Origin of the sequence: Amycolatopsis sp. WAC 01376, from assembly GCF_003947415.1 — a bacterium.
Taxonomy (GTDB): domain Bacteria; phylum Actinomycetota; class Actinomycetes; order Mycobacteriales; family Pseudonocardiaceae; genus Amycolatopsis.
Map to the genome: position 1 here is coordinate 392,477 of NZ_QHKL01000009.1, position 57,671 is coordinate 450,147.

The following is a 57,671-nucleotide window of genomic DNA, read 5'->3' on the forward strand; positions in this document are numbered from 1 at the left end:
TGGGCCAGCACCGGTTCGCGACCCCGATCTGGATCCTCGCCGTGCTGGCGGGAACGCTGGCCGCCGGCGAACTGCTGCGCCGGTCGCGTGCCGTGCTGCGGACCGTCGTGGTGCTCGTGCTGGTCGCCGCCGCGATCCCGTCCGGGATGGGCTTCGCGTCGGCGTCGAAGAAGTTCCAAGAGGTCCCGACGGTGCCCGCGTGCCTCATCGCCGACCGCTTCGGCCGCGGCTTCAACACCATGGCCGACATCCTCGGCCTCCAGCAGGCGTCGCTGCTGCTGCCCGACCTCGGCGGCTCGTCGATGACCAGCCGCCTGCACCTGGTCGACATGGCCGGGCTGGTCGAGGCGGACGTCGCGGACTTCCTCAAGAACGGCGACCTGCCCGGGCTGCGCGACTACGTGTTCGAGAAGGTCAAGCCGACCTTCATCCACTCGTGGGGCCCGTGGGCCGCGGGCAACGGCATCACCGTCGACCCGCGGATCGACCGCGACTACGAGCCGATCTTCGTGTATCCGGGCAGCGGGCCGCGCAACGGTGACTTCGTGCGCAAGGACGCCGTCTCCAGCCCCGAGAAGCTGAAGGCCGTCCAGGAGTACGCCGCGAAGACCCTGCCGGACGTCGAGGCGGCGCGCTTCGGCGGCCCGCTCAAGGACTGCGGCCCGACCATGCACCCCGGCCAGACCGTCTACCTGCCGTAAACCCCCTGCGTTTAGTCCTCTGAATGCGGTAGTTGCCCCGCGCAACGACCGCATCCAGAGGACTGAACGCGTCAGGGGGCGGAAGTGACCAAGGGTTCGGGGGTGGCGGCGCCTCGTTCCAGGTCCGCTTCCTTCGCCCGGATCACCGGCAGCACGTGCTTCCCGAAGTGCTCGACGTCCTCCAGGTAGTGCAGGAAGCCGAGCAGCAGCAGGTTCGCCCCGCGCTTCTTGTACTCGATGGCCCGGTCCGCGATCTGCTCCGGCGTGCCGATCAGCCCGGTGCGGAAGCCGTCGTTGTACTGCACCAGATCCTTGAACTCCGAGTCGGCCCACATCCCCTTCTTGTCCGAAGTGGAGCCTCCCGCCTGCTTGACGGCGTTGCGGAAGCCCTCGACGGCGTCCGAGTTCGCCTTCTCGACGATCTCGCGCAGCACGGCCTTCGCCTCGCTCTCGGTCTCTCGCGCGATCAGGAAGCCGTTGAGCCCGAAGCGGACGGCGTGGTCGTTCTGGGCCGCGTAACCGCGGACCTCCTCGACCTGCTCGCTGAAACCGTCGAAGTCCTTGCCGTTGCTGAAGTACCAGTCGGACACCCGGCCCGCGAGCTTCCGCGCCGCGGTGGAGTTGCCGCCCTGGAAGATCTCCGGATGCGGACGGCCGACCGGTTTGGGTTTGATGTCGAAATCGTGGATCCGGTAGAAATCGCCGGCGAATTCGGCGTGGTCGCTCGTCCAGAGTTCCTTCAGTACGCGAATGAACTCTTCGGAACGACGGTATCGTTCGTCGTGTTCCAGCCATGGTTCACCGAGGTTCGTGAATTCGTCCTTGAACCAGCCGCTGACCACGTTGACCGCCGCGCGACCGCCGGAGATCACGTCCGCGCTGGCGATGAACTTCGCGAGCACCCCGGGATGCCACAGTCCGGGGTGGATCGCCGCGATCACCTTCAGCCGCTGCGTCGCGAGCAGCAGCGCGAGGCTGAATCCGGTCGATTCGTGCTGGTAGGCGGCACCGTAGCTGGCCGTGTAGCGGACCTGGCTCAGCGCGTATTCGAACCCGCTGTTCTCCGCGAGGACGGCGAGATCCCGGTTGTACTCGTATCCCCAGTCGGTGCGCTGCTCGATGTCGCTCGTGACCAGACCGCCGCTCACATTGGGGACCCAATAGGCGAATTTGAGTGGTTCGGATTCGATTCCCGGCATGTCGCGGAGTGAACCCGCCGCCCCCGGAAACCGTCAATCACCGTCCACGCGCTGGGAACGGCCGAGCGCGGAACACAATTCCGGTCGTCCGGTGATCTCCAGTTTGCGGTACGCCCCGGACAAATGGAGTTCGACGGTGCGGCGGGTCAGGTGCAGCGCCTCGGCGATCTCCCGGTTGGTGAGACCCTGTGCGGCCATCAGCGCGACGCGGTATTCCTGTTTGGTGAGACCGTGTTCGTTGTCCTTCGCCGTCGCGAGGCTCGTTCGCGCGCTCCGCAGCGCCTCGGAGGCCCGCGTCTCAAGCGGCCGGGCTCCGCAATGCTTGCTCGACCGCACAGCCAGCCGCAGTGTGCCGACCGCCTTCTCGGCCTGCCCGTGCCGGGCCTGCAGCACGCCGAGTTCGGTCAGGGCCTCGGCCAGCGCCAGCTTCGCCGTCGACCCGCCGAGGACGTCGACGGCCTTGGTGAGCAGGCGTTCCGCCTCCTCGCCGAGACCGTCGTCGCGGACGAGGCCTGCCGTGGTCAGCGCGCCGCCGAGGATCCGCGGCGCTCCCCAGCGTTCCGCGGCGTCGAGGTCCTCCTCGGCGAGCCTGGCCGCCGCGTCGGTGCGCCCGAGCGCCAGCGCGGTGCGGGCGGCGTGCGCCCGCCAGGGAGCGAATCCGGGGAAGCGCATGCCGTGGTGTTCGAGACGGCGGCCGCAGCCGCGCAGGTCTTCGTAGCCGAGTTCGGGCTCGCCGGTGGCGGCCCGGAGCCTGCCGCGGGCGTAGAGCAGGTAGTTGTGCGTGAAAAGTGCTTGGGTGGCCCCGAAATCCAGCTTGTCCAGCACCGCGTTCGCGACGTCGTGGCGGCCGAGGTCGACCGAGACCTCGATCAGTCTCGCCGCGCACAGCACCGCGATCGGGCAATGACCGGTGACGCCGCGTTCGTCGAACTGCCGCACCAGGGATTCGTAGTGGACACTCGCCCGCTCCAGATCGCCGCCCGCTTGCAGGGCGATCCCGCGCGCGAGCGTGGCGAGCGCCCCCTTCGGCACGTGGAAGTCCCAAGGCAGGCGTTGGGTGTCGAGCACCTGGCAGAGCCGGTCGGTGAGCGCGGGCTCGTCGGCCAGCGCGGCCGTCGCGAGCGTGAAGAAGTAGGGCTGTTCGAACAGTTCGGGTTGTTCGCCGGACAGCGCCTCCCCGAAATGCCGCACGGCGTTCGCCGAGGACTTCCCGCTCCGCACCGTGTCGAGCGCGAGCAACCCCGATCGGCTCTGTCGCGCGGCGGGATCGTTCAGCGGTGCCCACTGCCGCTCGAAGTCGCGGAAGTCCGGCGGCGGCCCGAGCCTGCTGCCCGCTTCGGCGAGATAGGTCATGCACAGCAACGGCCAGACGGCGTCGGGCCCGCCCGCGTCGAGCCGCGCGGCGAACTGCCCGGCGGAGTTGATCGCCAGTCGCGCGTCCGGGCCGCAGCACAGCGAAAGGATCATGGCCGTCGCGACGAACGCGGCGGTCTCGCGGTCGTCGATGTGATCGACGGCTTCGCGGACGCGGGCGGGCGCGAGGTCCGGGTCGCAGTGGAACTCCGCGTGCGCGAGCTGGAGCAGGACCGCCATCCGCTTGCGTTCGCTGAGCCGTTCTTCCAAGGCCCGCGACAGGAACCGGACCGCCAGTCCCGGGTCGCCCTCGACCACCGAATGCCGCGCGGCCAGCCGCAGCACGTCCACCGCCCAAGGGATCCTGATCGCGGTCGCCTCCAGAAGGTGCGCGCCGACCCGCTCCGGCGCGGCACCCGAGTCGTGCAGGAGCCTGGCCGCTCGCGACTGGCTGACCGCCCTGGTGGCGAGCGGCATGTCGGCGAGCACCGAATTGCGGACGAACCGGTAGGACAGCGCGGGCCGGTGACTGTTGGTCAGCAGATGCACGCGCACCATCGTGTCGATGGCCTCCAGCGCGGTGCTCTCGTCGACCCCGGCGAGCCGCGCCAGCAGGTCGAAGCTCGCGTCCTCGCCGAGGATCGCGACGGCTTCGAGCATCTTCGGCGCGGCGGTGTACTCGTGCATGCGCACCCGCAGCACCTCGCCGATCATCGCCGAGCCCGCGGTGTCCAGTTCCATCCCGGGGACCAGGCGGCGCCGCAGCGCGCTGAGCAGGAACGGGTTGCCGCCGGTGAGCTCGCGGCATTCCTCGGCGAACCGTCCGGGGGAGACGCGGAGGAACTCGGCGACGTGTCCCGCGCCCAGCCCGCGCAGCCGGATCGTCGCCGGCGTGCACCCGGACATCTCGAGCAGGGCGACCTCGCCGGTTTGCAGATGCCCGATCAGCGAGGTCAGCACGACCATCACCGGCAACTGCTCGACGCGATGCCGGATGTAGGCGAGACAGCGCATCGACCACGGATCGGCGAGGTGGATGTTGTCGATGCCGAGGAAGACCGGTCCCTGTTCGGCGGCGTGGCGGACGGTGCGGAAGAAGGCGTCGAGCGCCTCCGTCTGTTCCTGTTCGTTCCGGGGACGGCGGTCCGGCAGGATCTCGGCCGCGTGCGGCGTGCGCGGCCGCGGCGATCCGGGTTCGGCGGGCGCGTGGGTGAGCGCTTCGAGGAGCTGGCGGCCGACACCGCCGCTCAGATGCGTCTCCAGCCGGGACGCGGTCGCGATCGCGACGGTGAAGCCCGCCGCTTTCGCGAGTTCACCGGCGGCTGTCAGCACCGACGATTTGCCCATGCCGAACTCTCCGACCACCACCGCGCTGACCGCGCGGCCGTGCAGGGCGGCCCGGAACAGCCCGGTGATCGTGTCGAGTTCGCTGTCTCGACCCAGTAACCCGGCGGCTCGGCGCTTCGGTACCGAAGGCCCGCCGAAGGGGCTCTCGGGATTTACTTCGGTATGCACCGTAGAGACCTTCGTGTCGGCTTGCGGCAGACTACTTCAACGTAAGCGGTATCGGGAGTAATCGCTGGTCGTCGAGGGGAGCAGGGGTCAAGATGTCCGCATCCGACGAGACCCGCCGGGCCGACCGTTGCGACGACATCAGGGCCGCGACGACGCACGCCAGGAAGACCACGACGAGGTTGGCCGCGATCATCGACAGCCGTCCGCGGCACCGCGTGGCGACGGGGGACAGGTAGCTCAGATCGGCCCTCGCCAGCGCGACTTCCACCGACGTGAATTCCGCGACCTGCCTGCCGCAGCGCCCGCAGCCCTTCAAATGCTTTTCGAAGGCGTACGCCTCGGCCTGATCGAGCACACCGAGTACGTACGCCGCCACATCGGTGTGTTTCACCTTTCGCTTCCTCATCGCGAACCCAGTTCTCCTAACGACCGTCGCAATGTCCTCATGGCCGCGTACAGGCGTGATTTTACCGTTCCCTCCGGGATTCCCAATATCACCGCCGCCTCCCGGACGGTATGCCCGGTCAGATACGTCTCGTAGATGACGGCCTGGTATTTGCTGTCCAGATATCGTAGCGCTTCGGAAATGACGAGTGCGGACAGTGACTGCTCGGTCCGGTCCGCTATTTCGGCGTTTTCGGAACTGTCCAGCTCCACCTCCTGTGGTCGCGCCCGCCGGTTTCGCCAGCCGTCGATCACGATCCGCTTGGCGACCGTGAGCAGCCAGCCGCGCAGCATTCCCGGCTCACGGTTCAACGTGTCGGAATGCTGCCATGCACGGATCAGTGTTTCCTGGACGACGTCCTCCGTCCATTGTTGATCATGGCCCGTCAGGTACAGCACCTGGTTGAACAGAGTCTCCCGGAAATCCTTGTACAGCAACGAAATCAGCTCATCGGAAAGCTCGTTCGGCCGGCGGTCGCCGCCGACCCGGCAATCTCTGCCCACTGCTTCCATAAAGTTCGCTACCTCCCCAACGGTGGAGGATTTCACAGGTTCGTACACCGTAGCGCAGACTATCGCCGTGAGCCATGTGCAGTAGTGGTCTGTTCACTATTAGTCGGCCGGTACGTATGTCAGTGGGAAACGGTTCTAAATGTGTCGTGTGATGCACATCACACTGGACCCGAGTGCCGAGATCGAACCGGCCGCTCCGGTTCGCCGTACTTCCAGTGAGGCACTTCCATGACGGGGACGGGTGAAATGATCTATCGACTGCTCGGAGTGGTGATCGCCTGCTTGGCGATATGGGTGGGAACGCCCGCCCGTGCCTTCGCGGAAATCGACGCCCATGACCGGGAACTGCTCGTACGAGTACGCCAAGCCGGTTTGTGGGAAGGCCCGGTCAGCCGTCAGGCGGAACAGCGCGGGAACGGGCAGCGGGTGCGGGAGGTCGGCCGCAAACTCGCCGAGGACCACGACCGTCTCGACGCGCAGGTCCGCACACTCGCTTCGAAGGTCCGCGTCGAACTCCCCGCCGAGCCCACCGAAGAACAGCGCTCCTGGATCGGCGAGATCACCGCGGCGGGCGGCGCCGACTTCGACCGCCTCTACGTCAATCGCGCCCGCGCCGCGCACGGGAGCATTTTCGGGCTCGCCTCCCAGGTCCGTGCCGCCACCCGCGACGACGCGATGCGTTCGTTCGCGCAGACCGCCGTCGACACCGTCATGCGGCATATGACCCTGCTCGAAAGCACCGGTATCGCCGAGACCACGTCGCTGATGGTCGTGCCCACCGGCGGCAACGAACTCGACGGCGGCGACATCGCGCTCGGCGTGCTCATGGCGGGAATCGCCGGCGGCGCGACCTTCGGGCTCGTCCGGGTGCTCGGCTCATCGGGCAGGCGCGCATGACGGCCTCGCTCCTGGCGGTCATCCCGGCCCCGTCGCCGCACGACAGCGGGGTGCGGGACATCGCCGCGCTTTCGGGCCGGTTCGCCTACGTGACGATGTGCCTGACGCTGGCGTGGGGCGTGCTGAGCGCCACCGGCTGGATCAGGCGCGTCACCGGCCACGAGGCACTGCGCGGCGGTCACGTCGTCCTCGCGACGTTCAGCCTCGCCACCGGTGTCGTCCACGGTCTGTCCTATCTCTTCCTCGACGACGACTCGTTCGACCTCTTCGCGCTGCTGATCCCGTTCGCCGGCGGCGGCGTCGCGCGGCACGCGGCGGGCGTCGTCGGGCTGGAACTGTTCATCGCCGTCTCGGTCACCGCCGCGCTGGGGCGCCGGGCGAACGGTCGCGGCGGGCAGCGGTTCCACCAGGCCGGCTACTTCGCGGTCGGGCTGCTGGCGATCCATTCCTGGCTCGGCGCGTCCGCGAACGGGAATCTCGCGGCCGTGTGGCTCGGCGGGATCACCGTGCTCACCCCCGCCGTCGTGCTCACCGTGCTTCGCGTGCTCCCGCCGCGGACGCTGGTCCGGCTGGGACTGCTCGAAGGCGAGACCGGCCGGGCCGAACGGGTCCGGATCTCCGTCGACGACAAGAAATGCCACCGCTACGCCATCTGTCAGGCCGAAGCTCCGCAGGTCTTCCAGTTACAGGGCGACGGTCAGCTGCGCTACCTCCGGAAACCCGGTGCCAAACAGGTGCCGCTGGTCCAGGCCGCGGCCCGAGCCTGTCCGATGCGCGCGATCCGACTGCAAGGGGCGGGACAATGAGCGAACGGATAGTCGTGATCGGCGGCGGGCTCGCCGGGCTGCGGTGCGCGGAACGGTTGCGGGAACTGCGGTTCGACGGCGAACTGGTCATCGTCGGCAACGAGCCCGAGCTGCCGTATCACCGGCCGGCGTTGTCCAAGCAGCTGCTGACCGGCGCCACCGGACCGGCGGAGATGATGCTCGCGCGGCCCGACGAGATCGACGCCGAATGGCGGTTCAACACCCCGGCGACGCATTTGCAGCCCGGCCGCCAGATCGTCCACCTGCCCGGGGCGGAGGAACTTCCGTACGACGGGCTCGTCATCGCCAGTGGCGTCGAACCGCGGCGGCTTTCCGGTGTCCCGCACGGACATCCGCGGGTGGTCGTCGTCCGGACACTCGCCGACGCCGCGGAACTGCGCGACAACCTCGCCGCCGACAACGGGCCCGTCGCGGTGCTGGGCAGCGGGTTCATCGGCTGCGAGGTCGCCGCGAGCCTGCGCGAGATCGGCCGCGAGGTCACCATCATCGGCCGGTCGGCGACCCTGCTCGGCGAGGTCGTCGGCAGGCACATCGGGCAGAAGCTTTCGGCGCTGCACCGGTCGCGGGGCGTGCGGCTGGCGCTGGGCGCGTCCATCGACGACTGGCAGACCACGGCGAACGGCCTGCGGCTGCACTCGTCCGACGGCTGGGTCCTGGACGTCTCGTGTGTCGTCGTGGCCGTCGGGACCGTGCCCTCGATCTCGTGGCTGCGCGGCTCGAAGCTGCCGCTCGACGACGGCGTCGTCTGCTCGCCCACGTGTCATGTGCTGGGGATGAGCAACATCGTCGCCGCCGGCGATGTCGCGCAATGGCCGAACCTGCGGTTCGACGAGACGCCGAGACGGGTCGAACACTGGCTCAACGCCGTCGAGATGGGCCGGGCGGCCGCCGAGAACCTCCTCGCCGGACCGCAGGCTTCGCGGCCCTTCGCGCCGGTGCCGCGGTTCTGGTCCGAACAGCACGGCATGCGCATCCAAGCGGGCGGCATCCCGAAGCTGGGCACCGACACCGTCGCGCTCGCCTCGCCCGTCAGTGGCGAAAGGCCCGTGACCGGCTTCGTCCGCAAGGGACGCCTCGTCGGCGTCGTCGGCCTCGACAGCCCATCCGGCGTCCTCCACTGGACCAACGAGATCGCGGAGCAGAACCCCGTCGACCCGCAGGAAGAAACGGAGACGCCCGATGCGCCGATCACGGTTGACCATGCTCGTCGTCATCGCGGCGCTCGTCGTGGGCGCCGCGATGTGGTGGCAGGCGGCTGATCCCGTGTCGCGGACAGCGAGCGCCCCGGTGACCGAAGCCCTCCCCAGCCCGCGTGTCCCGTCGCCCGGCACCGCGCGGCCCAGTTCCCCCGCGGACACTCCGTCCGGCACACGGCTCACCGCCGTCTACATGACACGGATGGGTCAGGCCATCCTCGACGAGACCGGCGCCGTCCTCTTCCGCTACGAACGCGACAACCCGCACAAGGCCCGCTCGGCCTGCCTCGGGGACTGCGCCGTCGTATGGACCCCCATCACTACCACCGGCAAGCCGCTGGTGACCGGCATCGACCCGGCCCTCGTCGACACCATCAAACGTCCCGAAGGCGCCGAACAGGTGACCTTGGCGGGCAGGCCCCTCTACAAGTTCGCCAACGCGCGCCCCGGCGAATGGACCGGACAGGGCACCGACCACCTCTGGTTCGTCGTCAAACCCGACGGGCAACGCAACCTGAACTGCCTCCCCGCGCCCGTGCAGTAAGATTCGCCGACGGACGAGTCGGCGGGGCGGCCGCGAGCCGGGAGACCGGTTCGAGGAAAGTCCGGACTCCACAGGGCAGGGTGGTTGTTAACGGCAACCCGGGGCGACCCGCGGGACAGTGCCACAGAAAACAGACCGCCTCCGTTCGCTTCGCGGGCGGAGGTAAGGGTGAAACGGTGGTGTAAGAGACCACCAGCGTCCTGGGTGACCAGGACGGCTAGGTAAACCCCACCCGGAGCAAGGTCAAGAGGGAGCCGCGAGGCTCCTGCGCAGGCGATCGAGGGCTGCCCGCCCGAGCCTGCGGGTAGGCCGCTCGAGCCCGTCGGCGACGGCGGGCCTAGATGGATGGCCGCCACTCGCTCAGCCGCAAGGCGAGGCGAGGACAGGATCCGGCTTACACGCCGGCTCGTCCGTTCTACCTGTCGTTGGTGGTGATGCCCCCAAAGTGGCATTGGGGGCACCCCTCTCGCCCCTGCCTCGACCCGGCGCCTCTCAGGTCACCACTCACGAGGGTGGTTTCGCAGGTACTGCTCCTCGGTGCGGCTGTGCAGCGGGAACTTGAAAATCGACCCGTCCGGCCAGGTGATGGTGCGGCCGCGGAAGCCGATCTCGGGCGCCTGCGGTTTCCGGGCCTGCCAGATGATCTCCGGTGGCGGCGCGTCGGCAGGGTCTCGGTCCGTCGATCCGGTGTCCACCACCGCGATTCCCGAAGGCGAGCACACCAGCCATGGCCCGCTCGCCTTCCGGAGCCGGTCGGTCAGCTCGAGCACCATCGCGTTCGCCGGGCCTTTCACCTGGCTCTCCGGTCGCACGGAACGGCCTGAACCGGCCGCCGAATTGTGCGCCAGATAAAGGACGTAGCCCACCGCCGTGCCGATCCCGCGCAGGATGTTCCAGAAGAACCGCCGGATCAGCCGTTCGCCTTTGACCGTGCCGTCGAGACGTCTGCCAGGAACGTCGTGCCGCAGCTTGTCGCCACCGAGGCGCAGCACCATGACCGGCTCGTGCCACTGGGCGGTCATCAGCTCCTCGACCCGTTCGCGGAATCCGGGACGAACGGAGACCTCTTCCCTCTTGGCCTCCAGCCGTTCTTCGTGCGCGAAGATCTTTTCGGCTGCTCGCCGCCGGGTCTCGGTGGGCGCCGTCGCGGCGAGTTCGCCCGGGGTGGCGGCTAGATGTCGAGATTCTTGCGGGTCTCCTCCGGGCTCTTGTCCCCGCCGATCTCGCTCTTGTCGAACCACGGCTCGTCCCCTTCCGGCGTCACGGCTTCCTTGCCCTCGGTGAAGGCGCCCTTCCCCGCTCCGATGCCTGCCTTGACGCCCGCACCGGCCACCAGCGGGCGTACCCCGACCGAGGTACCGAACATCGTCGTGAGCACCCGGTTGCTCGGCTGGAAGCCCTGCGCCACCGCGCCGAACCCGAACTTGGTTTCCCCTGGCATCACGCCGACCCGCAGCTTCCGGGTGAACACTTCCACCTTGCCCGCGAATTTCTTCAGGAACTCCATGAAGGTATCGAGCAGTTTGCCGAACTTGCCGAGGTAACGGGTCACCTTCTGCATCACGCTGACCGCCTTGGCGATGGACGCGGTCATCGCGGCGGCGACCGAGCCGCCGAAGCTGATCACCGACGCGGCCAGCGCGGGCAGCCAGAGGGTGATCAGCCAGGAGATCAGCTCGGTGATGATCCCCTTGATCAGCTCCTCAATGACCACCATGACCATCGACCACATCTGCAGCACTTCGGCCACCGATCCGGCGGCCGAGCCGACGCCGCGGATACCGGAGGAGAAGTCGCCCAGCGCTTCCTTCGCCGCCGCGCCGGCGTCGTCCACCCACTCGGCGAGAGCCGTGTCACCGGTCTTCTCGAAGTCCTCGGCGAGCGCGACGAAGCCCTGCGCGATCGTGACGAAGTTTTCGGACGCGTGCCCGATGGCCGGGCCGTCCCCGGTGACCTGGTGCAACGCGTCCTGCAGCGGCTGGACCAGCTCGAGCAGCATGTTCAGCCCGTGGCTGACCAGCCAGCCGATCGGGTCCATGGCGAAGGTGACCATGTCCGCGGCGGCCGCGCCGACGAACGCCGCCCCGTCTCCGACCAGCGCGCCACCCGCGGACGCCAGTTCGCCAGGGCTGTCCGCCTGGGCCGCCTGCTGGGCGTGCCCGGCGATCGACTTGCCCGACTTGTAGATCGTGCCCGCCACGGGCACGTGTCCCATCGCGCGATCGAGGTTCGCGCTCATGCTCTCGTCGTACGCCTGGACGTTGAGCCCGTCGGCGATGCTCGACTTCTCCTCGGTCATGACCCCTACTTTCCGAGCGTTTCGTCGATGGTCGCCTCGTGCTTGCCGAACTCGACCTTTCCGGCTTCCTCGATGCCCCGGTACATCTCGGAGGCCTTGTTCAGCTTGCCGACGAACCCGTCCACGCCGTCCTTCAAGTCGTCCAGCAGCGAACGGAGTTCGCCGAGGCGGTCGGTGTAGCCCTGTTTGGCCCAGATCCCGACGACTCCCCACGCCTCGTCGGTCACGTCGGCGGCGTCGATCTTGGCGCCGAATTTCTCCGCTTCCTGCTCGTAATAGGGGAGCTGCTGGGCGTAGGCGGCGATCGCCGCGATATTCGTCTCGATTCCCTTTGACATCGTGGGAGTCCCTCGGTCGGTTCGGTCAGCTGCGGCGGAGGAAGGAGCCGCCGTCGTCGAAATAGTCGTCGTCGTCCCGCGGGGCGGGGCGGCGCGCCGGCCGGGATGGCTGTTGCTGTTGTGCCTGCGACGCCGGTTCTTCCTCGGCGGTTCCGAACGCCTCTTCCTGAGCCTGGCGAACCTGCTCCGAGGTGTTGACGCCGAACGTGTCACCGAAAGCGTCGTCCACGATTCCGGCCTGCTGCTGGACGGCCCCGGCGACGGCCTTGCGCAGGGTGCTCATGAGCAACGAGGACAGCTGGCCCGCTTCGAGGTGCATGGCGCCCGCGGTGAGCCGGATGTCGGTGACGGTTCCGGCGGCCCCGGCGACCACCGTGACCTCGCCCGACGGAGAGGTCGCGGTGGTCTCGACCTGCGCGATCCGCTCCTGCATGTCGCCGACCTCGGCGAAGCGCGTCTCGGCCTGGCGCACCTTGGCCTGGAAGTTCTCGAACTGGGCGATCAGTTGTTCCATCTGGGCGGACATCGTCGCTCCCCGTACGCTGTGGTGATCCGTGGTTCATGGTGATTCGTGGTCTGGAGTATGACGCAGGCGAGCGGGTTCGGTTCCGCCTCGCCCCCGGCCGGTGGTAGCAAAGGTCCCTTGCTCACCTTCGTGATGACTGTGTGGATTTCGGGTCACCCAACGCAACAAAATCCACACGGTCACCACGCGGAGTAGCGGGTGTGTGGAAATAGGGACACTCAACGTCCCTATTTCCACACACCCCGGCTTCAAGTGGTAGCAAAGGTCCCTTGCTCCCGCCGCAGCCAAGGCGGGGCCCTTCGGACGCTGCACCCCCTGACTACTTGTCGGTAGGGTGCTCCCATGGGTGAAGCGAGTCGGGTCACGGGACGGTTCCGCGGGACGTTCGATGTACTGCATTCCCTTACCTACTTCGCCCCCGAGACGGAAGCCGCGCTCACCGGCGCGGGCCTCCGGCCGGGGCGCATGACCTATTTCGCGGGCCGCGCGGCGCCCATGGGCGCGGTGAGTTCCGCCGTGGTCGCGGCCACCTTCTACAACTTCAACCCCGAGCTGGTCGCCCGCTACATCCCGCGCGCGTGGACGCTGGCCGGCCCGGACAGGATCATCGAGGCCCGCTTCGAGGCCGTCGACGCGGCGTTGACCAGGCTGCTCGGCAAGGAGACTCTCGGTTCCGAAGAGGTCGCCGAGGCGGCCGAGCTGGCTCGCGAGGCGACCGGGGGCTGCCAGGTCGACGGCAGGCCGCTGTACGCCGGGCACGCGGGCCTCGACTGGCCGAGCGAGCCGCATCTCGTACTCTGGCACGCCATCACCCTGTTGCGTGAGCATCGCGGTGACGCCCACATCGCCGCGCTGGTCGTCAACGGTCTCGACGGGCTCGCCGCCCTCGTCACGCACACCGCCACCGGCAAGGGTTTCCTGCCCGCCGCCGCCAAGGCGTCCCGCGGCTGGAGCGACGAGCAGTGGGACGGCGCGGCCGCCAAGCTCCGCGAACAGGGAATCCTGGACGCCGACGGCGGTCTGACCGAAGCCGGGAACGATCTTCGCGAGCGGCTCGAAGTCGCGACGAATGAAGCGTCGGCGGGGCCTTGGGAGCATCTCGGCGAGGAGAAGACCGAGCGTCTTCACGAGCTGTGCGGGCCTTTGAGCCGCAAGGCCGTCGAAGCCGGCGCTTTTCCCGCGAATGTGTTCTCTACCGGCCGATAATCACGCTATGTAGCGAAAATGCCCTCCTGGTTTTCGCTTTGGGTAACGGAAGTGTGACTTTCGCTTGATCGGCACTCATGATTTTTGTCGAATGCGTGTTCACCCTGCGGACTCGGGAGAAGCCACCGAACGAGTCATGTCACACTGGTCGAGGCCCGATTCTCCGCGACCGACCCGTACTCACAGTGAGCAAGATGCCTCGCAACCGAGTGAGGCCGTCAGCACACTGCGAAATACGGGTGGCCGGGGTTAAACCAGACGACCCTTGCAACGATGATGGAGACCGAGGATGGTCGTGGTGCTGTGCCTCGCTCTGTGTTCAGTGGACAAATCGATATCTACAGAGCGCGCTTTGACCACTACGCCTCGTGACGCCATGATGTTCGAAGCACCACCGAGCCAGAACCGCGCGAACCCCCTCTCCGCGCACCGGGAGTAATGCGATGATGACCATGACCACCCTCGACACGCTGGCCGCCGGCGAGCTCGGCACCGGCAACGTCCGCACCTGGCTGATCGACAACATCATCCCCCTGGTGCTGCTGGCCGTCGCGCTCCTCCTGCTGTGGCTGGGCGGTGGCAAGGGAGACAACGCCGGTGTCATGCGCCGACTCGCCGGTGTCGTGATCGCGCTGGCGATCATCGGCCTCGCGGTGAGTGGCGCCGGAGTCAACGTGGGCCAGTGGATCGCCGGCCTCTTCACGGGCTGAGGCAGGGCTCGCGTTGCGTATCCGCACCGATGACGAGGTTTACCGGGTCGATGCCGTGTGGCTCGGCCCGCCGAAAGCGACTTTTCCCTGGAGAGCCCGCTACGTCGCGTGGCTCGTCGGTATCCCGGTCTTCCTGCTCGTGCTCACCGTCGAACGGTGGGCGGGCTGGAGCTTCGGGTTCTTCTCGACCGCCTGGGCCTTCGTCGCCACAATCGTGATCACCAGATTGATCACGTCCAAGATCAGTCACGAGCGCCCACTCGGCGCCGTGGCCGGGATGGCGGCGAAAGAGCTCAACACCCCTAGAGAACGGACCACGGGCACGGGGGGCGCCGCCAGCGCGTCCCGCGTCCGGGTACGGGCGACGCGCCCGCTACCGAAGCAGCGCAGGAGACGGCAGTACCAGCAGCACGGCTACGGCGGCGGCGCCGGAGCTCAGGGAACACCACGAGCGCGTCGGAGCCGCCCTGCGGCTCGGGCCGGGAGGTAGTCGTTGTTCGGTCGCGGCGGAAGCCGAGGAAAACGTGATCGAGATCTGCAGCAAGGGGCCTGGAACCCGCCCCAGCAGGTCCGCTCCGCGCAGCCCAAGAAGGCCGGCAAGGGAAGGCGGCTGCCCGGCGAGGCGGCCATACCCACCTATACCCCGTCCATCGCCGCGCGAAGCATCGACGGGCACCTGTTACGCACCGGTTATGAGGTCTACGCCTGGTATCGGCTGGCGCCGCAGCGCTGGTCGTTCCGGTCGGATTCGCAGCGCCGCGACCTGATCGCGGCCATCGCCGGGCAGTACGCGGAGCTTCAGGGCCGCTGGCTGCACCTGCGTGTGACCAACCGGCCGTACCCGATCCGCATGTGGGCCGAGGCCCACGTGCACAACGCGGTCGGCCGTCCCCAGGACGTGCAGGGCTCGTTGTCCTTCGACGATTACCTCATCGGCGAGCAGCAGCAGCTGATGGGCCGCTCGATGGCGGAAAAAGAGGTTTATCTCGGCGTCCAGGTGCAGACCAGGCGGATGATCGACCGCGCGGTCGAGAGCGCCGCCCCGGTGCTGCGCAAGATCCTGCCCGAGGCCGTCGACGCCGAGCTGGCCGCGCTCGACTCCGAGGTCGAGCACCTCGACCAGGTGATCGGCTCGGCCGGACTCGAAGGCCGTCCGGTGCACGCCGAGGAGATGTCCTGGCTGATGCACCGCTCGTGCTCGCTGGGCCTGCCCGCGCCGCGCAACATGCCCGCGGTCCCCGGCGCCGCCTGGGAGCCCGAGGATCTCGCCAGTTTCACCGACGCGGCGGATTTCCACGCCGAGCCGTACGCGCCGACGGTCACCGTCCGCGGCCGCACCGGGTCGAACGCCGGGGTCTCGCGGCATCTCGCCGTCCTCACCGTCGGCCAGATGCACGGTCTCCAGATCCCCGAGGTCGACGACCCGTGGATCCAGCACGCGGACCGGCTGCCCGCCGCGGTCGAGGTGTCCGCGCGGATCTACGTCCGGCGGCCCGAAGAGGTCGCCGGTGAGCTGCAGCGCCAGATGAACAAGGTGCGTTCGCAGGTCAAGCACTACACCGACGAGCACGAGCTGGAGCCGCCGCAGTCGCTGGCGCGTCAGGCGGGCCGGGTGCTGGAGATCGACGACGAGATGACGTCGGGCTTCACCGCGCTGGCCACCCGGGTGCGTTCGTGGTGGCGGCTCGCGGTGTCCGGGCCGACGGAGCGGGACGCGCTGCGCCTGGCCCAGCAGCTCCTCGACCTCTACAAGCCGAAGATCGCCGTCGAACATCCCGAAGCCCAGTACGCGCTGGCCAGGGAGTTCATCCCCGGCGAGCCGCTGGCTTCGGCGGCGTACATGCGGCGCGGTTCGGTCGTGTGGGCGGCGTCGTCGGTGCCGACGGCGACGGCCGAGGTGGGCGACCGCCGCGGCATCCTGCTCGGCGAGACAGTGACCGCGACGCGGCGTCCGGTGGCCTGGGACCCGTGGATGGCGCAGGAGATCCGCGACGGCTCCGGCCTGACCGCGATGGTCGCCGGTCTCGGTGGCGGTAAGTCGTTCCTCGGCGGCGGCATCGTCTACAAGACGCTCCGCGCGGGCGCGCACTGGACGATCCTCGACCCGTCGGGCCCGCTGTCGCGCCTGTGCGACCTGCCAGAGCTGCGGCCGTACGCGCGGAACATCAACCTGCTCAACGCGCAGCCCGGCATCCTCAACCCGTACCGGGTGGTCGCCGAGCCGCAGATCGAGCACTTCATGGACGAGGAAGACCCCGAGCGTTCGTGGCGGCGGGAGAAGGCCCTCGCGGGTGCGACGCGCCGCCGTCTCGTGCTCGACGTCCTCAGCGGTGTCCTGCCGTACGAGGTCTCGCGGATGGCGCAGACCCGGATCGTGCTGCTGCGCGCCGTCCGCGCGGTCGGCGGCCGGTTCGAAGCCGACCCCGGCCAGGTCATCGACGCGTTGCGCCGGGACTCCAGCGAGCACCACGAGCACGCCGCCGTCGTCGCGGACTTCCTCGACGAGATGCGCGAGCGGATGGCACTGCTCATCCCGGAGACCGACGCGGACCCGTACGCCGAGACCCGCGACGACCGGATGACCGTGCTGACCATGGCGGGGCTGACCCTGCCCAAGGACGGCGTCCCGCGCGAGTACTGGACGGACGCGGAATCGCTCGGCGTCGAGATGCTGAACCTCGCCGCGTGGCTGACGCAGCGGTCGGTGTACGAGAAGCCGAAGGAACTGCGCAAGGGCGTCTGGATCGACGAGGCGTTCTTCCTCTCCGAGGTCCCGACCGGTCGCGTGCTGATGAACCGCTTCGCCCGTGACTCGCGTAAGTGGAACGTCCGCGTGCTGCTGTCTTCGCAGATCCCCGCGGACTTCCTGAAGATCCAGGGTTTCGTGGCGCTGCTGGACTCGGTGTTCGTCGGGCGTCTCGACGACGACGACGCCCAGGCCGACGCGCTGCGCCTGCTGAAGGTCCCGGTCGGCGTCGGCTACGAGCAGGTCGTCGCGGCGCTGGGCCGCCGTCCCGGCTCGTCCCGCGATCTCCAGCGGGACGTCGAGCCCCGGCAGTTCATCTTCGGTGACGGCGCCGGCGGCGTGGAGCGGATCCGCGTCGACTTCTCCGGCCCGCACCTGGAGCACCTGCGCCGGGTCATGGACACCACCCCGGGTTCGCCCGACGCCAAGCCGTCGAGGCCGGGCAACGAACTCGCCGTCCCGGAGGAGAAGCAGTTCGTGGCCGCTCCGCCGGAGGAAGACGATTTCGAACTCGAAGAGGATCTCGAACTCGCGGCCGAACTCGAGGTCGGGCTGACCGAGGAGCAACTGCTCGGCGCTCCGGACCCGCTGGCGGCCGAGACCGGGGAAGTGCAGGGCGCCGTCCAGAACGGACACATCACGAGCGGGGAAAAGGGCGAGCAGCACGCGCGCGCCGGCAAGGGCGGCACCGGCAGGGATGCCGCATGAACACGGTGATCACGCTGGCGTGCGTGCTCGCGTTCGCCGCCGGCTGGCACGCGCTGCGCCGCCGCCTCAAAGAGGGGCCGCGGCCCGGCAAGACCAGACCCAGCCGCCGCGCGACGATGTTCGTCGTCATGCTGATCCTTGGCCTCCAAGCGGTGGCGACCGCTCCGGCGGCTTCGGCCGCCGCCTGTGGTGAGGCACCGAACCCGGAACGGCCCGGCGCCGGCATGGTCGGCGCGCTCGACCCGCCCGCGACAGCGCGCGGTGAAGGCGGCAGCCCGTACAACGTCTACGGGTACGCGGGGCACGTCTGGGACACGTTCGAAACCGACTGCGGCCCGCTGGCCGGGATCACCTCGCCGAACTCGACGATCGACACCTGGGCCGGCAACCAGCTGTTCAACATCGGCAAGAACCTCGTCGGTGCCACGAACTCGCTGCACTACACCGTCTTGCAGGGCAGCCTGCTCAGCCCGCTGTACAACGCCGTCAAGGCCGGGGCCGAGAAGGTCTACAACAACATCTACGCCCAGTTGTTCGGCCTTGCCGCGCTGATCATGTCCATCATGTTGTTCCGCAACATCTGGCGCGGCGATCTCGCGGCGGTCAGCAAACGGGCGCTGTACGGGCTCGCCGCGGTCTGGCTGGCGGCATCTTCGTTGGCGCTGCTGCGTTTCCTCGATCCGATCGACAACGCGATCGTGCAGACCACCACCAACATCCAGGCCGGCTTCATCGACGAGCCCAAGACGCCGCCGCCGACCCAGGCACCGCCGCCCTCGGCGCAACCGTGCCAGGCGACCCCGGAGGCCGTCGCGGCTCGCCAGCCATGGGACCGGGTCCCGACCGAACTGCACTGCCGGGTCGTCTACGACAACTGGCTCCGCGGGGAGTTCGGCAGCCCGGACTCGCCGCAGGCCATCCAGTACGGCCCGGCCCTCCTGGACGCGCGTGCCTTCACCTGGGGCCAGATCCAGCAGGGCGGCGACGCCGACACCGCGCTGGTCGACTCCAAGAAAGCGGCGTTCAAGGACATCTCCACCAAACTCGGCCCGGCGACCGGCTATTTCACGGGTGAGGACGGCAGCCGCGTCGGCGCCGGTTTCCTTTCCCTCGGCCAGGGCATCTTCTACTCGCTGTTCCAGCTGCTGGCCAAGGCCACGGTGCTGCTCGCGCAGGTGCTGATCAGGATCTTCGTCCTGACGGCTCCGCTGATCGGGCTGATCGCGCTGCTCCAGCCGCAGATCATGCAGCGCATCCTCAAGGTCGTCGGCGCGGTCGCCTTCAACCTCATGGTGCTTTCCGTGCTGGCAGGCGTGCACACGCTCCTGCTCGAGGCGATCTTCACCGCGGGGAACTCGCTTTCCCTGCTGACGAAGATGGCGCTCGCGGGCATCATCACCGTGTTGCTGTTCATGATCGGCCGCCCCGTGCGGCGGCTGTGGCAGATGGTCGAGATGTCCGTCGGCATGGTCGGCGGCGCGGTGCCCTCGCCACGCGGCGGCCTCTTTTCCCGCTTCCGCAAGAAGAACAACGAACCGACCCCGCAGGACGCGTTCTGGCAGAACGTCCGCGACACCGACGATGTGGTCGACGGCGACCTCCGCGGTCCCGTGGGCGCGACGGTCGGCGGCGGCCGGTTCCGGCCCGAAGCGACGATCTTCGCCAGCTCCCAACGGCTCGACAACGGCTCCGGCGCGATCCGGCCCGCCGCGGCCTGGTCGGGAGCGCCGTGGCCCGGCGCTGTCGGCGGCGGTGGCGGCACGGCCGCGCTTCCCGCCGGTGGCGGCGGAGGCGTTCCGGTGTTCGGCCAGTACAACCCGTCCGCGGGCAATCCGGGCGACTCCATGTTCACCTCGGGTGGGCGGAGCCCTGTCCAGGTACCGAGCCGCCGGGTCGACACGTCGCCGGTCGCCGACCGGCGCTGGAGCGACGAACCGGAGCCGGTCGTGGTGCCGTCGCGGATGAACTCCGCGGGCGGCGGCTACGCCACGCCAGACCACTCGGGCACCGTGCCGGTGCAACCGGGACCGTCGACGCCGCGTCCGCGCCGCGTCGACCCGGAAGTCGTCGCGGGCAAGCCGGTCTACGTGCTGTACCGGCCTTCGCGCGGGCTCGAGGTACGCGAGGAAGTCCGCGACACAGACCACGCTGTGGGTCGGTGACCCATGCCGATCCGGACCAACCGCGGGCGCACCGCGGTCTACCGCAGACTGTGGGGCTGGCCGCTGCGCTCGCCCCGCCACCTCATCGGCACGCTGGTGATCCTCGCGGTGGTGTTCACCGCACTGGGCATCCTGCTGCCGAAGGCCATCGGAAAACCGGGACAGACGGCCACCGGGCCGGGTGCTTCGGCGACCGCCACCTCGCGTCCCGGCGTCGCGGCGCCGGTGACCGTGACGTCGACGCTGCCGCCGAGGATCACCACCCAGGCGCCGCCGTCTTCCGCGCCGGTCGACCAGGACGGGGTCCGGGTCGCCAAGGAGTGGGTGACGGCATGGGCGAACCATCCCGACGGCACGACGACCGAGCAGTGGCTGAACGGACTGAAGCCGTACACCACCGAGGAATACCTTGCCGGGGAACTGACGACGGTGGATCCCGCGAACATCACCGCGACCAGGGTCTCCGGGGAGCCGCAGGTCGCGTCCTCGCTCGCCGGATCGATGGAGGTCGACGTCCCGACGGACGGGCCCAAGGTCCGGGTCACCGTCGTCAAGACGAACCCGGGGTGGCGGGTCACCAAGTTCACGCAAGCGGGCTGACCCGATGAAGATCGGGATCATCGTCGGCGTGCTGATCGCCGCGGTCTTCGCGGCGGTGATCACCACGAGCAAGGTCACCGAGGTGGTGACCGACCACATGGAGGCCCAGGCGGGCGGCGTCGTCAAGACCTCTTGCGACGCGTCGATCGGGCCGACCCTGCCAGGCCAGGCCGATCGCGGTTCTTCGGACGTGAACAAACTCGACGAAGAACAGAAGGGGATCGTCGCGCTGATCATCTCGATCGGCAAGCAGCGGACGCTGTCCCCGCGGGCGTGGCAGGTGGCGATCCAGGCCGGGATGACCGAGTCCAAGCTGCGCAACCTGACCTACGGCGACCGCGACTCGCTCGGCATCTTCCAGATGCGGCCGTCGATGGGCTGGGGCACCGTCGCGCAGGTCACCGACCCGCCGTACCAGGTCAACAAGTTCTACGACGTGCTGCTCGCGGTGCCGGACTGGGAGAACATGCGTCCCGGTGACGCCGCGCAGCGGGTGGAGCGGTCCGGCTTCCCCGACCGGTATCACAACTGGGAGCCGATGGCGGCCCTCCTCGTGCAGAACGAGGGCCAGATCGTCGACGTCGTCGGCTGCGGTTCGAGCGTCGGCAGCGTGGTTCCGCCGAGCCAGGCGGCCGCGCAGGCCATCAAGTTCGCGCTCGCCGAGCAGGGCAAGCCGTACGTCTGGGGCGCCACCGGGCCGAACAGCTACGACTGTTCCGGGCTGATGCTGCGGGCGTACGAGTCGGCCGGGATCATCATCCCGCGTGTTTCGCGGGACCAGTACAAGGGCGGCGCGATGCTGCCGGTCCGCCAGGCACAGCCCGGCGACCTGCTGTTCCTCGCCACCGTCCCGTCGAACCCGGCGACCATCCACCACGTGATGATGTACCTGGGCGACGGCAAGATCGTCGAGGCGCAGCAGACCGGGGTGCCGGTGCACATCCGGGACTTCTCCTTCGACGAGGCCGAAGTGGTCGCGCAGGCGGTCCGTCCTGGCGTTTAGCATGGTGAAAGCGTGGTATCGCGATCGCGGGACCATCGGATTCACCCGAAGTGGCGGCCTGTCCACCGGCAAGCGGCCGCACACTGGCAGAGGATGAAGAACGTGGCACGGAAATTCGGAAGGCGAGGCAAGCCCGCGGCGGCCAATGGTCCGGAGGTCGATCCCCGCGATCTTTTCGGTACCGCCCAACCCGCGCGGCACGCCGCCCGGCCGGCGTCGAGCACGCCGTTGGCCGATCACCTGAACCAAGGCTGGCCGGGCGTCGACCCCGGTTACGTCGTGCTGCCGCGTTCACTGGCCGAGGGGATGTCGCTGCCATGGCAGCAGCAGATGGCCGCCCTGCTGGCTCAGTTCCATCACGAGAACGCCCGCCTCGCCTGGCCGATCTACCGTGTCGTCCCGTCGCGCTACGAAAAGCTCGTCGACCTCGACGAGGAACAACTGGCGGAGGCCGGCTACCTGGTCGAGATGGACACCGAAGGCGAGATGATCTACCGCGAGCGCAGCGGCCGGAAGATCGAAGACCCGGAGAACACCACCGTGCTCGTCTCGTGCCTCGACCCGATCCCGAAGCCCGCGCAGCGACAGGCGCCTCCGCCGCCTTCGCAGGCCGCGCCGCCCGCGACCACGCAACCGCCGCGCGCCCCGGCGCCGATGAACATCGGACCCGCGCCGGTGTGGCGCACGGTCACCCCGAGCGTGCCTCCCGCTCCGCCTGTTCCTCCTGCTTCGGCTGGTCCGCCTGCTCCGGCTGGTGGGTCTGTGCCTCCCGCTCCTCCTGCTTCGGCTGGTGGGTCGGCGTTGCAGGGCGGCCAAGCGGTACCTCCGGCTCAGCCCGCTGCCCCCGCTGGGCCTCCGGCACCCCCGCCTGCCTCGCCTCCGGCTCTGCCTCAGCCCACTCGAATGCAGCCTCCGGCGACGAACCAGGCTCCGCCTCCGCCGATGACCGCACCTCCGGCCACTCCGGAAGCGCAGTCCGCCGCGCCGTCCCAAGCCGAACCGGAGCCGCCTGCCACGACTCCGCCGTCGTCCGCGATCGCTCCTCCTCTGCCGCAGCCCGCGTCCCCCGCTTCGCCGCCGCCGGAACCCGCGACCCCGCCGCGCGGCGTCCCGATGAACCGCGGCTGGTTCGACGAGCTCGCCGAGAACGCGCCGGAAAGCTCGAAGGTGGCCCAGTCCGAGGGCGCCGAGTTCGGCCCGACCGGTGATCCGACGGAGATCCCGTACCGCTATCGCAAGTGATGACAGGACGTCCGGGTGATGTCACGCTTGTCGTATGTCAAGCGACCCGAACCCGGATCAGGGCTGGTACTTCAACACCAAAACGAACCAGGTCGAGCACCTGGAACGAGGCCGGAGCGTCGACCTCCTGGGCCCGTACCCGGACGAGGCGACGGCCAGGCGCGCCCTGGACATCGCCAGGGAACGCACCCGGCAGGCCGACGCCGAGGACGCCAAATGGAACGGTGACTGAGCGCCTGCGGTCACCCTCGTGAGTGGTCAGGACGGTCAGGGCCAAGGGGAAGGGGCCCTTCACGGCATGCCGGGCTGAGCTCAGTCCGTGCCGAGGCTGGGGGTAGGCAGAAAATGGGAGCCGGCCCCGTCTCGAGTGTCCATAAGGGACACTTGCGGGCGGCGATATGTCCGGCTTGTGGATAAATGTGCGGTTTTCGGTGGGGGTCGTGAGTGGTAAGTGTCGTTAGAACGACACTTACCACTCACGACCTCCGCGCAATGTACCCAAAATGGACACTAGTGCCTGCCCGGCGTTCCTCGTGGACGGTCAAGAGCCTCATCGTCACCTCGTGGCCCCGGGGCCAGGGGCGAAACGGCCGGATATCGATACGGATTTACGGCGCGAAACTCCGGTGCAGGACACTAGGTACAGGAAGGGGTCCTTCATGTACTTCGAACCAGGCATCACGCAAGAAGCGCCGCAGGTACCTAAGAGAAGCCTCGCCAGAACCGTCCTAACCACTCACGAGAACTTCAGTGGAGATGTCGCAGCAGGCCGACGATGAAGGATTCGGGACACTCAACGTCCCAAATCCTTCATCGTCGGCCACCCTCGTCCGTGCCCGTGATCAGGCGAGAGAGCAAGGGACCTTTGCTAACGTTGCTTAGCGTATGCAACCAAGCGATAGCAAAGGTCCCTTGCTCCCGTCCCCGCTAACCAGCAGGTCAGGCGTCTTGTCGTGCCAAAACCGGCCCCAGCACGAACTCCGGGTCCACCTGCGCCGTGAGGTCTTCCCCGGCCCGCCCGCTGCCCCACGCCCGCGCGTTGCGGAGGTGGAACTCGACGCCCTGCCGCTGGTAGCGCGCCCAGTCGCGCTGTTCGCCGTCGACGGTCGCGAGCATCGAGTCCAGCGTCCGGAGGTTGTGCGGCTCGAGTTCGCCGATGGGGCGCGCGCGGCCGCGTTCGGCGGCGCGGACGTGCCGCGAGTTCTCCATCCAGCCCAGCAGGGCGTCGCCGACCTCTTCGCGCAGGAACTCGATGTCCTCGTCCTCGGTGACCTTGTTGCCCACGACGACCAGCCGCACGCCGAAGTCGCGCGCGTAGTCGGCGTATTGCCGGTACACGCCGACGCTGCGAACGGTCGGTTCGCACACCAGGAAGGTCACGTCGAATCGCGTGAACAGGCCGGACGCGAACGCGTCGGCGCCGGCGGTCATGTCCATGACCACGTATTCACCGGCGTCGTCGATCATGTGGTTCAGCAGCAGTTCCGCCGCGCCGACCTTCGAGTGGTAGCACGCGACGCCGAGGTCGTCCTCGTCGAACTGTCCGGTGACGCCGAGCCGCACCCCGCCGAACTCGCGGAAGCACGCCTGGAAGATCGGGTTGTCCTCGAACGGCCGGACCAGCCGTGACCCGCGCCCCGGCGGGGTCGTCTTGATCATCGAGGCCGCGTCGGCGATCCGCGGGTTGTCGCCGCGCAGGTAATCCTTGATCAGGCCCATGTTGTCGCCCAGCGTCGGCCACGCGATGGCCTCTTCCTCACTCGCGCCGAGCGCGACGGCGAGGTGCTGGTTGATGTCCGCGTCGATCGCCAGTACCGGTTTCCCGCCGCCGGCCAGGTACGCGGTGAACAGCGACGCCAGCGTGGTCTTCCCGCTGCCGCCCTTCCCGACGAACGCGATCTTCACGCCACGGACCTTCCTGTCGTTTTGAAAAGGGTATCGGTTTTCATTTCGGTCCGTAACGTACACCCGACCGGCCCGCACCCGAACGGGCGATCAATGGCGCCGGATCGGGATAGGGTTGTGTGGTGCCTCCACTCGTGATCAGGACACACGCGGCAGGAGGGGACTTCGGTCACCTTCGAGCCGAGTTCTCGCTGCCGGAGTCGTTCGGGCCCGATGTGCTCGCCGAGGCGGAGGCGGCGGTCGTCGACCCGCTCGAATCAGCGGGGGAACGCGAGGACGCCACCGGTCTGCCCTTCGTCACCATCGATCCGCCCGGTTCCAAGGACCTCGACCAGGCGGTGCTGATCGAGCGCGCCGAGGGCGGCGGGTTCCGCGTCCACTACGCGATCGCCGATCTGGCCGCCTTCATCCCGCCGGGTGGTGCGCTCGACAAGGAGGCGCGCCGCCGCGGGCAGACGCTCTACCTGCCCGACGGAAACGTCCCGCTGCACCCGCCGGTGCTGTCCGAGGGCGCGGCGAGCCTGCTGCCGGGGGAGACCCGGCCGGCGGTGCTGTGGACCATCGACGTCGACGCGGGCGGCGAGCCGACGGCGACCAACGTCCGCCGGGCGCTCGTCCGGTCCACCGAACAGTTCGATTACGAGACCGTCCAGGCCTCGATCGACGCGGGCGATCCGCATCCGTCGGTCGCCGCACTGCCGGAGCTGGGTCGCCTTCGCCGCGAGCTCGCGATCCGGCGCGGCGCGGTCGAACTGCAGTTGCCGGAGCAGGAGATCAGCGGCGATCCCGACGGCGGCTGGGCGCTGATCCAGCGGCCACGCAACGACGTCGACGCGTGGAACGCCGAGATCTCGCTGCTCACCGGCATGGCCGCGGCCAAGATCATGATCGGCGCCGGGATCGGGGTCCTGCGCACGCTGCCCCAGCCCGACGCCGAAGCGATCGAATGGCTGCGCCGGTCCGCGCAGGCGCTGAACATCGACTGGCCCGAGGGCAAGAGCGTGTCGGAGTTCCTGGCCGCGCTCGACCCCGGCCAGCCCGCCTCCATGGCACTTTTCGCCGACACCACAAGGCTTTTGCGCGGCGCCGGGTACACCGCGTTCGACGGCGAATTGCCCGCTTTGACCACGCACGCCGGGATCGGCGGCGCGTACGCCCATGTCACCGCGCCGATCCGGCGGCTGGTCGACCGGTTCGCCACCGAGATCTGCCTCGCCGTGAGCGCCGGCCGCGAAGTGCCCGCGTGGGTCCGCGCGGCGCTTTCGGAGGTGCCGGAACAGATGACCGCGTCCGACACACTGGCGGCGAAGGTCGAACGTGCCTGCATCGATCAGGTCGAGGCGTGGGTCATGGTCGAGCACATCGGCGAGGAGTTCGACGCGATCGTGCTGCGCGCCGACGAGACCAAGTCGGAGATCCTGATCGAGAATCCGCCGGTGATGGGCAAATGCGCGGGCGCGAAGCCGCCAGAAGGCGAGCGGATCAGGGTCCGGCTCACGGCGGTGGACGTCGACAAGCGGAAACTGTCCTTCGAGCGCGCATGATCGACGATCTCGGCGAAGTGGTCCCGCTGCGTGAACCGGCGTCGCGGGTGGTGTCGCTCGTGCCGTCGCTGACCGAGGCCGTCGAGGTGAGCGCGCCGGGAAGGCTCGCGGGCGCCACGGACTACTGCACCCATCCGGTCGATCTGGACGTCCCGAGGGTGGGTGGTTCGAAGTACCCGAACGTGGACAAGGTGCTCGAACTCGAGCCGGATCTGGTGCTGGCCAACTCCGAGGAGAACCGGCCGGAAGACGTGGAACGCTTACGTGCCAACGGGATTCCGGTCTGGGTGATGGAGGCGTCGGCGACCGTGCCCAGTGCGCTCGCCTCGATCCGGCGGATCCTCACGCAGGCCTACGACCTCGCCGAGCCGGATTGGCTGGTCGAGGCCGAAGAGATCTGGCGGGAGACCCTGCCGGAGCGGTTCCGGGCGGTCGTGCCGGTCTGGCGGAAGCCGTGGATCGTGCTCGGCAGGGACACCTTCGGCGGCGACGTCCTGCATCGCGTCGGAATCGGCAACGTCTACGCGGACGACGAAGAGCGCTACCCGCGCCCCAAGCTCGACGAGCTCCAAGCGCGCTTCGCGGCCGGAGACGCGAACCTGCTCGTACTGCCCGACGAGCCCTACGAGTTCACTGCGGACGACGGCCCCGAAGCGTTCCCCGGCGCGAAGCACGTCCTGGTCTCCGGGCGCTATCTGACCTGGTACGGCCCTTCGCTCGTCGAAGCCCACTCCCACCTGACGCGTTTAGTCCTCTGAATGCGGTAGTTCGCGACGCGAACCAGCGCATCCAGAGGACTAAACGCGGGTGGTCAGAGGGTCAGGCCGGTCAGGACGGTGACGCGTTCCTCGGTGAAGTCCGCCATCGCCGACGCGGGGCCCTCGCGGCCGACGCCGGAGTCCTTCACGCCGCCGTAGGGCATCTGGTCGGCGCGGAAGCTCGGCACGTCGCCGACGAGCACACCGCCGACACGCAGCTTCGCGGACACGTCGAACGCCGTCGGCAGGTCGCGCGTGAACACGCCCGCCTGAAGGCCGAAGCGCGAGTCGTTGATCCGGCGCACCCCGTCCTCCACCGACTCGACCCGCGTGATCGACACGACCGGCCCGAAGACCTCGTCGGCCATCACCGACGCGTCCTCCGGCACGTTCGCGAGCACCGTCGGCTCGACGGTCGCGCCGTCGCGCTTCCCGCCGGTCAGCAGTTCCCCGCCGGCGTCGACGGCCGCGGCGATCCACGACTCCACCCGGGAAGCGGCCGCGGTGTTGATCAGCGGCCCGACGTCCACGCCGTCCGTCCGCGGGTTGCCGGTCCCGAGCGCGCGCACCTGCTCCAGCACCTTTGCCCGGAGCTCGTCGTAGACGTCGGCGTGCGCGTACACGCGCTGCACCGAGATGCACGACTGGCCCGCCTGGTACATCGCGAACGTCGCGATCCGCTGCGCCGCGAAGTCCAGATCCGTCCAATCAGGACAGACGAGCACCGCCGCGTTGCCGCCGAGTTCGAGCGCGACGTGCTTGCGCGGCACGCTGTCGCGGATGCCCCAGCCCACCGGCACGGAACCGGTGAACGACACGACCGGCAGTCGCGGATCGGCCACCAGGCGAGCCGATTCCTCGTTGCTGACAGGGAGAATCGACCAGCTTCCGGCGGGCAGATCGGTCTCGGCGAGGATCTCGCCGAGCAGCAACGCGGTCAGCGGTGTCGCGGGCGCGGGCTTGAGCACGATCGGCGCGCCGACCGCGATCGCCGGAGCGACCTTGTGCGCCACCAGGTTCAGCGGGAAGTTGAACGGCGTGATGCCCAGCACCGGCCCCTTCGGCACGCGGCGGACCAGCGCGAGCCGTCCGGTGCCGCCCGGGTCGGTGTCGAGCCGCTGCAGGTCACCGGAGAACCGGCGGGCCTCCTCGGCGGCCCAGCGGAACGTCGACGCCGCACGCCCGACCTCGCCGCGCGCCCACTTCAGCGGCTTGCCCGACTCGGCGGTGATCAGCTGCGCGAGCTCTTCGGACCGCTCACCCAAAACTCGGGACACGTGGTCCAACGCGCCCGCCCGGACATGCGCGGGCAGCGTCGCGAATTCGTCGGAGACGTCGTGCGCCGCCTGCACGGCGGTCTCGATGTCCGAAGTGGACGGAACGTGATGCGACCCGGCCTCGCTCCCGTCGAAGGAGTGACGGACGACGACGGTCTCGCCGTTGGTGACCGGCTTTCCGGCTACCCAGAACGGGAATGTAGTCACTTCGAAGCCTCCGTGCGGACAGCGTGCTCGAGGACGGACAGTCCCTCGTCGAGCAGTTCGGTGGACAGGGACAGCGGCGGCAGCAGGCGGACGACGTTGCCGTAGGTGCCGCAGGTGAGGACGACGACGCCTGCCTGGTGGCAGGCCTGCGCGATCCGCTTGGTCAGGTCGGCGTCGGGTTCGGTGGTGCCCGGCTTCACGAACTCGGCGGCCAGCATCGCGCCGCGGCCGCGGACGTCGCCGATCACGCCGGTCTCCTCGGCCAGCGCGCGCAGCCGCGGCAGCACCGTGTCCTCGATGCGCTTCGCCGAAGCCGCGAGGTTCTCCTGGCGCATGACCTCGATCGAGCCGAGCGCCGCGGCGCACGCGATCGGGTTGCCGCCGTAGGTGCCGCCGAGCCCGCCCGGCGGGACGGCGTCGAGCAGTTCCGCGCGACCGGTGACGGCGGCGAGCGGCAGCCCGCCCGCGATGCCCTTGGCGGTGGCGATCAGATCGGGCACGACGTCCTCATGCGTGGACGCGAACCACTCGCCGGTGCGGCAGAAGCCGGTCTGCACCTCGTCGGCGACGAACACGACGCCGTTTTCGGTGCACCAGCGCGAAAGCGCGGGCAGGAACCCGGGGGCGGGCTCGATGAAGCCACCTTCACCCTGCACCGGCTCCAGCACGACGGCCGCGACCTGGTCGCCGCCGATCTGCTTCTCGATGCGGTCGATGGCGATGCGCGCCGCTTCGGGACCGGACAGCCCGTCGCGGTACGGGTACGAGCCGGGTACGCGGTAGACCTCGGGCGCGAACGGGCCGAAACCGTGCTTGTAGGGGATGGACTTCGCGGTCAGCGCCATCGTGAGGTTGGTGCGGCCGTGGTAGGCGTGGTCGAACACGACGACGGCCTGGCGCCCGGTCGCGGCGCGGGCGATCTTCACCGCGTTCTCGACGGCCTCGGCGCCGGAGTTGAACAGCACCGAACGCTTCTCGTGGGTGCCCGGCGTCAGCTTGTCGAGCGCCTCGCACACCTCGACGTAACCCTCGTACGGCGTGACCATGAAACACGTGTGCGTGAACCGGCCGACCTGCTCGCGGACGCGGTCCACGACGGCGGGGGCGGCGTGGCCGACGTTGGTCACCGCGATGCCGGAGCCGAAGTCGATCAGGACGTTGCCGTCGGCGTCGGTGAGCAGGCCGCCCTCGGCGGAGGTGACGTAGACGGGCAGCACCGAACTCACGCCCGCGGCGACGACGGCGGCACGTCGCTCCTGCAGGGCGCGCGAGGCGGGGCCGGGGATCTCGGTGCGCAGCCTGCGCTGCGTTTCGGTGGTGACGGTCACGGCCAGACTCCTGCGGACGCGAGGGACGGGGTCGCCCTCCAGGATGGGAGCCCGCGCGGCCCGCGTCAGCTCGACATCTTGTCTATATCGAGGCGTAGAGTTGGACAACATGGCACTGACCCTCGCCGCACTGGTGGCCGAACGTTCGCTCGGCCTGCGTGTGCGTGCGGCGGAGGCCGGGCTCGACCGGCCGATCGGCTGGGTCCACCCCACCGAACTGACCGATCCGCAGGCCTTCCTCGAAGGCGGCGAACTGCTGCTGACCACCGGCCTCGCGCTCGATGAGACCACGTCGCCCGGCTACGTCCGGCGGCTCGTCGACGCCGGCGTGGCGGGGCTCGGTTTCGGCGTCGGCCTCAGCCACGAAAGCATCCCTCAGTCCCTTGTGGACAGCGCCGAAGAGGTCGGGCTCCCGGTGCTCGAAGTGCCGAGGAAGACGCCGTTCATCGCGATCACGCGCGCGGTCTCCCGCGCGGTCGCCGCCGACGAGTACGCCTCGTTCGTGCGCACCGGCAAGGGGCAGCAGGAGCTGACCAGGACGGCCGTCGGCAAGGGTGGTCCCGGCGGGGTGGTGCGCAAACTGGCGAAACTGGTCGACGGCTGGGTGCTCCTGCTCGACTCTTCGGGCGCGGTCACCGAAGCTTCGCCTTCCGCGCGACCCTTCGCTGACGAACTCCAGGACGACTTCGCGCGGCTGCGTGCGGGCACGCTGGTGACGGTGGCGGGGGAGTACGAGGTCGTGCTGCAGACGCTCGACACCCGTGCCCGGGGCGTGCTCGCCGTCGGCACCCACGAGTCGCTCGATGCCGCGGGGCAGCACATCGTCAACACCGCGGTCTCCTTGCTTTCCCTTGCCCTGGAACAGAATCGCGAGCACGTCGGTGCCTTGCGACGGCTGAGGTCGGGGACGATCGACCTGCTCGCCGCCGGGCACACCGAGCTCGCCACGCGCACGATGAAGTCACTCTGGGGCGGTGTCCCGGAAGCGCCGTGGTCCGTGCTGGCCGTCGCCGGTCCCGCAGGGGCGCGCCGGTCGCTCGCCGACACGCTCGACGCCGAAGTGTCCGGGGAGTCGGTGTTCTTCGGCGAGTCCGGGGCGTTCGTGGTCGCGCTCGGCGACGCGGAAACCGTCACCCGGCTGGTGTCCCGGACCGGCGGACTGCACGCCGGACTGTCCGAACCGGTGTCCATAGTGGACTTCCCGGCCGGGCTCCGGCAGGCGAAGCAGGCGGCGGAAGCGGCGAAGGCCGAGCGCTCCCCGCTGGTCCGGTTCGCCGATCATGCCGGGCGCGGTTTCCTGGAGATGGTGGATTCCCAAGCGGCACAAGCCTTCGCGGACAGCCTGCTGGCGCCGCTGCGGCAGCATGACGAAACCGGCCGGGGCGAACTGGTCGCCTCACTGACCTGCTGGCTGGAACACCACGGTCACTGGGATCTGGCGTCCGCGCGGCTCGGCGTGCACCGGCACACCTTGCGCAACCGCATGCGCAAGGTCGCCGAACTGACCGGCCGCGATCTCGATTCCCCTGGTGTGCGCGCCGAATTCTGGCTCGCGCTGCAGGTCAGCGCTCGGACCTGACCAGGGCGATCGGCGAATCCCCGCAGCGCCGCAGCCGCGTTCCGTTCTCCGTCGTGGCCGGCTCCGCGCCGGCGGACCACCAGGCCGGGACGTCGACGTCGCGCACCAGGGAACCGGTCGCCTGCCGCGCGTTGTTCGACACGATCACCCGGCCTTGGGCGTTGACCAGTGCCGCGCGGCCGCCGAGCGCGCGCAGTTTCGGTTGCAGCAGGCGCTCGACCTCGCGCACGTAGATGTCCGCGCCGACGACCCCCGCGAACTCTCCGCCGCGCTGGACGGGAACCGTGAAGGTCAGCGTGTATTCGTCGGTGCAGAGGTAATCGACGTACGGGCCGTTGATGTGGCGGCGGCCGGTGTCACGCGGGACGGTGAACCACGACTGCCGGGTGTAGTCGAGGAAGTGTTCGCTGTCCGGATCGAGGCTGATGACCAGTTGCGCCGGCTCGGCGTCGCCGGTCTCGGTCCACCATTCGAAGGCGAATTCCTGATCGGTCAGCGCGTTCGGCGCGCTGATGAACCCGGCACCGACGACGAGGCCGCCGAGGACGTCGAAGACCTGCGGCCGGAGGCGGGTCAGGTCTTCGGCGGTGGCATCGGCGGATCCGGCCAGGAGCCCTTCGGCGCCGGCCAGTACCGGCTTCAGTCGGCCGAAGACGTCCTCGACCAGGGTGGATACCTGTTCCACGACCTCGGAACCGGCGGACGGTGTGTCGTTCACGATGCTCACCTCGGATGCGCGGATGCCGCAGCTTAAGGGGCCAGAAGGTCTAAATGCACGTCCGCCAGCCGGTCTATCGCTTCGAGGATGTGCTCCTCGGTGAGCTTCCTGGCCAGCTCGCCGTCTCCCTGCGCGATGGCGGCGGCGATCGCGCGGTGTTCGGCGTAGGCGTTCTCGCGGGTTCCGTGTGGCTCGAGTGGGAGCCACAGCAATCCGCCTCGTTCGCTCTGCAACTGCACTTCTTCTCTGGTCAGCCGCGGCGATTGGGCGGCCGCGGCGACTTCGAGATGGAACTGGCGCTCGGCGCGCGATGCCTCCGCGCCGGTGGCGGTGCGGATGTCCTCGGTCGCCAGTTCGAGCCGCTCGATGTCCTCGGGCGAACTCCGCTCGGCGGCGAGTTTGGCCGCGGCGCCCGCGATGGCGAGATAGTGATCGCCGACGTCACGGAGTTCGGACAGCGAAACCGTGCGAAGGCGCTCTCGCCACGAAGCGGCCGAAGGGTTGGCAGGCGTCTTCACGAAGCTTCCGCCGCCTCGGCCGCGTCGCGTCTCCACGAGCCCCTGCTGCCGCAAGGCCACGAGCGCTTCGCGAACCGTCACAGTGGAGACGCCGAACTGCGAGGCCAGCTCGGCTTCGCTCGGCAGCTGCTCCGAGTCGGCCAGCAGCCCGAGAGTGATGGCGTCGACCAGTCGCGCGGTGACCGCTTCCGCCCGGCCGATCTGGTCGAGCGGCGCGAACATCGCTGATCGCGCGCTGTGCGACATCCCCTTACGCATGGTGGCCCTTCGCCCGTACCGCTACCCGATGGAAGCAATCTTGCCCCATCGTCTTGTCATTTAACATCTGGACTTATATGTTTTAGCTCCCGCGCCGCCCCACAAGGGAGCAAGGGACCTTTGCTATCGCCTCACGCCCCCAGGCCCAGTAGCCAGGAGCTCTCGTGCAGCAGTTGAAGCACTTCATCGGCGGTGAGTACAGCGGATCCGCGTCGGGCAAGGTCGCCGACATCTTCGATCCCGTCACCGGCCGCCCGTATTGCACCGCCGCCGTCGCCGGCCCCGAAGACGTCGACCGCGCGCTCGAGGTCGCGGCCGCCGCCTTCGAAACCTGGCGCGGCACCACGCCCGCGCAGCGCCAGCTCGCGCTGCTGAAGATCGCCGACGCCGTCGAAGCACGCGCGGACGGCCTCGTACTCGTCGAATCGGCGAACACCGGCAAGCCGGTCGCGCTCACCGCGGCCGAGGAACTGCCGATGATCGTCGACCAGTTGCGGTTCTTCGCGGGGGCCGCGCGTGTCCTCGAAGGACGGTCGGCGGGCGAGTACATGGAAGGGCATACCTCTTTCGTCCGCCGAGAGCCGATCGGCGTGTGCGCGCAGGTTACGCCGTGGAACTACCCGCTCCTCATGGCGGTCTGGAAGATCGCCCCCGCGCTCGCCGCGGGCAACACCGTGGTGCTCAAACCGGCCGACACGACACCCGCGTCGACCCTGCTCCTCGCCGAGATCTGCGCCGAATTCCTGCCGCCCGGCGTGCTCAACGTGATCTGCGGCGACCGGGACACCGGGCGCGCGCTCGTCGAGCACGAGATCCCCGCGATGGTGTCCATCACCGGCTCCGTCCGCGCCGGGATCGAAGTTGCCGCTTCGGCCGCGAAGGACGTGAAGCGCGTACACCTCGAGCTCGGCGGTAAAGCGCCCGTAGTGGTCTTCGCCGACGCTGACATCGAAGCGGCCGCAGAGGGCATCGCCGCCGCTGGGTACTTCAACGCGGGTCAGGACTGCACCGCGGCGACACGCGTCCTGGTCGCCGACGAGGTCCACGACGCTTTCGTCGCGGCGCTCACCCGGCAGGCGCGGGCGACGACCACCGGCAAACCCGACGACACTTCGGTCACCTACGGGCCGCTCAACAACGCCGCCCAGCTCGACCGGGTCGCCGGGTTCGTCGACCGGCTGCCCGCGCACGCGACGGTCCACTGTGGAGGTGAGCGGCATGGGGACGAGGGTTACTTCTACGAACCGACGGTGATCTCCGGCGTCCGGCAGGACGACGAGATCAGCCAGACGGAGGTCTTCGGCCCGGTCATCACCGTGCAGCGCTTCGAGACCGAAGCCGAAGCGCTCGCCGCGGCCAACGGCGTCGACTACGCGCTCGCGTCGTCGGTGTGGACCACCGACCACCAGCGGGCGATGCGGCTGGCCGGAAAGCTCGACTTCGGCTGCGTGTGGATCAACACGCATATCCCGCTGGTCGCCGAAATGCCGCACGGCGGCTTCAAGAAGTCCGGCTACGGCAAGGACCTCTCGCTCTACGGCCTCGAGGACTACACCCGCGTCAAGCACGTGATGAGCGCGCTGTGACGACCACCGAAAGGCACGCCATGCCTCATCAAGCGCCAACGACCGCCGCGGGGGAGCAAGGGACCTTTGCTATCACTTCCGCAGGTGGAGGCGACGTTCCGGCCATCCGGCTGCGCGGGCTGCGCAAGGAGTTCGGCCAGGTCCACGCGGTCGACGGCGTCGACCTCGACATCCCGCCCGGCGAGTTCTTCTCGATGCTCGGCCCGTCCGGCTCCGGCAAGACGACCGTGCTCCGCATGATCGCCGGCTTCGAACTGCCGACCGCGGGCAAGATCGAACTGCACGGCCGCGACGTCAGCCGCCTCGCGCCCTTCGACCGCGACGTCAACACCGTCTTCCAGGACTACGCGCTCTTCCCGCACATGACCGTGCAGCAGAACGTCGAGTACGGCCTTCGGGTGAAGCGCGTCCCCCGCGCGGAGCGGCGTCAACGCGCGAAGGAGGCTCTCGACACCGTCCGGCTCGGCGAGTTCGGCGAGCGCAAACCCGACCAGCTCTCCGGCGGCCAGCGTCAGCGCGTCGCGCTCGCCAGGGCACTGGTCAACCGGCCGAAGGTGCTCCTGCTCGACGAACCACTCGGCGCCCTCGACCTGAAACTGCGCCACACCATGCAGACCGAGCTGAAACAGATCCAGCGCGACGTCGGCATCACCTTCATCTTCGTCACCCACGACCAGGACGAGGCGTTGACGATGAGCGACCGCATCGCGGTGTTCAACGCCGGCCGCATCGAACAGGTCGGCTCACCGGTCGAGGTCTACGAGCGGCCCGCGTCGCCGTTCGTCGCCGGCTTCGTCGGCACCTCGAACCTGCTCAGCGGCGGCGGCGCCGAGAACATCATCGGCAAACCCGGTGTGTTCAGCATCCGCCCCGAAAAGATCCGCATCGACGCCGATCTCTCGAAATCCGCGGACGTCGGCGAGACCAGCGCCACCGGCACCGTCACCAACACCGTCTACGCCGGCGCGACCGTGCGCTACGAGGTCACCCTCGACGCCGGCGGCCAGCTCTCCGTGGTCCGGCAGAACACCGCCGAACCCGCGGACTTCGAGGGCGGCCGCGTCCGCCTGAGCTGGCGGCACGAACACAGCTTCCGTGTCCCCGAAGCCGGTTGATTCTCCCCAGCACCGAAAGGTTGTTCAATGAAGAACAGGAAACTCGCGCTCGCCGGCCTGCTCGGCGCCGGCCTGCTCGTGGCCGCCTGCGGAACGTCCGGATCCAGTTCCACCGCGGCCGCGCCCGGCGGGCAGGGCTTCACCCCGCCGAAGCTCGACGCGCTCGCGCAGCTCGGCCAGCCGGAAGGCCAGGTCAACGTGCTGGCCTGGCCCGGCTACGCGGAGAACGGCTCCAACGACCCGGCCGTCGACTGGGTCACCGGCTTCGAGAAGGAGACCGGCTGCAAGGTCAACGTCAAGGCGTTCGGCACCTCCGACGAGGCCGTGAGCCTGATGAAGACCGGACAGTACGACGTCATCTCCGCCTCCGGTGACGCTTCGCTGCGGCTCATCGCGTCCGGAGACGTCGAACCGGTGAACACCGCGCTCGTGCCGAACTACGCCGACGTCTTCGACTTCCTCAAGAACCGCCCGTGGAACAGCGTCAACAACGTCTCCTACGGCGTGCCGCACGGCTGGGGCGCGAACCTGCTCACCTGGCGCACCGACAAGGTGAACCCGGCGCCGACGTCGTGGTCCGTCATGTTCGACGCGAACAGCCCGTACAAGGGCAAGATCACCGCCTACGACTCGCCGATCTACATCGCCGACGCCGCGCTGTACCTGCAGACGCACAAACCCGAACTCGGTATCAAGAACCCGTACGCCTTGGACGACAAGCAGTTCCAGGCCGCCGTCGACCTGCTCAAGCAGCAGCGCCCGATGGTCGCGGAGTACTGGTCGGACTACCTGAAGGAAAGCCAGGCGCTCAAGAGCGGCGACGCCGTCGTCGGCACCGCATGGCAGGTGACGGTGAACCTGACCAAGAGCGAGGGCGCGCCGGTCGAATCCGTGCTGCCGTCCGAAGGCGCGACCGGCTGGTCGGACACCTGGATGGTGTCGGCGAAGTCGCCGCACAAGACCTGCTCCTACAAGTGGCTGAACCACATCGTCAGCCCGAAGGCCAACGCGCAGGTGGCCGAGTACTTCGGTGAATCGCCGTCGAACCCCAAGGCGTGCGCTGAAACCAAGAACAAGGCGCACTGCGAGACCTTCCACGCCGGTGACGCCGCGTACGCAGCGAAGATCGCCTACTGGACGACGCCGATCACGCAGTGCCTCGACGGCCGCACCGACGTCAAGTGCAAGGACTACGGCGAGTGGACCCGCGCCTGGACCGAGATCAAGGGCTGACCTCCCGAACTCCGGGAGTGGTCGGTGGTGCCCCCCAACGCCGGCCGCTCCCGGTCCCACTTCTAGGTGGAGATGATGACGACCACCCTCGATTCGCCGCGGCGGAAGACCTCCGCCTTCCTGTACCGCAAACCCAGGCTGCGACTGGGAATCCTGCTCTCCGCGCCGATGCTGTGGCTCGGCCTCGCCTACCTCGGCGCGCTGGGCGCGTTGTTCGTGACCGCGTTCTGGAGCACCGACGTCTTCACCGGCCAGGTCGTGACCGAGTGGTCGCTGAACAACTTCGTCACCCTCTTCAGTGACGCGGTGTACCGCACGATCACCCTCCGGACGGTCGGGATCGCCGCGCTGGTCACCGTGGTGACCGCGATCATCGCCTTCCCGATGGCGTTCTACATGGCCAAATTCGCCTCGCCGAGGGCGCGACGGCTCCTGGTGATCGCCGTCATGACGCCGCTGTGGGCGAGCTACCTGGTGAAGGCCTACGCGTGGCGGACCATGTTGTCCGGCAACGGTGTCCTGCACTGGCTGCTGAACCCCTTCGGCCTCGACACCCCCGGCTACGGCGTGCTCGCGACCGTGATCACTCTTTCGTACCTGTGGCTGCCGTACATGATCCTGCCGATCTACGCGGGCCTGGAACGGCTGCCGAACTCCCTGGTGGACGCTTCCGGCGATCTCGGCGCCCGGCCGTTCCGGACCTTCCGTTCGGTGGTGCTGCCGGTGACGTTCCCGGCCGTGGTCGCCGGCTCGATCTTCACGTTCTCGTTGTCGCTGGGCGACTACATCGCGGTGAAGATCGTCGGCGGCACGTCGCAGATGCTCGGCAACGTCGTCTACGACAACATCGGCGCGGCCAACAACCTGCCGTTCGCGGCGACCGTCGCGACCGTACCCGTGGTGATCATGCTCGCCTACCTCGCCGCCGTGCGCCGCACGGGCGCGCTGGACAACCTGTAGGAGCGCGCGATGCGGCTTTCCCGGACGACCAAATACCTGCTGCTGTCGGCGCTCGTGCTCGGCCTCGCGGTGATCTACTTCCCACTGCTGGTGGTCCTGCTCAACTCCTTCAACGCGGACACCACCTTCGGCTGGCCGCCGTCGAGCTTCACCCTCGAATGGTGGGGACGGGCCGCGGAGAACCAGGGCGCGCTGAACGCGTTGTGGACGAGTGTCCGAGCCGGACTCGCGGCCACCGCGATCGCCTTGGTGCTAGGCACAATGGCGGCCTTCGCGCTGCAGAAGTACCGCTTCTTCGGCCGCAACCAGGTGTCGCTGCTGATCATCCTGCCGATCGCGCTGCCCGGCATCGTCACCGGTATCGCGCTGAACAACGCCTTCCGCACGATCCTCGGCATCGACCTCGGCCTGTTCACCGCGATCGTCGCGCACGCGACGTTCTGCATCGTGGTGGTGTTCAACAACGTCGTCGCGCGCCTGCGGCGAATGGGCGGCAACCTCGAAGAGGCGTCGATGGACCTCGGCGCCGACGGCCTCACGACGTTCCGCCTGGTGACCTTCCCGATGCTGCGGTCGGCCCTCCTGGCAGGCGGCCTGCTGGCCTTCGCGCTGTCGTTCGACGAAATCATCGTCACGACGTTCACCCTCGGCACCGGACTGGAAACCCTGCCGATCTGGATCCTCAACAACCTGTTCCGGCCCAACCAGGCACCGATCGTCAACGTCGTTGCGGCGGTCCTGATCCTGGCCTCGACAGTCCCGGTCTATCTGGCGCAACGGCTTTCCGGCGACACGACCTCCGGCGGACGGCTGTAGACAGCGAAACGCCGGTGCGGCCTTTGCGGGCCGCACCGGCGTTTTCGAATTCACTCAGTACCGACGGTCCACCACCGCGCCGGTCGCGGCCGTGAAGACGACGTAGCCGTTCTGGAAGTCACTGCGCTTGCCGCCGGGAACGTCGTACTCGCCACTGGTCGGGAAACCGAGATACGAGGTCTCCCAGCCGAGTTGCCGCCAGCGATTGCGGATCGCGCCTCGGACATCGAAAGCACTGCTGGTGCCGAACCGCCAGTAGATCGAGTGTTCCTCGTTCCCCTTGCGGAAATGGTTGTACTTCCCGGTGCCGTTCGGCGTCCAGGTCTCGTCGGTGGTCGGGTAGCCGAGCCCGTTTTCCCAGCCGACGGCGGCCCAGCGTTCACGGATCCAGCCGTGGACCTCATAGGCACCCGTCGACGGCGTCCAGTAGACCGAACCGCCCTGACTGAAATGGTTGTACCTGCCCACCCCGTCCGGGGTACCGGTCTCGTCCGTGGTGGGGTAGCCGAAGTGTCTCTCCCAACCGAGAGCCTTCCACTTCTCCCGGATCGACCCCAAGACGAAATGCGCCCCGGTCTGCGCCGACCAGTAGATCGACGAGTTGACGAAGTGGCTGTACCGGCCGACTCCGTCCGGTGTCGCCGCCAGGTCGGTGGTCGGATGGCCGAGCACACCGGCTTCCGCTCCGGTCTCGAGCCACTTCTCCCGAACTGGCCCGTAGATCGCCGCCGCGCCGGAGGCCGCTGTCCAGTAGATCGTCCCGGCACCGGTCGTCGGTCCGCCTTCGAAGTGGCTGAAGCGGCCGTCACCCACTTTGCCAGGGAACTCGTCCACGCTCGGGGCTCCCAAGAAGGCATGTGCGCCCAGCGCGACGTATTTCTCGTGGATCCGGCCATGGACCGCGGTCACGTGGGTCCGCCAAGTCCAATACAGGCGGCCGTTGGCGTAGGCCTGCCAGTGGCCGGGGCTTTCGATGACTTCCCGTCCCACACGCGCACCCAATGTCGTACGCAACGCGGGCTCTTCCGCATAGCGTTTTTCGATGGGTGACAGGTAGTCCGCGCGGAGCGTGAGATCCCCGGCGGGCATCAGGATCTCCCGGTGTGTATTGGTGCCGAAGCTGTCCGCCCACCGGTGGAACGTGGCGCCGTCGAGAGCGGTGTATGGCGCCGAGAGCTTCAGCGGGGATCCGGCGGTCGCCAAGCGGTTCGCGCTCCGGCCCGGCTCGACGGTGATCTGGGCCGGGTGCGAGCCGACGACCATGAGACGGGCAAGGCGTGGCTGGGCGACATATCGTGCCTTGGCCACGACGTTGCGGCCGTTCGTCACGGTCCCGGTGAGTACGAGGCTGCTGTCGGTCTCCACTGGGAAGTCCAGCTTCAGAGTCGATCCCGTGCCGGTGCGCACCAAGGTGGTCGTACAGCTGTTGTTCGTGGGGCAACGTCGTTGTTCCGCCCTCCAGGCGACGGTGATCGGCCCGTCGACGGGATCGTCCGATTCCGCCGAGATCGCGACCGTGTCCCTCGACGAGTACACCGTGCCCTGAACCGGCGGGAGCAGCGTGATCGTCGGACCCGCCATATCGGGCGTGATCGTCTGGCTCGAACTCGCCACGACGCCGTGGACGTCTTTCACGGTCAGGGTGGCGGTGGTCACGTTCTCGGACCCGTAGGTGTGCTCTGAAGTGCGCCCGCTGCCGGTCGTGCCGTCACCGAAATCCCACTGGTAGGTGAGATGGTCGTAGTCCGGGTCCGTCGACATGCCCGCGTCGAACGAGACCGTTCGAGTCGCGGGATCGATGGTCGCGGTGAAGTTCGCGACCGGGGCCTTGTTGGCGGGACCGTAGCTGAACCGTCGCAGCGCCGAGCTTTCGGCGTCGGCCACCACGATGTCTCCGTTGGGAGCTGTCGTGATCGAGACGGGGCTCCCGAGCGCGGATGCGAAGACGGTGGCTGGGTTCACCGTCTCCGCCGAACTGCCGGAGCTGAACGTCGACAAGGTCCCCGCGCCCTTGTCGGCCACGAAGTGGCTTTCGCGGTAAGTCTCGGGGTAAGACTCCCCGCTGTAGCTGACCGCGCCGCTGCCACCCTGGCCGATCTCGAACTTCGGCGCGGTGTTCATCACGCCGGCGCACTCAGGCAGCTCCTGGTAGCCGGCCGTCTTGGCGGTCCCTTCCCAGCAAGGCCATTTCGAACTCTGACCGGGGAGTGCGATGTTCACCTCGTGCCGTACCGTCCGGCCGGTGTCCGTGACGACCACTCCGCCTCGCGGATCGAGCGCGAGGCGCGGGTCGCGCAGACCGCTGAGATAGTTGCGGCTTCGCCAGGACGCGCGCTCGGTGGAGTCGTAGAACGGGTTGTCCACGACGCCGAGCCCGCTCGGGTCCACCCGCAGAATCTTCCCGGTCGGCTGATTCGGGTCGAGCGCGTGCAGCGCGAACCTGTCGACGGTGTCGTCGGTCGCGTTGTCGCCGACGGCGATCCAGAGGGCGCTGCCGGTCGGATCCACCGCGAGATCCTGGATTCCCCTGCTGTCGGAGTTCGCGGCGAATTCGAGGACCACCGATTCGTCGGTGAGCGCGGTGGGCGCCTCATCCCCTTGCGCGTGCCATTTGCTGACGCGGAGAACACGGTCGCCGGTGCCGGTCGTCAGCGCTCGCGCTGTGTAGATCGTCCGGCTGGTGCGGTAATCCGGGGCCACCGCGATGCTCGTCAAGCCGAGTGAGCCCCCGGAGTAGACGGGGATCGAAGCGACTTCTTGTGGCTGCCCACCATTCGGCGTCCAGTGCACGGAGCCCCGTTTGCCGGTGGTGAGGACGCCGCCGTCCGGCAGATAGGCAGCGTCGGTGAGTTCACCTGCCGGCTGCCCGGACGGCATGTCGGTCAATACGAACCCAGACGGCAGTACTGGCGCAGCCGAGGCGACAGGCGCCGTGACGGCCGTGACGCCGAGAGCGGTCAAGACGGTCGTCGCGGCGGCGATGGATCTTCGAATACGCATCGAACCTGCTTCCTTCAGGCGAAGAGAGCTCCGGTTGGTGTGATCGCGCGCAGGCCGAAGTAGGTGTGTCGCGGCCACAGCATGGTGCTGCGCGACGATCAAGACACCTGGATCCCCCCAAGAACGATGATCAAGGGGAACGCTATTGGTCTGAACCCGGCTTGTCATCGGCCATTTGCATGCCAAAGCCAGCTTCGTCGAAGGAATCCGTCACTTACCCGTAGCGCGGCCAGGGTCCCCGGGTCCGTCACGGCGTGCCCGGCCGCTTCCACGTTCCGCGGTTCGGTGGTGACGGATGCGCGTTCGCATGCGAGCAAGCGGTCGTGGTCCGAGATGTGGCGGGTCTGCGACCTGACCGTCGACAGCGACCTCGCGTCCTAAAGGCTGAGAAAGCCGAGGGTGCGGCTGAAATCCGAGGAAGCGTGTTCGAAGGGGTGAAGGTGAGTCAGCTACCGAGGGAAATGATGTGAGCAGGCGGCATCTCCGCGTAAATCGACTCGGATTCGCCGAGTACGAAGACATGCTTGAGCTCTCCCGTAGCGTGGACATCTCAGGACTGGCAGGGGTTTTGGATTCAATCGTGGAGCTCGTCTTCTCGGAGGAAACCGAATTCGTTGATTCACTGACAGATGGGGCTCAAGCGGATTTTGTTGTCCCTTTGGGAATGTCCGCGAAGATGCTGTCGGGCGGAGAGTATTCGGCGATGGAGTTCATCTCGGCGGCTGGCACTGTGAGATATTGCGCCGAACCGCATATGGCAGAGTTCCCGGACGAACTCGTGCAGATGTTGTCTCGATTGCCTGGATAACGAGGGCGAAGGAAAGGCCCCGCCACGCTGCCCTGGCAGACGACGTCGGCTCAGGCGTCTTGATCAAACCGACCGGAAAGAGTCCGTCGCTTCACGTAACGCCGCCAGCATTCCCGGATCCGTCACCGCGTGCCCCGCCGCCTCCACCAGCTCCAGCTTCGAGTCCGGCCAAGCCCGGTGCAGCTCGTAAGCCGTCGCCGGCGGACACACCGCGTCGTACCGCCCCTGCACGATGACACCCGGGATCCCCGACAGCTTCCCGGCCTCCCGGATCAGCTGCCCATCCTCAAGCCACGCGCCATGGCAGAAGTAGTGCAACGCGAGCCGCGCGAAGGTGACCGCGAAGTCCGGCGACGCGTACTGGTTGTGGAAGGCCGGATCCGGGCGCAGACAGACGATCGCGCCTTCCCACGTGCTCCAGGCGATGGCGGCACGCTCCCGGATCGCCTGATCGGGGTGATAGACGAGTTCGCGGTACGCCGACAGCGGGTCGTCGCGGCGGTCTTCGGGGATCGGCGCGAGGAAGGCTTCCCACTCGCGGGGGAAGAGGTTCGCGGCGCCGCCGTTGTAAATCCAGTCGAGTTCGCTGCCGCGGACGGTGAAAACGCCGCGCAGGATGATCTCGCTGACGCGGCTCGGGTGGGTTTCGGCGTAGGCGAGGGCGAGGGTCGCGCCCCACGAGCCGCCGAAGAGCTGCCACTGGTCGAGATTCAGCCGTTCGCGCAGTTTTTCCATGTCCGAGACGAGGTGCCAGAGGGTGTTGACCGACAGGTCGACGTCCGGCTTGCCGATATGCGGCGTGCTGCGGCCGGCACCGCGCTGGTCGAACAGGATGATCCGGTAGGCCTCGGGGTCGAAATGCCGCCGGGCCATGGAGGAGATGCCGCTACCAGGGCCTCCGTGCAGGACGACCACGGGTTTGCCGTCCGGGTTCCCGGCTTCTTGGCAGTAGATCCGGTGCCCGTCGCCGACGTCGAGCATGCCCTCGGCGCGCACATGGATCGGCGGGTACAGGTCATCCATAAGGACACTCTGCCTGAATCGGCGAGTGTCCGAAGGGTGGGGGCCCGCCCCCGCCGCCGGGCTGAGCGGGCCCCCGGTCTTCGGTCGCGTCAGCAGCCCGCCGTGGCGGCCACGTTCGCGAATCCCTTCCCGGCTCCGGTCACCTTGTTGCTCGCGCAGACCTTGTTCCCCGTCGCGGCCTTCACGAGATAGAAGCCGTACGCGTAGGAGGACTGCACGTCCGCGGTATTGCCGGAGAAGGTGTTGCCGCGGCCCCAGCCGTCCAGCTGGACATGGACCTCGAAGCCGCCGTAGGTCGCGTCGTGCACGAAGACCTTGCTGCCCCTGTTGTCCGCGACCACGTAGTTGTTGCCCTTCATGTCCACCCAGCTGTCGGCGAAGTGCTCGCCGCTCTGCCCGGTCCCGTCGAAGACGTTGCCGCGCAGTTCGCCGCCGGTGGTGCCTTCCTTGATGTCGATCGACTCGGCCCGCACGTTCGGGCCGATCTTGTTGTTCAGCGCCTTGTTGCGGTCGCTCCGGTCGGGCGTCCCGCCCGGCCAGTTGCCCTTCGCGGAACCGAAGTAGATGCCTTCGCCGTAGCCCGCGTACTCGCGGCCGGTGTCGGTCACCTCGGAGTTCTTCACGACGTTGTCGGTGCTCGTGTACTGGAAATGGATGCCTTCGTGGCCGACGCCGGTGACCTTGATGCCGTCGACGACGGTGTTCTTGACGCCCGTCGCCATCAGGCCCTTCTGGCCACCGGTGAGGGTGAAGCCGGTCAGGTTCCAGTAGCTGCCGGTGAGTTCGAGCGTGCGTCCCGCCGAGGCCTTGATGACCGCGCTTCGCGGCCCCTTCAGCGTGATGCGGCTGCTGGAAGTCCCGCTCTTCGCCGCCTTGAAATTGCCCGCGAAGGTCGTGTCGGCCGCGAGTTCGATGACGGTGCCCGGAGTGACCGAAGCAAGCGCCGCCGTCAGCTGCTCCGAAGTCCCTACGCGGACCGTCGCGGCCTGTGCGGGGTACGCCGCCAGCGTCGACAGCAAGGCGGCACCGGTCGCAATGGCCAGAACCCGCTCACGAACACGCATCCGTGGTCCTCCTCGTCGAGGGATCGAAGCTCGGTCGTGGCGGCGACGGGCTAGACGTTAAGCCTCTTTACGAATGTGCGTCAAGGACATGATTGAAGTTCATATACGTGAACGACTAAAGGAGGGTCGTCGTGCACGGCCCACCCCAAAAGAGAGCAAGGGACCTTTGCTATCGCGCCCGCTTAGCGGGCGGGGTGTGTGGATATAGGGACGTTGAGTGTCCCTATATCCACACATCCTGTACTCCGCGTAACGGTGCTGACGGACTGTGTGGATTTTGGTGCGTTAGATGACTCAAAATCCACACAGTCGCCGCCGAGGAGAGCAAGGGACCTTTGCTATCGCCCTCCTCGACGGGAGTGATAGCAAAGGTCCCTTGCTCTCTTTTTGCAGGTCAGAGGCAGGTCAGTCGTGGAACGAGTGCTCCGGAGCGGGGAACTCGCCTCGCCGGACGTCCTCCGCGAACGCGGACGCGGCCCCGGCCAGCACGCCGGCGAGGTCCGCGTACTTCTTCACGAAGCGAGGGGTCTTGCCGCGCCGAAGCCCGGCCATGTCCTGCCAGACGAGCACCTGCGCGTCGCAGTCTGGCCCGGCGCCGATGCCGACGGTCGGGATCTTCAGTTCGTGCGTGATCCGCTTCGCCGCTTCGGCGGGCACCATCTCCATGACGACCGCGAAGGCCCCGGCCTCCTCCAGTGCCAGCGCGTCGGCGAGCAGCGCTTCGGCTGCTTCGCCGCGTCCCTGGACCCGGTAGCCGCCCAGATTGTGTTCACTCTGCGGGGTGAATCCGATATGTCCCATGACGGGGACACCGGCCGACGTCAGTGCCTCGACGTGCGGAGCGAATTTCCGCCCGCCTTCGAGTTTCACCGCGTGCGCGCGGCCTTCCTTCATGAACCGCACCGACGTCTCCAGCGCCTGCTGCGGCGAAAGCTGGTACGAGCCGAACGGCAGATCGGCGACGACCAGCGCCCGCTTCACCGACCGGGTCACCGCGCGGACCAGCGGAAGCAGTTCCTCCACGGTCACCGGAAGCGAAGTGTCGTAACCGAAGACGTTGTTCGCCGCGGAATCCCCGACCAACAACACGGGAATGCCCACTTCGTCGAACAGCGCAGCGGTGTACATGTCGTAGGCGGTGAGCATCGGCCAGGTTTCGCCGCGCTCCTTCATGTCGCGAAGGTGATGTACGCGGACTTTCTTCCCAGATGCGGGCTGGGGCGCCGCGCCGGTCCCGTACGGGGCGGCGAGCTCGCCGGAATCCTTTTCGGTGGCAGACATCCTTGTCGACCGTCCTTCCCTCGAGGCCTCGAAGAGGTCCCCGGGTCGTGGAGCTGAACAGGCCAAGCGTGACATGCGGATATGACCGTCCCAAGGCCCTGCGACCAGCTTCACACCACGGCGTCACGCCTGCGGATGAGGAAATTCAGACCAGAGGATGATGATCGTTGACAACCACACAGGGTTGTGTGACGTCAAGTAGTACAGCTGTCGATCACCTGTGTGTAGCGCGAAGGGCCAGAATGGGAAACCCAGTGAGCCGAGTCTCGCCGTGGAAGGCGAGGGCCGGCGGAATCGTCGCCACCCTCGTGCAGCTCGCGGCCGTGTTCTCGGTGATCCTCCTGCTCGCCGGTGGAGTGAAAGGGCCGGTGCTCAAGACGGGTGACGTCGCCTTCTCGGCACTGAGCATCCCGACGAACGCGAGTCTCGTGATCGTTTTGCTGCTCGTCGTCCTCGGCGCCGCGCTCCGCCGCCGCAAACGCGCCGCGCTCTACACACTGCTGTTGTTCCAGGTCGGCGGTCTGGCGGTGACGCTGGCCTTCCAGGCCGCTCTGCTGTGGTGGCCCGAGCTGCTGAAACTGGGGCCGTGGCAGGTCCGGCACATTCCGCACCAGGTGTGGGTGCTGGCCATCGCCGACCTGATCTCGATCGGCATGATCGTTTTCCTCTGGATTCTGCGTCCCGCGTTCCCCGCCAGGCTCGCGCCGGGCGCTTGGCGCGACGGCTTCACGGTGCTTTTCGGCGGTTTGGCCGCGGTCATTCTCGTCGGCTGGGGCTTGAGCGAGGCCTTTCCCGGCCGGCTCGCCGACACCTGGGCACGGTTCGCCTGGGTCGTCAACCACACGACCGGTGAGAACATCCAGCTGCGCCGGGTCGGCATCGGCGAAGGACCGGCTTGGCTCGACCTCGTGCTCGACCTCAGCGCGACGGCCGTCGCGACGGCGGCGTTGTACACGCTGTTCCGCGGGGTGCGTAGCCGTCGCTTGAGGACGGACGAGGAAGAACTGCGCGTACGTCGCCTTCTGGCCGAACACGGCGAAGACGACTCTCTGGGCTATTTCGCCACTAGGCGCGAGAAGAGTGTCGTCTTCTCGCCCAACGGCCGCGCCGCCGTGGCCTATCGCGTGCTCGCGGGCACCAGTGTCGCGAGCGCGGATCCCATCGGTGATCCCGACGCCTGGCCCGACGCGGTCCGCGCCTGGCTGAACGAGGCGCGAACCTACGGCTGGACTCCCGGCGTGCTCGGCGCGAGCGAACGCGGCGCGAAGGTCTATGCCGACGCGGGCCTGCGCGCGCTGGAAATCGGTGACGAAGCGGTCCTCGACGTGCGTGACTTCAGCCTCGCCGGGCCGGAACGCCGCTCGGTCCGCCAAGCGGTCAAACGGATCGAACGGGCCGGATACACCACGAAAGTCCGGCGCCACAGCGAAATCCCGGCCGACGAAATGGCGAGGCTGTTGCTGCAGGCGCAGCAGTGGCGGGGTGCGGAGACCGAACGCGGGTTCTCGATGGCGCTCGGCAGGCTCGGAGATCCGAGCGACGGCCGCAGCGTGATGGTGGAGGCGTACGACGCCAAGGGCGAGCTTCGCGGCATGCTGTCCTTCGTGCCTTGGGGCCGTCGCGGCCTTTCCCTTGATCTGATGCGGCGTGACCGCGACGCCGAAAACGGGCTCAACGAGTACATGGTCGCCGAGGTCGTGGCGGCCAGTTCGCACCTTGGCGCACAACGGATTTCGCTGAACTTCGCGATGTTCCGCGCGGTCTTCTCCGAGGGCGAGCGGATCGGCGCTGGCCCGGTGCTGCGCGCCTGGCGCGGCGTGCTCAGCATGGCGTCGCGGTTCTTCCAGCTGGAATCGCTCTACCGGTCCAACGCCAAGTACGGTCCGGAGTGGGAGCCGCGATTCCTGTGCTACTCCTCGGCTCGACGGCTGCCGCGGGTCGGCATCGTCGCCGGCGCGCTCGAAGGATTCGTCCCCACCGGACGGTCGGCACGGGCGTTGAAACTGGAGACGGTCACCGATGAATTCGTCGCCGAGGTTCACCGCATCGAAGCGAACGCGGCCACTCCCGCGCCGAAACAGGTGCGGCGGCCCGACCAGGTTCGCGTGCGGATGGCGAAACTGGATCGCTTGCGGGAAGCCGGGATCGACCCCTATCCGGTCGGTTTCGCCCGGGAGGATCTGCTCGGTGACGTCGTCTCGAAGTTCGGTGATCTGAGCCCGGACAGCAACACCGGCCACCGGGTCCGCGTCGCGGGACGGGTGCTCGCGCTGCGCAACCTCGGCGGGCTCTGCTTCGCGCGGGTCAAGGACTTCAGCGGCGAAATCCAGCTCATGCTCGACGCCTCCGTGCTCGACCTCGGCGGCTGGCGGCGGGGCGTCGACCTCGGCGACCACGTCGGCGTGAGCGGGCAGGTCGTGACGTCGCGGCGCGGGGAACTCTCGGTGCTCGTCGACGAGTGGACCGTCACGGCGAAGAGTCTGCATCCCTTGCCGGACAAGCGAAAGGGCCTCACCGACCCGGAGACGCGGGTGCGGCAGCGTTACCTCGACCTCGCGGTGAACCCGGATTCGACGGCGATGCTGCGGATGCGCTCGACCGTGGTGCGCGCGGTGCGGGAACGGCTGCACCAGGGTGACTATCTCGAAGTCGAGACGCCGATGCTGCAGACCGTGCACGGTGGCGCCAACGCCCGCCCGTTCATCACGCATATCAACGCCTACGACATGCGGATGTACCTGCGGATCGCCCCCGAGCTCTATCTGAAGCGGCTGTGCGTGGCCGGGGTCGAGCGCGTTTTCGAGCTCAACCGGAACTTCCGCAACGAAGGCGTCGACGCGACGCACAACCCCGAATTCACCATGCTGGAGGCGTACCAGGCGTACGCCGACTACAACACGATGCGGACCCTGACACGGGAACTCGTACAGTGCGCCGCGGAAGCCGCGTACGGCGCGCAGGTCGTTCGCCGTCCGGGGCCGGACGGGACGGTCGTCGAGTACGACATCTCCGGTGACTGGCCGGTGATCCCGGTCCACGAAGCCGTTTCGGCGGCGCTCGGGGAGAAGATCGACGCGGGCACCTCGGTCGCCGAACTCCAGCGGTTCTGCCGCGCGGCGGGAGTGCCGGTGAACGAGGACGCCGGGCACGGCGATCTCGTGCTGAAGGCGCACGAGCATCTGGTCGAAGGCGCGACCGTATTGCCGACGTTCTACACCGACTACCCGACCGACGTCTCGCCGCTGACCCGGCAACATCGCGTCGATCCGCGACTGGCCGAGCGCTGGGACCTGATCGCGTTCGGCTCCGAGGTCGGCACCGCCTACACCGAGCTGACCGACCCGCTCGAGCAGCGGCGACGGCTGGAGGCCCAGTCGCTGCGTGCGGCGAGCGGGGACGTCGAGGCGATGGAACTGGACGAGGACTTCCTGCTCGCGCTCGAACACGGCATGCCGCCGACCGGCGGGCTCGGCATCGGCGTCGACCGGCTGCTGATGATGCTGACCGGGGCGTCGATCCGGCAGACAGTGCTGTTCCCGTTCGTCCGCCCGCAGGGCTAGCGGGGGAGCAAGGGACCTTTGCTATCGCTTCTCTCGACGTCGAGAGAAGCGATAGCAAAGGTCCCTTGCTCTCTTCCGGGCCGAATCGCCGCAAGAAGCCGGTGCCGGATGCCATGATCCCCTTCCCGACGGAAGGAGCCACCATGGCTGGAAACGTTCCCCCGGTCGCCGACGAGCGCGAAGGTCTCCTCGCCTACCTCGAGCAGCAGCGCCACGTCCTGCGGATCGCGGCGCACGGACTCACCGAAGAACAGGCCAGAGCCGTCCCGACCAAAAGCTCACTGAGCGTCGGCGGCCTGATCAAGCACACCGCGACCGTCGAAGACGGCTGGATCGACATCCTTCTCCAGAAGCCTTCGAAGCCGATGGACGAGACGATGAAGGAGTACGAAGCGGGCTACGTGATGACCCCGGACGAGACGGTCGAAAGCGTCCTCGCGCGCTACGACGAGGTCGCCCGCCGCACCGCGGACGTCATCGCCGGTATCGCCGACCTCGGCCAGCCGGTCCCGGTGCCGAAGGGCGTGCCCTGGTACCCGCAGGACGTCGACGCGTGGTCGGTCCGCTGGGTGCTGCTCCACCTCATCGAGGAGACCGCGCGGCACGCCGGGCACGCAGACATCATCCGCGAACACATCGACGGCGCGACGGCGATCCCGCTGATGGCCGCCGCGGAAGGCTGGCCGGAGACGCCCTGGCTCAAGCCCTGGTCGCCTGCCCAAAGCGACTAGAACCCCAAGCGACTAGAACCCCAAGCGACTAGAACCCCAAGCGACTAGAACAACGTCGGTTCGTCCGCCAAAGCGCCTTCGATGACCAGCATCCGGCGCTTGGTGGCGACCCCGCCGCGCGCGGAGAACCCGCCGTCCTTGCCGCCGGCGGCGAGCACGCGGTGGCACGGCACGATGATCGGGAACGGGTTCCGGCCCATCGCCTGCCCCACGGCCTGTGCCCCGCCGGGCATGCCGAGGATGTTCGCGATGTCGCCGTACGTCAGCGTCTTGCCCGCGGGGATCGTGCGGATGAACTCGTACACCTTGTGGTGGAAGTCCGGTACTCCTTCGTAATCGAGGTCGACACCGGTGAGATCCGTGCGCTTGCCGTCCATCAACGAGACGATCCCGTCGATCGCGTGCTGGACCTCGCCCGGCGGCGTGGATTCGGCCGCTTCGGGAAGGCGCGTGGTCAGTCGCGCCCTCGTCTTCTCTTCACTGCCCTCGGGAAGCTGGACCGCGACGACCCCGCGTTCGCTCCACGCGATGCCGCAGTCGCCGATCGCGGTGCCGAACACGGAGTAGCCCGGTGCCGTCATATGCCCAGGGTACGAGACCGGTCCGACAGTTTTCGGGTTCACCACCATGCCGCGGTGCCGCCAGAGCGTCGGCTGCGGTAGGAGTATGGGCATGAGCGACCTCGTGCTTGATCACCTCGTGTACGCCGGGCCGGACCTCGAAGAGGCCGTCGCGCGCGTCGCCGAGCTGACCGGCGTCACGCCTGTACGCGGCGGAAGGCATATCGGTTTCGGTACGGCCAACTACCTGGCCGATCTGGGGGCCGGTGCCTATCTCGAGGTGGTCGGCCCCGACCCGGATCAGCCCGAGCACATCGGGCCGCGCCCGTTCGGCGTCGACGAGCTGACCGCGCCCGCCCTGGTCACCTGGGCCGCACGTGTCGAAGGTATCGACGAGGCGATCGCCGAAGCACGCGAACGCGGCTACGACCCGGGCGAAGCGTCCGAGATGTCGCGGACCACCGATGACGGCGAACTGCTGACCTGGCGGCTCACCGGCGCGGGCGGTCTCGGCGGACTCGCGCCGTTCCTCATCGACTGGGGGAGCACCCCGCATCCGACGACACGGGGCCTTCCGTCCATTCCGCTGCTCATGGTCACCGGTGTCCACCCCGAGCCTGCCGCGGTCGAAGCCGCGGTCCGCGCACTCGGGATGGACATGCTCGTCCGGCGTGACACGAAGCCCGGCCTGGTGGCAGTGCTGACGAACTCAGCCGGGAAGCAGGTCGCGCTGAGCTGAGCGGGTCACGACAGTGCCCTCGCGCCAGCCGTTGGTCATCGGAAGCCGCCGGTCCCGCCCGAACGCCTTGAACGTGATCTTGGTGCCCGGCGGGTACTGGCGGCGCTTGTATTCGGCCTTGTCGACCATCCGCACTACGCGGTCGATGGTCTCCGGCTCGAAGCCCGCGTCGACCAGGTCGACGTAACCGCGGTCGCCCTCGATGTAGTCGTCGAGGATGTCGTCGAGCATCAGGTAGTCGGGCAGCGAGTCGCTGTCCAGCTGGCCCGGCCGCAGCTCGGCCGACGGCGGTTTGGTGATCGAGTTCTCCGGGATCGGCGGGGTTTCGCCGTTCTTCTCGGCTTCCGCGTTGCGCCACTTGGCCAGATGCCAGACGTGGGTCTTGAACAGGTCCTTGATCGGCGCGAAGGCCCCGACGGCATCGCCGTAGATCGTCGAGTAGCCGACGGCGAGTTCGGTCTTGTTGCCGGTGGCAAGCACCAAATGACCGTCCTGATTGGACAGTGCCATCAGCAGCATGCCGCGGACACGGGCCTGGATGTTCTCTTCGGCGAGGCCGGTCAGCTGAAGCTGCTCGACATAGACCTTGACCATGTCCGCGATCGGCTCGACGCGGTAGTGCGCGCCGATGCGCCGGGCGAGGTCCTCGGCGTCGCCCTTCGAGTGCTCCGAGGAGTACTCCGAAGGCATCGAAACGCCGTAGACGTTGTCGCCGCCCAGCGCGTCGGCGGCCAGCGCCGCCACGACCGCCGAGTCGATGCCGCCGGAGAAGCCGAACGTCACCGACGAGAAGCCGTTCTTGTGCACGTAGTCGCGCAGGCCGACGACGAGCGCGTGCCACACCTCGGCTTCGTCCGACAGCGGCTCGCTGATCGCGGACTCGTTGCGCGCGCTGTACGCCGGAACCGGGTCCTCGCTGAGCACGCGACGCTTGACCCGGAGGCCTTCGAACTCGCCCTCGGCGGTGTGTCCACCCGACTCGAGGTCCGTGTCGACGACGAGCAGGTGCTCGACGAACTGCGGCGCGCGCGCCAGCAACCGGCCGTCCGCGCCGACCACGATCGAGTCGCCGTCGAAGACGAGGTCGTCCTGCCCGCCGATCTGGTTCGTGTACACCAGCGGCGCGCCGGCCTCGGCCGCGCGGCGGGCGATGAGCGGCAGGCGGATGTCGTCCTTCGCGCGCTCGTAAGGCGAAGCGTTGGGCGCGACCACGAGGTCCACGCCGGCCTTGCCCAGCGCCGAGATCGGGCCGCCGTCCTGCCAGACGTCCTCGCAGATCACCATGCCGACGTCGACGCCGTGGAAGCGGACGACTTCGAGATCGTGGCCCGGCTTGAACCAGCGGTGCTCGTCGAAGACGCCGTAGTTGGGCAAGTGGTGCTTGAACTGGCGGGCGACCACCTCGCCGCGGTACAGCGCGGCCGCCGCGTCGCGCGGGCCGGTCTCGTCCAGGTCGAGGTATCCGACGTAGGTGAGCACCTCGCCGCATCCGGCTTCTTCGAGCCGCTTGGCGAGCGCTTCGACCATCTGCTTCGAGGCAGAGGCGAACGTCGGGCGGAGGGAGAGGTCCTCGACGGGGTAGCCGGTGAGGGACATCTCCGGGAAGACGACGACGTGGGCGCCTGCTTCGGCGGCTTTGCGAGTCCACTCGACGGTGAGCTCGGCGTTGCCTTCGAGGTCCCCGACGGTGGTGTTGACCTGGGCCAGTGCGATGCGCAGTTGCGGCATGCCGACATTCTCACCCACCGGCGTCCGCGGGGACGACTGGATGTGCCGAATCGCCCACCTGGGGACGGCCGGGCGAAAAGAGAGCGGGGGACCTTTGCTATCGCTCTCCGAAAGAGAGTGATAGCAAAGGTCCCCCGCTCCCTGCTCAGGACCGCGCGCTACTTCCGCTTGATCATGCTCCGCACCTTCTTGATGGTCTGCTCGAAGTCGGAGTCGAACGGGTTGTCGTGCACCAGGTAGGTCCACGTCGTGTTCGCCCGCCGCACTCCCGCGTCACCGAGGTCGATCCCGTTCTCGGTGATCTCGGCCTCTTCGAGCGTCTTCGCCGCCCGCTCGGCCGCCTCCGGGATGATCTTGTGGAACTCGGGGATCGCCGCGCGGTGGAACTCGTCGATCGGCGTCTCCCGCGCCAACGCCCGCAGGTGGATGCTCTCCCGCACGTCCGTCAGGAACGCCAGGTGGTCCGACCACAGCTGGTCGATGTGGAACAGCAGCACTTCCCGGCAGAGCTGGTGGACACGGGCCTCGTCGTCGACGGCCTCCGAAAGCTCCTTGAACTTCTCCGGGTGCGCCTTCTCCAGCATCTCCGCCGCGTGCGCGGTCCGCAGCACCTTGTCCCGGTGCTCGAGCAGCTCGCCGCGCTGCCGCTCGATCAGCCGCGTGTAGCGCCAGGTGTTCCGGTGGATCTCCAGGTCGACACCCTCGGCGACACGCTGCGCGTGGTTGATCTGCCGCAGCGCCGCCGGGTCGACGATCTCGCCGCTGCCCACGTCGGAGCTGATGCCCTCGGGGATGTCCGGCGCGTTCGACAGCACGAGTTCGTCGTTCAGGCTGGCGAAGAACACCGCGCTGCCCGGGTCGCCCTGCCGTCCGGACCGGCCGCGCAGCTGACCGTCCAGCCTGCTCGACGGGTACCGGGCGGTGCCGATCACGTGCAGGCCGCCCAGTTCGACGACCTCGTCGCGGCCGTCACCGTCTTTGCCACCCAGCCGGATGTCGGTACCGCGACCGGCCATCTGGGTCGAGACGGTGACCGCGCCCTTCTTGCCGGCGTCGGCGATGATCTCGGCTTCCTCGGCGTCGTTGCGCGCGTTGAGCACGACGCATTCGAGGTCGGCCTTCGCCAGCTTCTCGGCCAGCTCTTCGGATTCGGCGACGTCCTGGGTGCCGACGAGGATCGGCCGCCCGGACTCGTGCACCCGCCGGATCTCCTCCTCGATCGCGCGCAGCTTCTGCGACGGCGACCCGAAGATCCGGTCCTCCTGGTCTTCGCGGATGTTCGGCGTGTTCGGCGGGATGACCGCGACCTCGAGCTTGTAGAACTCGCGCAGCTGCTCGGCGACCGCGACCGCGGTACCGGTCATCCCCGCGACCTCGGGATACCGCGCGAGCAGCGCCTGCACGGTGATCGAGTCGAGGATCTCGCCCCGGTCGGTCGCCTTGACCTGCTCTTTCGCCTCGACGGCGGCCTGGAGACCGTCCGGCCAGCGCTGCAGTTCGGCTACGCGGCCGCGCGCGGCGTTGATCAGCTGCACCTTGCCGTCGCGCACGAGGTAGTCGACGTCGCGGGTGAGCAGCGCGTGCGCGTGCAGCGCCACGTTCACCGCGGGCAGCCTGTCCGAGCCCGTCTCGTCGTAGAGGTTGATGTCGTCGCCGAGGGCCTTCTCGACCACCGACGCGCCCGCCTTGGTCAGCCAGGCGTTGCGGCCGTCGGCGTCGGTCTCGTAGTGCAGCCCGAGCCGCAGCCGCCGCACGATGTTCGCGACCTCTTCGTCGGCGTCGGTGTGGTCGATCGACCCCGCCATCACCAATGGCACGCGGGCCTCGTCGACCAGCACGGAGTCCGCTTCGTCGACGATCGCCACCTCGGGCTCGCGCTGGACCAGGTCCTCTTCGCGGGTCACCAGGCGGTCGCGCAGTACGTCGAAGCCGATCTCGCTGACGGCGCCGTACGTGACTTCCTTCGCGTACGCCTCGCGGCGCTCGTCGCGGGAGTGAGCGGGCTCGATCCAGCCGACGGAAACGCCGAGCAGGTCGTAGATCGGTCCCATCCATTCCGCGTCACGACGGGCGAGGTAATCGTTCACCGTGACGACGTGGACGTGCTTACCGCGCAGGGCGTACCCGGCGCCGGCCAGCGCACCGGCCAGCGTCTTGCCCTCACCGGTCTCCATCTGCACGATATGCCCGCTGAGCAGGCCCATCGTGCCCAGCAGCTGGACGTCGAAGGCACGCTCGCCGAGGGCCCGCCGCGCGGCCTCACGACCGAGCGCGCAGACCTCGACCAGCTGGTCGTTGCCGAAGGAAGCGGCGTCGCGAAGCTTGCCGGCCCGCTCTGTCAGCTCCTCGTCGGAGAGCTTCTCCAACTCGGGCTCGAGCTTCTCGATGGCCGGCAGCAGCGCTTCGTAGCGGGTCAGCTCGACGCTGCCCGGCCGCTGGATGATCCGGCGCAGCTTCTTGCCCACCCGGCTGATCAGTGCTGCCACCCCTGTGCTCCCGTCTGCTCTTCTGCCGTCCGCACTCGTATCACCAACGCGGTGGTGGTGCGGCCGAGTTCCACGGCCGATGGCACGATCCAACCGTGTCCACTCATGTCAGCGCCAGGTCCCGTGCCCGTCGATTCGCCGCGATCACGCTGTCCGGCCTGCTCGCCGTCACTTTCGCCGCGTGCTCGTCGGGAGAGGGTAGAACTCAGCCGCCGCCTCCGGCCACCGAGTCGCACGCTCCGACCGGACCGGTGCCCGCGGGACTCGAGAAGTTCTACGGGCAGAGTCTGACCTGGGCCGACTGTGCACCCTACGCGACATCCGATGACGCAAAAGCGGCGTTTCGAGTGAAGGACGCACAATGTGCCCGGCTGACCGTCCCGCTCGACTACGCGAAACCTGAAGGCGACTCGATCACGCTCGGTCTCTTGCGCCGGAAGGCACTGGAAACCGACGAAAGGATTGGGGCGCTCGTGGTCAATCCCGGCGGCCCCGGCGCTTCCGGGATGGCGGCCGCGGCCGGTCTCGCCTCCCGGACGTCGACGAACGCGCTGGGCAAACGCTTCGACATCGTCGGTTTCGACCCGCGCGGCATCGGCGCGAGCCAGCCGCAGATCCGCTGCCTGACCGACACCGAACGCGACGCGGACCGGGCGGACGACAGCGAGACGGACGGGTCACCCGAGGGAGTGAAAAAGCAGGAGACCGAGTCCCAGTACTTCGCGGCCAAGTGCGCCGAGCGGACCGAACACGGCCCCTCGATGCTCGCGAACGTGGGCACCCGTGACGTCGTCAAGGACATGGACGTCCTGCGTTCGGTCCTCGGAGATCCGAAACTGAGCTACCTCGGCTACTCCTACGGGACGCGGATCGGATCCGCCTACGCGGAGGCGTTCCCGGCGAACGTCCGCGCGCTGGTGCTCGACGGGGCCGTCGACCCGGAGCAGGACGCGGTGGAGTCGCTCGTCGCGCAGGGTCAGGGCTTCGGCAAGGCGTTCGGAGAGTTTTCGAACTGGTGCGCCGCGCGTGAGGACTGCGCGCTGGGGCGCGACGCCGCCGGCGTGACGAAGGCGTTCCAGGACCTGGTGCGGCCGCTGATCGACTTCCCGGTGCCGGTCAGCGACGGCCGGAAACTGTCGTACGAGGACGCGACGACAGGGGTGATACAGGCCCTCTACCAGGAAGATCTCTGGGAACCGCTGAACACCGCGCTCAACGACCTGAAGCGCCAGCGCGGTGACAGCCTGGAGAAACTGGCCGATCTCTACAACGAACGCGGCGCCGACGGCCGCTACGGGACGACGCAGGACGCGTTCGTCGCGATCAGGTGCGTGGACGACCCGCGGGTCACCGATCCGGCGAAGCTCCTCGATGCGCAGAAGCGATACGCGCAGGCGGCGCCGTTCCTCGACGACGGCAAACCGGACGGTTCCGCGCGCGATGCCTGCGCCTTCTGGCCCGTGCCGAACACCTCGGAGCCGCACCTGCCCAACGTCGAAGGCCTGCCGAAGACGCTGGTCATCTCGACCACGAACGACCCGGCGACCCCGTATCAGGCGGGCGTCAACCTCGCGAAAGCGATCAAGGGAGCTTTGCTGACGTTCGAGGGCAACCAGCACACGGTGTTCCTCCAGGGCGTCTCGTGCGTCGACAAGATCGGCATCGATTACCTGGTGGACGGCGCCCTGCCGGACGAAGGCACCCGCTGCACCGCCAAGTAACGAGTTCGGCGCGAAGGCCCCTGACCGGCCGGGACGCTGCGAAGATCGCGAGATGAGCCTTCGCCGCGTTCCGGCCGTGCTCGTTGTCGCCGTGCTGGTCGCTTCCTGCACGACGCAGCAGCCGCAGCCCGTGCCGACGGCGTCTCCGACGACCACCGTGTCACCGACTCCGGACCCGAAGGCGCTTGAGAAGTTCACCCGGCAGGAGCTGGTGTGGGGAGCGTGCGCGTCTTTCGCGGACAAGGCGTTCGACTGCGCGAAGCTCACCGTGCCACTCGACTACCTGAAGCCGGATGGCGAGACGATCTCGATCGGCGTTCTCCGGCACAAGACGAAGGAGGTCGAAAGGCGGATCGGCTCCCTCGTACTCAATCCCGGCGGTCCCGGTGGATCAGGCGTCTCCGCTGCCGCGCGGATCGCGAAGTCCCGGCCGGCGGCG

At 68.3% G+C, this 57,671-nt stretch carries 48 protein-coding genes and 1 other RNA gene (2 of these 49 running past the window's edge); 29 read left to right on the forward strand and 20 right to left on the reverse strand.

Going from position 1 to position 57,671, the window contains the following annotated elements:
* A protein-coding gene (locus DMH03_RS37315) for a hypothetical protein (RefSeq protein WP_125796681.1) crosses the window boundary here: on the forward strand, positions 1-701 show its end. The gene continues 1,036 nt to the left of window position 1, outside the view; 701 of the gene's 1,737 nt are visible here — the last part of the coding sequence; the start codon falls outside the window, past its left edge; it ends in the stop codon at positions 699-701.
* Between the two features lie 71 nt (positions 702-772).
* On the opposite strand, the gene sfnG is transcribed toward DMH03_RS37315, so the two are convergent.
* The 4 genes from sfnG to DMH03_RS37335 are packed head-to-tail and all read right to left on the reverse strand — an operon-like array spanning position 773 to position 5,725.
* Entirely contained in the window at positions 773-1,900 is a 1,128-nt protein-coding gene (sfnG, locus tag DMH03_RS37320) for a dimethylsulfone monooxygenase SfnG (RefSeq protein WP_125796682.1), read from the reverse strand.
* A 33-nt stretch (positions 1,901-1,933) separates the two neighbouring features.
* Positions 1,934-4,768 (reverse strand): AAA family ATPase, encoded by a 2,835-nt coding sequence (locus tag DMH03_RS37325; protein ID WP_125796683.1) that lies wholly within the window; start codon positions 4,766-4,768, stop codon positions 1,934-1,936.
* 31 nt (positions 4,769-4,799) lie between these two features.
* On the reverse strand, positions 4,800-5,159 hold the full coding sequence (locus DMH03_RS37330) for a zf-HC2 domain-containing protein (protein ID WP_233611814.1): 360 nt from the start codon (positions 5,157-5,159) through the stop codon (positions 4,800-4,802).
* Positions 5,160-5,170: 11 nt separating this feature from the next.
* Positions 5,171-5,725 (reverse strand): sigma-70 family RNA polymerase sigma factor, encoded by a 555-nt coding sequence (locus DMH03_RS37335; RefSeq protein WP_125796767.1) that lies wholly within the window; start codon positions 5,723-5,725, stop codon positions 5,171-5,173.
* A 246-nt stretch (positions 5,726-5,971) separates the two neighbouring features.
* Here DMH03_RS37335 and DMH03_RS37340 point away from each other — a divergent pair, with 246 nt between their 5' ends.
* From DMH03_RS37340 to rnpB, 5 genes are all read left to right on the forward strand, one after another.
* Positions 5,972-6,622, forward strand: a complete 651-nt coding sequence (locus DMH03_RS37340; RefSeq protein ID WP_125796685.1) for a DUF4142 domain-containing protein — start codon at positions 5,972-5,974, stop codon at positions 6,620-6,622.
* On the forward strand, positions 6,619-7,428 hold the full coding sequence (locus tag DMH03_RS37345) for a ferredoxin (RefSeq protein ID WP_125796686.1): 810 nt from the start codon (positions 6,619-6,621) through the stop codon (positions 7,426-7,428). The genes DMH03_RS37340 and DMH03_RS37345 overlap by 4 nt, the downstream gene beginning before the upstream one ends.
* Positions 7,425-8,708 carry an NAD(P)/FAD-dependent oxidoreductase gene (locus DMH03_RS37350; RefSeq protein WP_125796687.1) on the forward strand — a complete coding sequence of 428 codons (1,284 nt, stop codon included), beginning with the start codon at positions 7,425-7,427 and terminating at the stop codon, positions 8,706-8,708. Before DMH03_RS37345 ends, DMH03_RS37350 begins: the two co-directional genes overlap by 4 nt.
* Positions 8,629-9,189, forward strand: coding sequence for a hypothetical protein (locus DMH03_RS37355; protein WP_233611815.1), 561 nt, complete (start codon positions 8,629-8,631; stop codon positions 9,187-9,189). Before DMH03_RS37350 ends, DMH03_RS37355 begins: the two co-directional genes overlap by 80 nt.
* A gap of 14 nt (positions 9,190-9,203) precedes the next feature.
* An RNA gene (gene rnpB, locus DMH03_RS37360) (RNase P RNA component class A) lies at positions 9,204-9,602 on the forward strand.
* Positions 9,603-9,686: 84 nt separating this feature from the next.
* Here the strand turns inward: rnpB and DMH03_RS37365 are convergent.
* Genes DMH03_RS37365 through DMH03_RS37380 form a run of 4 tightly spaced genes read right to left on the reverse strand, consistent with a single transcriptional unit; the run spans position 9,687 to position 12,352 of the window.
* Positions 9,687-10,430, reverse strand: a complete 744-nt coding sequence (locus DMH03_RS37365; protein WP_370311027.1) for a hypothetical protein — start codon at positions 10,428-10,430, stop codon at positions 9,687-9,689.
* Positions 10,361-11,488 carry a hypothetical protein gene (locus DMH03_RS37370; protein ID WP_125796688.1) on the reverse strand — a complete coding sequence of 376 codons (1,128 nt, stop codon included), beginning with the start codon at positions 11,486-11,488 and terminating at the stop codon, positions 10,361-10,363. The genes DMH03_RS37365 and DMH03_RS37370 overlap by 70 nt, the downstream gene beginning before the upstream one ends.
* 5 nt (positions 11,489-11,493) lie before the next feature.
* Positions 11,494-11,826, reverse strand: a complete 333-nt coding sequence (locus DMH03_RS37375; RefSeq protein ID WP_125796689.1) for a hypothetical protein — start codon at positions 11,824-11,826, stop codon at positions 11,494-11,496.
* Between the two features lie 25 nt (positions 11,827-11,851).
* Positions 11,852-12,352, reverse strand: coding sequence for a YbaB/EbfC family nucleoid-associated protein (locus DMH03_RS37380; protein WP_125796690.1), 501 nt, complete (start codon positions 12,350-12,352; stop codon positions 11,852-11,854).
* 342 nt (positions 12,353-12,694) lie between these two features.
* On the opposite strand from DMH03_RS37380, the gene DMH03_RS37385 reads away from it, so the two are divergent.
* From DMH03_RS37385 to DMH03_RS37425, 9 genes are all read left to right on the forward strand, one after another.
* Positions 12,695-13,558, forward strand: coding sequence for a hypothetical protein (locus tag DMH03_RS37385; RefSeq protein ID WP_125796691.1), 864 nt, complete (start codon positions 12,695-12,697; stop codon positions 13,556-13,558).
* Positions 13,559-14,001: 443 nt separating this feature from the next.
* Positions 14,002-14,268, forward strand: a complete 267-nt coding sequence (locus DMH03_RS37390) for a hypothetical protein (RefSeq protein ID WP_007035338.1) — start codon at positions 14,002-14,004, stop codon at positions 14,266-14,268.
* Between the two features lie 13 nt (positions 14,269-14,281).
* Positions 14,282-14,758, forward strand: a complete 477-nt coding sequence (locus DMH03_RS37395; protein ID WP_125781103.1) for a hypothetical protein — start codon at positions 14,282-14,284, stop codon at positions 14,756-14,758.
* Between the two features lie 3 nt (positions 14,759-14,761).
* Positions 14,762-17,722, forward strand: coding sequence for an ATP-binding protein (locus DMH03_RS37400; protein ID WP_125796692.1), 2,961 nt, complete (start codon positions 14,762-14,764; stop codon positions 17,720-17,722).
* A complete protein-coding gene (locus tag DMH03_RS37405; protein WP_125796693.1) occupies positions 17,719-19,884 on the forward strand; it encodes a magnesium transporter in 2,166 nt (721 codons plus the stop codon). Before DMH03_RS37400 ends, DMH03_RS37405 begins: the two co-directional genes overlap by 4 nt.
* A gap of 3 nt (positions 19,885-19,887) precedes the next feature.
* Positions 19,888-20,484: a hypothetical protein gene (locus tag DMH03_RS37410; protein WP_125796694.1), complete on the forward strand. Its 597-nt coding sequence runs from the start codon at positions 19,888-19,890 to the stop codon at positions 20,482-20,484.
* A 4-nt stretch (positions 20,485-20,488) separates the two neighbouring features.
* The gene (locus tag DMH03_RS37415; RefSeq protein ID WP_125796695.1) at positions 20,489-21,487 is read left to right on the forward strand and encodes a C40 family peptidase; all 999 of its coding nucleotides are present in this window, start codon (positions 20,489-20,491) and stop codon (positions 21,485-21,487) included.
* A 93-nt stretch (positions 21,488-21,580) separates the two neighbouring features.
* The gene (locus DMH03_RS37420) at positions 21,581-22,729 is read left to right on the forward strand and encodes a hypothetical protein (RefSeq protein ID WP_370311028.1); all 1,149 of its coding nucleotides are present in this window, start codon (positions 21,581-21,583) and stop codon (positions 22,727-22,729) included.
* Positions 22,730-22,763: 34 nt separating this feature from the next.
* Complete coding sequence (locus DMH03_RS37425) at positions 22,764-22,961, forward strand: hypothetical protein (RefSeq protein ID WP_125796697.1); 198 nt, start codon at positions 22,764-22,766, stop codon at positions 22,959-22,961.
* 707 nt (positions 22,962-23,668) lie between these two features.
* Here the strand turns inward: DMH03_RS37425 and DMH03_RS37430 are convergent.
* Positions 23,669-24,634 (reverse strand): AAA family ATPase, encoded by a 966-nt coding sequence (locus DMH03_RS37430; RefSeq protein ID WP_125796698.1) that lies wholly within the window; start codon positions 24,632-24,634, stop codon positions 23,669-23,671.
* A gap of 134 nt (positions 24,635-24,768) precedes the next feature.
* Here DMH03_RS37430 and DMH03_RS37435 point away from each other — a divergent pair, with 134 nt between their 5' ends.
* Complete coding sequence (locus DMH03_RS37435; protein WP_125796770.1) at positions 24,769-26,178, forward strand: RNB domain-containing ribonuclease; 1,410 nt, start codon at positions 24,769-24,771, stop codon at positions 26,176-26,178.
* Positions 26,175-26,936 carry a helical backbone metal receptor gene (locus tag DMH03_RS37440; protein WP_125796699.1) on the forward strand — a complete coding sequence of 254 codons (762 nt, stop codon included), beginning with the start codon at positions 26,175-26,177 and terminating at the stop codon, positions 26,934-26,936. Before DMH03_RS37435 ends, DMH03_RS37440 begins: the two co-directional genes overlap by 4 nt.
* A 53-nt stretch (positions 26,937-26,989) precedes the next feature.
* Here the strand turns inward: DMH03_RS37440 and DMH03_RS37445 are convergent, their stop codons facing one another.
* A complete protein-coding gene (locus DMH03_RS37445; RefSeq protein WP_125796700.1) occupies positions 26,990-28,420 on the reverse strand; it encodes an aldehyde dehydrogenase family protein in 1,431 nt (476 codons plus the stop codon).
* On the reverse strand, positions 28,417-29,748 hold the full coding sequence (gabT, locus tag DMH03_RS37450) for a 4-aminobutyrate--2-oxoglutarate transaminase (protein WP_199749172.1): 1,332 nt from the start codon (positions 29,746-29,748) through the stop codon (positions 28,417-28,419). The genes DMH03_RS37445 and gabT overlap by 4 nt, the downstream gene beginning before the upstream one ends.
* A gap of 109 nt (positions 29,749-29,857) precedes the next feature.
* On the opposite strand from gabT, the gene DMH03_RS37455 reads away from it, so the two are divergent.
* A complete protein-coding gene (locus DMH03_RS37455; protein ID WP_199749173.1) occupies positions 29,858-31,327 on the forward strand; it encodes a PucR family transcriptional regulator in 1,470 nt (489 codons plus the stop codon).
* On the opposite strand, the gene DMH03_RS37460 is transcribed toward DMH03_RS37455, so the two are convergent.
* Positions 31,311-32,045 (reverse strand): cache domain-containing protein, encoded by a 735-nt coding sequence (locus tag DMH03_RS37460; protein ID WP_125796702.1) that lies wholly within the window; start codon positions 32,043-32,045, stop codon positions 31,311-31,313. The two genes, DMH03_RS37455 and DMH03_RS37460, sit on opposite strands and share 17 nt — an antisense overlap.
* Before the next feature lie 32 nt (positions 32,046-32,077).
* A complete protein-coding gene (locus DMH03_RS37465; protein WP_125796703.1) occupies positions 32,078-32,821 on the reverse strand; it encodes a FadR/GntR family transcriptional regulator in 744 nt (247 codons plus the stop codon).
* 164 nt (positions 32,822-32,985) lie between these two features.
* On the opposite strand from DMH03_RS37465, the gene DMH03_RS37470 reads away from it, so the two are divergent.
* The 5 genes from DMH03_RS37470 to DMH03_RS37490 all read left to right on the forward strand — a co-directional run bounded on the left by DMH03_RS37470 (position 32,986) and on the right by DMH03_RS37490 (position 38,531).
* On the forward strand, positions 32,986-34,407 hold the full coding sequence (locus tag DMH03_RS37470; RefSeq protein WP_125796704.1) for a gamma-aminobutyraldehyde dehydrogenase: 1,422 nt from the start codon (positions 32,986-32,988) through the stop codon (positions 34,405-34,407).
* A 20-nt stretch (positions 34,408-34,427) separates the two neighbouring features.
* Positions 34,428-35,522, forward strand: a complete 1,095-nt coding sequence (locus tag DMH03_RS37475) for an ABC transporter ATP-binding protein (protein ID WP_370311029.1) — start codon at positions 34,428-34,430, stop codon at positions 35,520-35,522.
* 27 nt (positions 35,523-35,549) lie between these two features.
* Positions 35,550-36,755: an ABC transporter substrate-binding protein gene (locus DMH03_RS37480; RefSeq protein ID WP_125796706.1), complete on the forward strand. Its 1,206-nt coding sequence runs from the start codon at positions 35,550-35,552 to the stop codon at positions 36,753-36,755.
* Positions 36,756-36,830: 75 nt separating this feature from the next.
* The gene (locus DMH03_RS37485; RefSeq protein ID WP_125796772.1) at positions 36,831-37,715 is read left to right on the forward strand and encodes an ABC transporter permease; all 885 of its coding nucleotides are present in this window, start codon (positions 36,831-36,833) and stop codon (positions 37,713-37,715) included.
* A 9-nt stretch (positions 37,716-37,724) separates the two neighbouring features.
* Positions 37,725-38,531 (forward strand): ABC transporter permease, encoded by an 807-nt coding sequence (locus DMH03_RS37490; RefSeq protein WP_125796707.1) that lies wholly within the window; start codon positions 37,725-37,727, stop codon positions 38,529-38,531.
* 54 nt (positions 38,532-38,585) lie between these two features.
* Here DMH03_RS37490 and DMH03_RS37495 read toward each other — a convergent pair whose 3' ends face one another.
* Entirely contained in the window at positions 38,586-41,531 is a 2,946-nt protein-coding gene (locus DMH03_RS37495) for a PQQ-dependent sugar dehydrogenase (protein ID WP_125796708.1), read from the reverse strand.
* Between the two features lie 580 nt (positions 41,532-42,111).
* Here DMH03_RS37495 and DMH03_RS37500 point away from each other — a divergent pair.
* Positions 42,112-42,339: a hypothetical protein gene (locus tag DMH03_RS37500; protein WP_125796709.1), complete on the forward strand. Its 228-nt coding sequence runs from the start codon at positions 42,112-42,114 to the stop codon at positions 42,337-42,339.
* 63 nt (positions 42,340-42,402) lie between these two features.
* On the opposite strand, the gene pip is transcribed toward DMH03_RS37500, so the two are convergent.
* The 3 genes from pip to panB form a co-directional block, all read right to left on the reverse strand.
* Entirely contained in the window at positions 42,403-43,362 is a 960-nt protein-coding gene (gene pip, locus DMH03_RS37505) for a prolyl aminopeptidase (protein WP_125796710.1), read from the reverse strand.
* Between the two features lie 89 nt (positions 43,363-43,451).
* The gene (locus DMH03_RS37510; RefSeq protein WP_125796711.1) at positions 43,452-44,426 is read right to left on the reverse strand and encodes a right-handed parallel beta-helix repeat-containing protein; all 975 of its coding nucleotides are present in this window, start codon (positions 44,424-44,426) and stop codon (positions 43,452-43,454) included.
* A gap of 405 nt (positions 44,427-44,831) precedes the next feature.
* Entirely contained in the window at positions 44,832-45,707 is an 876-nt protein-coding gene (gene panB / locus DMH03_RS37515) for a 3-methyl-2-oxobutanoate hydroxymethyltransferase (RefSeq protein ID WP_125796712.1), read from the reverse strand.
* A 242-nt stretch (positions 45,708-45,949) separates the two neighbouring features.
* Here panB and lysX point away from each other — a divergent pair, with 242 nt between their 5' ends.
* Positions 45,950-49,267, forward strand: coding sequence for a bifunctional lysylphosphatidylglycerol synthetase/lysine--tRNA ligase LysX (gene lysX / locus DMH03_RS37520; protein WP_125796713.1), 3,318 nt, complete (start codon positions 45,950-45,952; stop codon positions 49,265-49,267).
* 143 nt (positions 49,268-49,410) lie between these two features.
* Positions 49,411-49,998, forward strand: coding sequence for a DinB family protein (locus DMH03_RS37525; protein WP_125796714.1), 588 nt, complete (start codon positions 49,411-49,413; stop codon positions 49,996-49,998).
* 44 nt (positions 49,999-50,042) lie between these two features.
* Here DMH03_RS37525 and DMH03_RS37530 read toward each other — a convergent pair whose 3' ends face one another.
* Entirely contained in the window at positions 50,043-50,579 is a 537-nt protein-coding gene (locus tag DMH03_RS37530) for a methylated-DNA--[protein]-cysteine S-methyltransferase (RefSeq protein WP_125796715.1), read from the reverse strand.
* Positions 50,580-50,670: 91 nt separating this feature from the next.
* Here DMH03_RS37530 and DMH03_RS37535 point away from each other — a divergent pair, with 91 nt between their 5' ends.
* Complete coding sequence (locus DMH03_RS37535) at positions 50,671-51,297, forward strand: VOC family protein (RefSeq protein ID WP_125796716.1); 627 nt, start codon at positions 50,671-50,673, stop codon at positions 51,295-51,297.
* Here DMH03_RS37535 and DMH03_RS37540 read toward each other — a convergent pair.
* Together DMH03_RS37540 and secA2 are read right to left on the reverse strand one after the other, a co-directional pair.
* Entirely contained in the window at positions 51,268-53,025 is a 1,758-nt protein-coding gene (locus DMH03_RS37540) for an NAD+ synthase (RefSeq protein WP_125796717.1), read from the reverse strand. The two genes, DMH03_RS37535 and DMH03_RS37540, sit on opposite strands and share 30 nt — an antisense overlap.
* Positions 53,026-53,183: 158 nt before the next feature.
* Positions 53,184-55,511 carry an accessory Sec system translocase SecA2 gene (secA2, locus tag DMH03_RS37545; protein WP_125796718.1) on the reverse strand — a complete coding sequence of 776 codons (2,328 nt, stop codon included), beginning with the start codon at positions 55,509-55,511 and terminating at the stop codon, positions 53,184-53,186.
* A 149-nt stretch (positions 55,512-55,660) separates the two neighbouring features.
* Here secA2 and DMH03_RS37550 point away from each other — a divergent pair, with 149 nt between their 5' ends.
* Together DMH03_RS37550 and DMH03_RS37555 are read left to right on the forward strand one after the other, a co-directional pair.
* Positions 55,661-57,232 carry an alpha/beta hydrolase gene (locus DMH03_RS37550; protein ID WP_199749178.1) on the forward strand — a complete coding sequence of 524 codons (1,572 nt, stop codon included), beginning with the start codon at positions 55,661-55,663 and terminating at the stop codon, positions 57,230-57,232.
* A gap of 52 nt (positions 57,233-57,284) precedes the next feature.
* A protein-coding gene (locus tag DMH03_RS37555; RefSeq protein WP_125796719.1) for an alpha/beta hydrolase crosses the window boundary here: on the forward strand, positions 57,285-57,671 show its 5' portion. Its footprint extends 1,164 nt past the window's final position; only the first 387 of its 1,551 coding nucleotides appear in the window; it begins with the start codon at positions 57,285-57,287; its stop codon lies beyond the right edge, outside the window.

Coding starts and splice junctions, on each gene's coding strand:
- DMH03_RS37420 (WP_370311028.1), top strand. CDS start 21,581: ATGAAGAACGTGGCACGGAAATTCGGAAGGCGAGGCAAGCCCGCGGCG.
- DMH03_RS37405 (WP_125796693.1), top strand. CDS start 17,719: ATGAACACGGTGATCACGCTGGCGTGCGTGCTCGCGTTCGCCGCCGGC.
- DMH03_RS37355 (WP_233611815.1), top strand. CDS start 8,629: ATGCGCCGATCACGGTTGACCATGCTCGTCGTCATCGCGGCGCTCGTC.
- DMH03_RS37510 (WP_125796711.1), bottom strand. CDS start 44,426: ATGCGTGTTCGTGAGCGGGTTCTGGCCATTGCGACCGGTGCCGCCTTG.
- lysX (WP_125796713.1), top strand. CDS start 45,950: ATGGGAAACCCAGTGAGCCGAGTCTCGCCGTGGAAGGCGAGGGCCGGC.
- DMH03_RS37530 (WP_125796715.1), bottom strand. CDS start 50,579: ATGACGGCACCGGGCTACTCCGTGTTCGGCACCGCGATCGGCGACTGC.
- DMH03_RS37415 (WP_125796695.1), top strand. CDS start 20,489: ATGAAGATCGGGATCATCGTCGGCGTGCTGATCGCCGCGGTCTTCGCG.
- DMH03_RS37490 (WP_125796707.1), top strand. CDS start 37,725: ATGCGGCTTTCCCGGACGACCAAATACCTGCTGCTGTCGGCGCTCGTG.
- DMH03_RS37385 (WP_125796691.1), top strand. CDS start 12,695: ATGGGTGAAGCGAGTCGGGTCACGGGACGGTTCCGCGGGACGTTCGAT.
- pip (WP_125796710.1), bottom strand. CDS start 43,362: ATGGATGACCTGTACCCGCCGATCCATGTGCGCGCCGAGGGCATGCTC.
- DMH03_RS37390 (WP_007035338.1), top strand. CDS start 14,002: ATGATGACCATGACCACCCTCGACACGCTGGCCGCCGGCGAGCTCGGC.
- DMH03_RS37350 (WP_125796687.1), top strand. CDS start 7,425: ATGAGCGAACGGATAGTCGTGATCGGCGGCGGGCTCGCCGGGCTGCGG.
- DMH03_RS37535 (WP_125796716.1), top strand. CDS start 50,671: ATGAGCGACCTCGTGCTTGATCACCTCGTGTACGCCGGGCCGGACCTC.
- DMH03_RS37465 (WP_125796703.1), bottom strand. CDS start 32,821: ATGCGTAAGGGGATGTCGCACAGCGCGCGATCAGCGATGTTCGCGCCG.
- DMH03_RS37475 (WP_370311029.1), top strand. CDS start 34,428: ATGCCTCATCAAGCGCCAACGACCGCCGCGGGGGAGCAAGGGACCTTT.
- panB (WP_125796712.1), bottom strand. CDS start 45,707: ATGTCTGCCACCGAAAAGGATTCCGGCGAGCTCGCCGCCCCGTACGGG.
- DMH03_RS37540 (WP_125796717.1), bottom strand. CDS start 53,025: ATGCCGCAACTGCGCATCGCACTGGCCCAGGTCAACACCACCGTCGGG.
- DMH03_RS37370 (WP_125796688.1), bottom strand. CDS start 11,488: ATGACCGAGGAGAAGTCGAGCATCGCCGACGGGCTCAACGTCCAGGCG.
- DMH03_RS37485 (WP_125796772.1), top strand. CDS start 36,831: ATGACGACCACCCTCGATTCGCCGCGGCGGAAGACCTCCGCCTTCCTG.
- DMH03_RS37345 (WP_125796686.1), top strand. CDS start 6,619: ATGACGGCCTCGCTCCTGGCGGTCATCCCGGCCCCGTCGCCGCACGAC.
- DMH03_RS37410 (WP_125796694.1), top strand. CDS start 19,888: ATGCCGATCCGGACCAACCGCGGGCGCACCGCGGTCTACCGCAGACTG.
- DMH03_RS37480 (WP_125796706.1), top strand. CDS start 35,550: ATGAAGAACAGGAAACTCGCGCTCGCCGGCCTGCTCGGCGCCGGCCTG.
- DMH03_RS37425 (WP_125796697.1), top strand. CDS start 22,764: ATGTCAAGCGACCCGAACCCGGATCAGGGCTGGTACTTCAACACCAAA.
- DMH03_RS37375 (WP_125796689.1), bottom strand. CDS start 11,826: ATGTCAAAGGGAATCGAGACGAATATCGCGGCGATCGCCGCCTACGCC.
- DMH03_RS37340 (WP_125796685.1), top strand. CDS start 5,972: ATGATCTATCGACTGCTCGGAGTGGTGATCGCCTGCTTGGCGATATGG.
- DMH03_RS37455 (WP_199749173.1), top strand. CDS start 29,858: ATGGCACTGACCCTCGCCGCACTGGTGGCCGAACGTTCGCTCGGCCTG.
- DMH03_RS37495 (WP_125796708.1), bottom strand. CDS start 41,531: ATGCGTATTCGAAGATCCATCGCCGCCGCGACGACCGTCTTGACCGCT.
- DMH03_RS37380 (WP_125796690.1), bottom strand. CDS start 12,352: ATGTCCGCCCAGATGGAACAACTGATCGCCCAGTTCGAGAACTTCCAG.
- DMH03_RS37525 (WP_125796714.1), top strand. CDS start 49,411: ATGGCTGGAAACGTTCCCCCGGTCGCCGACGAGCGCGAAGGTCTCCTC.
- DMH03_RS37440 (WP_125796699.1), top strand. CDS start 26,175: ATGATCGACGATCTCGGCGAAGTGGTCCCGCTGCGTGAACCGGCGTCG.
- sfnG (WP_125796682.1), bottom strand. CDS start 1,900: ATGCCGGGAATCGAATCCGAACCACTCAAATTCGCCTATTGGGTCCCC.
- DMH03_RS37335 (WP_125796767.1), bottom strand. CDS start 5,725: ATGGAAGCAGTGGGCAGAGATTGCCGGGTCGGCGGCGACCGCCGGCCG.